58 protein-coding genes (2 of these 58 only partly in view) are annotated in these 55,933 nt (G+C 59.5%); 21 read left to right on the top strand and 37 right to left on the bottom strand.

Annotated features, from left to right (window positions below):
• The 18 genes from fliE to V6F78_RS20470 form a co-directional block, all read right to left on the bottom strand.
• Window positions 1-317, bottom strand: partial view of a flagellar hook-basal body complex protein FliE gene (gene fliE / locus V6F78_RS20555; RefSeq protein ID WP_047294522.1) — the 5' portion only. Its footprint begins 16 nt before the window's first position; 317 of the gene's 333 nt are visible here — the first part of the coding sequence; the start codon lies at window positions 315-317; its stop codon lies off the left edge, out of view.
• 185 nt (window positions 318-502) lie between these two features.
• Entirely contained in the window at window positions 503-1,906 is a 1,404-nt protein-coding gene (locus tag V6F78_RS20550) for a sigma-54-dependent transcriptional regulator (RefSeq protein WP_203305433.1), read from the bottom strand.
• A 5-nt stretch (window positions 1,907-1,911) separates the two neighbouring features.
• Window positions 1,912-3,111 carry a sensor histidine kinase gene (locus V6F78_RS20545; protein WP_047294544.1) on the bottom strand — a complete coding sequence of 400 codons (1,200 nt, stop codon included), beginning with the start codon at window positions 3,109-3,111 and terminating at the stop codon, window positions 1,912-1,914.
• 160 nt (window positions 3,112-3,271) lie between these two features.
• On the bottom strand, window positions 3,272-4,747 hold the full coding sequence (locus V6F78_RS20540) for a sigma-54 dependent transcriptional regulator (RefSeq protein ID WP_332728086.1): 1,476 nt from the start codon (window positions 4,745-4,747) through the stop codon (window positions 3,272-3,274).
• A 177-nt stretch (window positions 4,748-4,924) separates the two neighbouring features.
• On the bottom strand, window positions 4,925-5,218 hold the full coding sequence (locus V6F78_RS20535; RefSeq protein WP_193076907.1) for a flagellar protein FliT: 294 nt from the start codon (window positions 5,216-5,218) through the stop codon (window positions 4,925-4,927).
• A 25-nt stretch (window positions 5,219-5,243) separates the two neighbouring features.
• Window positions 5,244-5,633, bottom strand: a complete 390-nt coding sequence (fliS, locus tag V6F78_RS20530; RefSeq protein WP_047275965.1) for a flagellar export chaperone FliS — start codon at window positions 5,631-5,633, stop codon at window positions 5,244-5,246.
• A 99-nt stretch (window positions 5,634-5,732) separates the two neighbouring features.
• A complete protein-coding gene (fliD, locus tag V6F78_RS20525) occupies window positions 5,733-7,100 on the bottom strand; it encodes a flagellar filament capping protein FliD (protein ID WP_094990439.1) in 1,368 nt (455 codons plus the stop codon).
• Between the two features lie 80 nt (window positions 7,101-7,180).
• Window positions 7,181-7,534, bottom strand: coding sequence for a flagellar protein FlaG (locus V6F78_RS20520; RefSeq protein WP_094990440.1), 354 nt, complete (start codon window positions 7,532-7,534; stop codon window positions 7,181-7,183).
• Between the two features lie 72 nt (window positions 7,535-7,606).
• Window positions 7,607-9,256 (bottom strand): flagellin N-terminal helical domain-containing protein, encoded by a 1,650-nt coding sequence (locus V6F78_RS20515; RefSeq protein ID WP_094990441.1) that lies wholly within the window; start codon window positions 9,254-9,256, stop codon window positions 7,607-7,609.
• A 233-nt stretch (window positions 9,257-9,489) separates the two neighbouring features.
• Complete coding sequence (locus V6F78_RS20510) at window positions 9,490-10,416, bottom strand: ketoacyl-ACP synthase III (RefSeq protein WP_094990442.1); 927 nt, start codon at window positions 10,414-10,416, stop codon at window positions 9,490-9,492.
• A 365-nt stretch (window positions 10,417-10,781) separates the two neighbouring features.
• A complete protein-coding gene (locus V6F78_RS20505; RefSeq protein WP_095008402.1) occupies window positions 10,782-12,359 on the bottom strand; it encodes a flagellar hook-associated protein 3 in 1,578 nt (525 codons plus the stop codon).
• Window positions 12,360-12,373: 14 nt separating this feature from the next.
• Window positions 12,374-14,419 (bottom strand): flagellar hook-associated protein FlgK, encoded by a 2,046-nt coding sequence (gene flgK / locus V6F78_RS20500; protein WP_169858963.1) that lies wholly within the window; start codon window positions 14,417-14,419, stop codon window positions 12,374-12,376.
• A 10-nt stretch (window positions 14,420-14,429) separates the two neighbouring features.
• Window positions 14,430-15,698, bottom strand: coding sequence for a flagellar assembly peptidoglycan hydrolase FlgJ (gene flgJ, locus V6F78_RS20495; protein ID WP_047294562.1), 1,269 nt, complete (start codon window positions 15,696-15,698; stop codon window positions 14,430-14,432).
• Between the two features lie 10 nt (window positions 15,699-15,708).
• Window positions 15,709-16,818, bottom strand: a complete 1,110-nt coding sequence (locus V6F78_RS20490) for a flagellar basal body P-ring protein FlgI (RefSeq protein ID WP_048375754.1) — start codon at window positions 16,816-16,818, stop codon at window positions 15,709-15,711.
• A gap of 44 nt (window positions 16,819-16,862) precedes the next feature.
• A complete protein-coding gene (gene flgH / locus V6F78_RS20485; protein ID WP_047275983.1) occupies window positions 16,863-17,558 on the bottom strand; it encodes a flagellar basal body L-ring protein FlgH in 696 nt (231 codons plus the stop codon).
• Between the two features lie 49 nt (window positions 17,559-17,607).
• A complete protein-coding gene (flgG, locus tag V6F78_RS20480; RefSeq protein ID WP_047275985.1) occupies window positions 17,608-18,393 on the bottom strand; it encodes a flagellar basal-body rod protein FlgG in 786 nt (261 codons plus the stop codon).
• A gap of 44 nt (window positions 18,394-18,437) precedes the next feature.
• Window positions 18,438-19,178, bottom strand: a complete 741-nt coding sequence (locus V6F78_RS20475; protein WP_047275987.1) for a flagellar basal body rod protein FlgF — start codon at window positions 19,176-19,178, stop codon at window positions 18,438-18,440.
• A 232-nt stretch (window positions 19,179-19,410) separates the two neighbouring features.
• The gene (locus tag V6F78_RS20470) at window positions 19,411-20,973 is read right to left on the bottom strand and encodes a sigma-54-dependent phenylalanine hydroxylase transcriptional regulator PhhR (protein ID WP_047275989.1); all 1,563 of its coding nucleotides are present in this window, start codon (window positions 20,971-20,973) and stop codon (window positions 19,411-19,413) included.
• 274 nt (window positions 20,974-21,247) lie between these two features.
• Between V6F78_RS20470 and phhA the strand changes: the two genes are divergently transcribed.
• The 6 genes from phhA (at window position 21,248) to V6F78_RS20440 (ending at window position 25,439) form a co-directional block, all read left to right on the top strand.
• Complete coding sequence (gene phhA, locus V6F78_RS20465; protein WP_047275991.1) at window positions 21,248-22,039, top strand: phenylalanine 4-monooxygenase; 792 nt, start codon at window positions 21,248-21,250, stop codon at window positions 22,037-22,039.
• A 59-nt stretch (window positions 22,040-22,098) separates the two neighbouring features.
• Entirely contained in the window at window positions 22,099-22,455 is a 357-nt protein-coding gene (locus tag V6F78_RS20460) for a 4a-hydroxytetrahydrobiopterin dehydratase (RefSeq protein ID WP_047275993.1), read from the top strand.
• The gene (locus tag V6F78_RS20455) at window positions 22,452-23,651 is read left to right on the top strand and encodes an amino acid aminotransferase (RefSeq protein WP_162493708.1); all 1,200 of its coding nucleotides are present in this window, start codon (window positions 22,452-22,454) and stop codon (window positions 23,649-23,651) included. Before V6F78_RS20460 ends, V6F78_RS20455 begins: the two co-directional genes overlap by 4 nt.
• Before the next feature lie 195 nt (window positions 23,652-23,846).
• Window positions 23,847-23,978 carry a hypothetical protein gene (locus V6F78_RS20450; RefSeq protein ID WP_255163946.1) on the top strand — a complete coding sequence of 44 codons (132 nt, stop codon included), beginning with the start codon at window positions 23,847-23,849 and terminating at the stop codon, window positions 23,976-23,978.
• Between the two features lie 90 nt (window positions 23,979-24,068).
• Complete coding sequence (locus V6F78_RS20445) at window positions 24,069-24,245, top strand: hypothetical protein (protein WP_094990444.1); 177 nt, start codon at window positions 24,069-24,071, stop codon at window positions 24,243-24,245.
• A gap of 18 nt (window positions 24,246-24,263) precedes the next feature.
• Window positions 24,264-25,439, top strand: a complete 1,176-nt coding sequence (locus V6F78_RS20440; protein ID WP_048375756.1) for an MFS transporter — start codon at window positions 24,264-24,266, stop codon at window positions 25,437-25,439.
• A gap of 10 nt (window positions 25,440-25,449) precedes the next feature.
• Here V6F78_RS20440 and arfB read toward each other — a convergent pair whose 3' ends face one another.
• From arfB to V6F78_RS20400, 8 genes are all read right to left on the bottom strand, one after another.
• Window positions 25,450-25,863: an alternative ribosome rescue aminoacyl-tRNA hydrolase ArfB gene (gene arfB, locus V6F78_RS20435; protein WP_047275997.1), complete on the bottom strand. Its 414-nt coding sequence runs from the start codon at window positions 25,861-25,863 to the stop codon at window positions 25,450-25,452.
• Window positions 25,864-25,953: 90 nt separating this feature from the next.
• The gene (locus tag V6F78_RS20430) at window positions 25,954-27,372 is read right to left on the bottom strand and encodes an amino acid permease (RefSeq protein ID WP_047275998.1); all 1,419 of its coding nucleotides are present in this window, start codon (window positions 27,370-27,372) and stop codon (window positions 25,954-25,956) included.
• Between the two features lie 680 nt (window positions 27,373-28,052).
• On the bottom strand, window positions 28,053-29,249 hold the full coding sequence (gene rluB / locus V6F78_RS20425; protein ID WP_047276000.1) for a 23S rRNA pseudouridine(2605) synthase RluB: 1,197 nt from the start codon (window positions 29,247-29,249) through the stop codon (window positions 28,053-28,055).
• A 144-nt stretch (window positions 29,250-29,393) separates the two neighbouring features.
• Window positions 29,394-29,585, bottom strand: a complete 192-nt coding sequence (locus V6F78_RS20420) for a DUF1289 domain-containing protein (RefSeq protein WP_047276002.1) — start codon at window positions 29,583-29,585, stop codon at window positions 29,394-29,396.
• Between the two features lie 54 nt (window positions 29,586-29,639).
• Complete coding sequence (gene scpB / locus V6F78_RS20415; RefSeq protein ID WP_047276135.1) at window positions 29,640-30,563, bottom strand: SMC-Scp complex subunit ScpB; 924 nt, start codon at window positions 30,561-30,563, stop codon at window positions 29,640-29,642.
• Between the two features lie 12 nt (window positions 30,564-30,575).
• Window positions 30,576-31,274 (bottom strand): segregation and condensation protein A, encoded by a 699-nt coding sequence (locus V6F78_RS20410; RefSeq protein WP_162841639.1) that lies wholly within the window; start codon window positions 31,272-31,274, stop codon window positions 30,576-30,578.
• A 128-nt stretch (window positions 31,275-31,402) separates the two neighbouring features.
• Window positions 31,403-32,032 (bottom strand): L-threonylcarbamoyladenylate synthase, encoded by a 630-nt coding sequence (locus tag V6F78_RS20405; RefSeq protein WP_047276131.1) that lies wholly within the window; start codon window positions 32,030-32,032, stop codon window positions 31,403-31,405.
• Between the two features lie 13 nt (window positions 32,033-32,045).
• Complete coding sequence (locus tag V6F78_RS20400; protein WP_047276010.1) at window positions 32,046-32,909, bottom strand: PHP domain-containing protein; 864 nt, start codon at window positions 32,907-32,909, stop codon at window positions 32,046-32,048.
• A gap of 84 nt (window positions 32,910-32,993) precedes the next feature.
• Between V6F78_RS20400 and V6F78_RS20395 the strand changes: the two genes are divergently transcribed.
• The 6 genes from V6F78_RS20395 (at window position 32,994) to V6F78_RS20370 (ending at window position 37,075) form a co-directional block, all read left to right on the top strand.
• The gene (locus V6F78_RS20395) at window positions 32,994-33,590 is read left to right on the top strand and encodes a septation protein A (RefSeq protein ID WP_047276011.1); all 597 of its coding nucleotides are present in this window, start codon (window positions 32,994-32,996) and stop codon (window positions 33,588-33,590) included.
• Window position 33,591: 1 nt separating this feature from the next.
• Window positions 33,592-33,891: a YciI family protein gene (locus V6F78_RS20390; protein ID WP_048375761.1), complete on the top strand. Its 300-nt coding sequence runs from the start codon at window positions 33,592-33,594 to the stop codon at window positions 33,889-33,891.
• A gap of 111 nt (window positions 33,892-34,002) precedes the next feature.
• A complete protein-coding gene (locus tag V6F78_RS20385) occupies window positions 34,003-34,410 on the top strand; it encodes a translation initiation factor 2 (protein ID WP_203305402.1) in 408 nt (135 codons plus the stop codon).
• Between the two features lie 12 nt (window positions 34,411-34,422).
• Complete coding sequence (locus V6F78_RS20380) at window positions 34,423-35,100, top strand: response regulator transcription factor (RefSeq protein WP_048375764.1); 678 nt, start codon at window positions 34,423-34,425, stop codon at window positions 35,098-35,100.
• A gap of 129 nt (window positions 35,101-35,229) precedes the next feature.
• Window positions 35,230-35,661, top strand: a complete 432-nt coding sequence (locus V6F78_RS20375) for a Spy/CpxP family protein refolding chaperone (protein WP_047276020.1) — start codon at window positions 35,230-35,232, stop codon at window positions 35,659-35,661.
• Between the two features lie 79 nt (window positions 35,662-35,740).
• The gene (locus V6F78_RS20370; protein WP_047280891.1) at window positions 35,741-37,075 is read left to right on the top strand and encodes a sensor histidine kinase; all 1,335 of its coding nucleotides are present in this window, start codon (window positions 35,741-35,743) and stop codon (window positions 37,073-37,075) included.
• A 39-nt stretch (window positions 37,076-37,114) separates the two neighbouring features.
• Here V6F78_RS20370 and V6F78_RS20365 read toward each other — a convergent pair whose 3' ends face one another.
• Complete coding sequence (locus V6F78_RS20365) at window positions 37,115-37,681, bottom strand: NAD(P)H nitroreductase (protein WP_047276024.1); 567 nt, start codon at window positions 37,679-37,681, stop codon at window positions 37,115-37,117.
• Between the two features lie 119 nt (window positions 37,682-37,800).
• On the opposite strand from V6F78_RS20365, the gene V6F78_RS20360 reads away from it, so the two are divergent.
• The 3 genes from V6F78_RS20360 to V6F78_RS20350 all read left to right on the top strand — a co-directional run bounded on the left by V6F78_RS20360 (window position 37,801) and on the right by V6F78_RS20350 (window position 40,988).
• Window positions 37,801-39,255 carry a TrkH family potassium uptake protein gene (locus tag V6F78_RS20360; protein WP_169839136.1) on the top strand — a complete coding sequence of 485 codons (1,455 nt, stop codon included), beginning with the start codon at window positions 37,801-37,803 and terminating at the stop codon, window positions 39,253-39,255.
• Window positions 39,256-39,267: 12 nt separating this feature from the next.
• On the top strand, window positions 39,268-40,020 hold the full coding sequence (locus tag V6F78_RS20355) for a helix-turn-helix transcriptional regulator (protein WP_047294578.1): 753 nt from the start codon (window positions 39,268-39,270) through the stop codon (window positions 40,018-40,020).
• A 77-nt stretch (window positions 40,021-40,097) separates the two neighbouring features.
• On the top strand, window positions 40,098-40,988 hold the full coding sequence (locus tag V6F78_RS20350) for a DMT family transporter (protein WP_332728064.1): 891 nt from the start codon (window positions 40,098-40,100) through the stop codon (window positions 40,986-40,988).
• On the opposite strand, the gene V6F78_RS20345 is transcribed toward V6F78_RS20350, so the two are convergent.
• Entirely contained in the window at window positions 40,982-41,269 is a 288-nt protein-coding gene (locus V6F78_RS20345) for a SelT/SelW/SelH family protein (protein WP_047294583.1), read from the bottom strand. The two genes, V6F78_RS20350 and V6F78_RS20345, sit on opposite strands and share 7 nt — an antisense overlap.
• A 71-nt stretch (window positions 41,270-41,340) precedes the next feature.
• Between V6F78_RS20345 and V6F78_RS20340 the strand changes: the two genes are divergently transcribed.
• On the top strand, window positions 41,341-43,524 hold the full coding sequence (locus V6F78_RS20340; protein ID WP_047276031.1) for a patatin-like phospholipase family protein: 2,184 nt from the start codon (window positions 41,341-41,343) through the stop codon (window positions 43,522-43,524).
• Window positions 43,525-43,582: 58 nt separating this feature from the next.
• Here V6F78_RS20340 and V6F78_RS20335 read toward each other — a convergent pair whose 3' ends face one another.
• On the bottom strand, window positions 43,583-44,017 hold the full coding sequence (locus V6F78_RS20335) for a MarR family transcriptional regulator (RefSeq protein WP_047294585.1): 435 nt from the start codon (window positions 44,015-44,017) through the stop codon (window positions 43,583-43,585).
• Between the two features lie 117 nt (window positions 44,018-44,134).
• Window positions 44,135-46,264: a DNA helicase RecQ gene (recQ, locus tag V6F78_RS20330; protein ID WP_047294587.1), complete on the bottom strand. Its 2,130-nt coding sequence runs from the start codon at window positions 46,262-46,264 to the stop codon at window positions 44,135-44,137.
• A gap of 272 nt (window positions 46,265-46,536) precedes the next feature.
• Here recQ and V6F78_RS20325 point away from each other — a divergent pair, with 272 nt between their 5' ends.
• Window positions 46,537-47,124, top strand: a complete 588-nt coding sequence (locus V6F78_RS20325) for a UPF0149 family protein (RefSeq protein WP_047276116.1) — start codon at window positions 46,537-46,539, stop codon at window positions 47,122-47,124.
• A gap of 7 nt (window positions 47,125-47,131) precedes the next feature.
• Complete coding sequence (locus tag V6F78_RS20320) at window positions 47,132-47,530, top strand: YbaN family protein (protein WP_332728061.1); 399 nt, start codon at window positions 47,132-47,134, stop codon at window positions 47,528-47,530.
• 27 nt (window positions 47,531-47,557) lie between these two features.
• On the opposite strand, the gene V6F78_RS20315 is transcribed toward V6F78_RS20320, so the two are convergent.
• The 5 genes from V6F78_RS20315 to V6F78_RS20295 form a co-directional block, all read right to left on the bottom strand.
• Entirely contained in the window at window positions 47,558-48,160 is a 603-nt protein-coding gene (locus V6F78_RS20315) for a tRNA-uridine aminocarboxypropyltransferase (RefSeq protein ID WP_047294589.1), read from the bottom strand.
• A gap of 381 nt (window positions 48,161-48,541) precedes the next feature.
• On the bottom strand, window positions 48,542-48,667 hold the full coding sequence (locus tag V6F78_RS20310) for a PA1414 family protein (RefSeq protein WP_256542973.1): 126 nt from the start codon (window positions 48,665-48,667) through the stop codon (window positions 48,542-48,544).
• Window positions 48,668-48,873: 206 nt separating this feature from the next.
• Window positions 48,874-49,803 (bottom strand): DMT family transporter, encoded by a 930-nt coding sequence (locus tag V6F78_RS20305; RefSeq protein WP_047294592.1) that lies wholly within the window; start codon window positions 49,801-49,803, stop codon window positions 48,874-48,876.
• A gap of 47 nt (window positions 49,804-49,850) precedes the next feature.
• On the bottom strand, window positions 49,851-50,255 hold the full coding sequence (locus V6F78_RS20300; RefSeq protein ID WP_047276044.1) for a DUF2177 family protein: 405 nt from the start codon (window positions 50,253-50,255) through the stop codon (window positions 49,851-49,853).
• Between the two features lie 25 nt (window positions 50,256-50,280).
• Window positions 50,281-51,117, bottom strand: coding sequence for a CvfB family protein (locus V6F78_RS20295; RefSeq protein WP_047276046.1), 837 nt, complete (start codon window positions 51,115-51,117; stop codon window positions 50,281-50,283).
• Between the two features lie 345 nt (window positions 51,118-51,462).
• On the opposite strand from V6F78_RS20295, the gene V6F78_RS20290 reads away from it, so the two are divergent.
• Together V6F78_RS20290 and V6F78_RS20285 are read left to right on the top strand one after the other, a co-directional pair.
• On the top strand, window positions 51,463-51,642 hold the full coding sequence (locus tag V6F78_RS20290) for a hypothetical protein (RefSeq protein WP_019410559.1): 180 nt from the start codon (window positions 51,463-51,465) through the stop codon (window positions 51,640-51,642).
• A gap of 179 nt (window positions 51,643-51,821) precedes the next feature.
• Complete coding sequence (locus V6F78_RS20285) at window positions 51,822-52,544, top strand: TorF family putative porin (RefSeq protein ID WP_047294595.1); 723 nt, start codon at window positions 51,822-51,824, stop codon at window positions 52,542-52,544.
• A 23-nt stretch (window positions 52,545-52,567) separates the two neighbouring features.
• Here the strand turns inward: V6F78_RS20285 and V6F78_RS20280 are convergent, their stop codons facing one another.
• Together V6F78_RS20280 and V6F78_RS20275 are read right to left on the bottom strand one after the other, a co-directional pair.
• Entirely contained in the window at window positions 52,568-52,960 is a 393-nt protein-coding gene (locus V6F78_RS20280; protein WP_314398689.1) for a transcriptional regulator, read from the bottom strand.
• A gap of 140 nt (window positions 52,961-53,100) precedes the next feature.
• Window positions 53,101-54,447 (bottom strand): DEAD/DEAH box helicase, encoded by a 1,347-nt coding sequence (locus tag V6F78_RS20275; RefSeq protein WP_047276053.1) that lies wholly within the window; start codon window positions 54,445-54,447, stop codon window positions 53,101-53,103.
• Between the two features lie 192 nt (window positions 54,448-54,639).
• Between V6F78_RS20275 and V6F78_RS20270 the strand changes: the two genes are divergently transcribed.
• A protein-coding gene (locus tag V6F78_RS20270; protein WP_095008410.1) for a mechanosensitive ion channel family protein crosses the window boundary here: on the top strand, window positions 54,640-55,933 show its 5' portion. It continues 5 nt past the right edge of the window; the window shows 1,294 of its 1,299 coding nt (coding positions 1-1,294); it begins with the start codon at window positions 54,640-54,642; its stop codon lies off the right edge, out of view.

Genomic DNA, 55,933 nt, shown 5'->3' with positions numbered 1-55,933 from the left:
ATGATGTCTTGGTACGCCTGAACCAACTTGTTGCGTACTTGGGTCAATGCCTGAAAAGAAACACTGGCTTTCTGCGATGCAATCATCACGTCAGTCAGGTCAACACCGCTCTTGCCGATTTCAAACGCGTTCGACAACTGGGACGACGCCTGCTGGGTTTCGCTGACCTTGTTGATCGCGTTGCCGAGCATATCGGAGAAGCTGGGGGCGCCCAGTTCGGCAGGCGCTTGCACAGCCGACTTCGGCTGGGCCATGGCGTCCATTTGCATGGCCCGCATGTCCAACATCATTCGATTAAATTCAATACCTTGGCTCATGGACTACTCTCTCCGACGGCCCGCAATTTTTTGACGCTCACACAGCATCCACTGAGGTGTTAGCAACAAGGGTGCCAGTTATTTATTGATCTGGAACAAATCACGTTACAAAAGGTCGCAGGCAGATGAGTGGCGTGTGGTCGCACCGCACGGGCACAACCCTGCACAGTGACAAGCGTCAGTGTTCAAGGGGTGGCGAACAGGTACGCCTCGACATCCATACCCGCATCGCGCATTTGCGCCAATTTGTAGCGCAGGGTGCGCGGGCTGATGCCCAGGCGCTCGGCGGCCTCTTTGCGGCGACCCCGTTCGGCGCGCAAGGTGTCGATAATCAACTGGAACTCGCGACGGCGCAGGTCATCGCCCAGCGCCCCCGCCGACGCCCCGGCCGGTTCGTTGGGGGTTTGAGCAGGCGCCGGCAATCTGGCACTGCTTGAAGAAGACAACGGCGCACAGGCCACCGGCCCCGACAGACAAAAATCCGCCGCCTCGATCAGCCCGCTTTGTTGCAGGATCAGGGCGCGCTGAATGGCGTTGTCCAGCTCACGCACATTGCCCGGCCAGCCGTAGTGGGTCAGGCACGCTTGCGCATCCGGCGAGAAGCGTACGGCGGTGTGTTTCATTTTGTTGATGTGCTTGGCCAGCAGGCGCTCTGCCAGCGGCAGAATATCGGCGGTGCGCTCGCGCAACGGACGCCAGGCCAGCGGAAACACAGACAGCCGGTAATACAAATCTTCCCGGAACCGCCCCGCCGCCACTTCGCCCGCCAGATCGCGGTTAGTGGTGGCCACGACCCGAATATCCAGCGCTATCGGCTTGCGCCCGCCGACCCGTTCAACTTCACGCTCCTGCAACACGCGCAACAGCTTGGCTTGCAGGCCCAAGGGCATTTCAGAGATTTCATCCAGCAGCAGCGTGCCGCCGTCCGCCTGTTCAAATTTGCCCGCCTGCGCCGCAATCGCGCCCGTGAACGAGCCCTTTTCGTGGCCGAACAGCGTCGCTTCCAGCATGTTGTCCGGAATCGCCGCACAGTTGATCGCGACAAAGGGCTGAGTCGCCCGATGAGAGTGCTGATGAATGTAACGCGCCAGGACTTCTTTACCGGTGCCGGACTCACCCGAGATCAGCACCGTGGAATCGCTGCGGGCCACGCGGGCCGCCAGCTCCAGCAGTTGCGCGCTGGCCGGCTCGATGGCCACCGGGCCTTGCGCGTCAGCCGCGCCCAAACTGCCGAGCGCATGACGCGCCACCAGCTCCAGCAACGCCTTGGGTTCAAACGGCTTGACCAGGTAATCCGCCGCGCCTTGACGCATGGCGTCCACCGCGCGCTCCACCGCGCCGTGGGCGGTCATCAACAACACCGGCAGTTGGGGTTGCCGCGCCCGCAACAGGGCGAGCAATTGGTGACCGTCCATGCCCGGCATGTTGACATCGCTGACCACCAGACTGAACGCTTGGGCCGAGACCGCCTCCAGCGCTTCTTCAGCAGACCCCACGGCGCGAAACCGATGCCCGGCCAGCAGCAAAGTGTCGGATAACGCTTCACGCAACGCACGATCGTCTTCCACCAGCAGCACATTGATGCGCATTGCCATCAGCTCGCCTCCCCCGCGCGCGCTATCTCCTGCACGCCGAGCAATGGCAAGCCAAGCAGTGCACAGGTACCGCGCCCGAGTCGCGAGTGCAGTTGCAATTGACCCTGATGCGCGCGCACTACAGCCTTGACCACGGCCAGCCCCAGACCGGTGCCGGTGGCTTTGGTGGTGAAAAACGGCTCACCCAAACGCTCCAGCACCCGAGGCTCGATGCCACTGCCGCTGTCGCTCACACACAGGCGCAAAGTGTTGCCCCGTGCGTACACATGGACTTTGAGACGCACCTGCGCCGTGCCGGCTTGCAGGGCGTTTTCGATCAGATTGAGCAGCGCACCGACCAAGGTGTCGCGATTACACAGCACCTCGCCATCATGGATGTCGCACTGCCAGCGCATCGCAATGCCTTCGACGTGCGGTTGCGCGGCGGCTTGCAGCGCCTGCATCAACGCTTTGGGGGCAATGCGGTCAGTGAGGGGCAGTTCTCCGCGGGCAAACACCAGCATGTCTCGCACTTGATGCTCCAACTCATGCAAGCGCTCTTTAAGGCGCCCGGCAAAGCGCTGCTGGGTCTCGACCGGCAACTGTTGCTCAGTCAAATGACTGGCGTAGATCAAGGCCGCCGACAAAGGCGTGCGGATCTGGTGCGCCAGCGACGCCACCATGCGACCCAGGGAAGACAGGCGCTCATGGCGCGCAAGCTGGTCTTGCAGACGCCGGGTTTCTGTCAGGTCGTTGAGGAGCACCAGTTGACCCGGCTCGGCATCCAGCGAACGGGTGGAAATCGACAGGCGTCGGCCGTCAATCAGGGAAACTTCGTGGCCATCGTCTTCACGGGGCGCAAAACAGCGCGCGATCACATGGCGCCACAGTTCGCCTTCCAGCGGCAGCCCCAGCAGTTCGCAGGCGGCCGGGTTGGCCTCGCGCACCCGGCCGCGGTCGTCGATCACGATCACGCCGCCCGGCAGCAGGTCCAGCAGGTGTTGCAGGCGATTGGCCAGCCGCTCTTTTTCCGCCAGTTCGGCCATGCGCTGGGCGCTGACCACCGCCAGCTCGCCCTTGAGCTCGGTCACCCGGGCTTCCAGCAGGCTGTAGGAATCGGTCAATTGAGTCGACATCTGACTGAACAGCGAGAACGCCTGCTCAAGCCCTTCCCGACTGGCCTGTTCAACCGGGTTCAAGGGCTGAACGGCCAGAGACATGGCGTGCCCTGCGAGATCAGGGACGGAGGACTGCGGGGCGGACTGAGGCATGGGACTTTCTCGCGTGGCTGACCGTCATAAAACGGTTCGTTAGCAGAGACTTAGCAATACCCGTGCCTAAAAAAAATTACTTATAAATCAACAGGTTAAAAAACAGGCGTCAATCATCCGCCTGTTCTTCACCTTCACGACGGCTCATGCCGTACTTGCGCATCTTTTCCACCAAGGTGGTTCGACGGATGCGCAGCCGCTCTGCGGCACGGGCCACGATGCCGTTGGCGTCGTCCAGCGCTTGCTGAATCAGGCCCTGCTCCAGACCACCGAGGTAGTCTTTGAGGTCCAGCCCTTCGGGCGGCAGCATGGCCGTGGCGGTGAAATCCGGCGTGGCATTGTTGATGGCCACGCGCTCTTCCATGTCGCTGCGCAGGCTGTCGACCAATTGCTCGTCTTCGTCGTCCACGTAGCGGAATTTCTTCGGCAGCTCGGCCACCCCGATCACCCCGTAGGGATGCATGATGGCCATGCGCTCAACGAGGTTGGCCAGTTCACGCACGTTACCCGGCCAGCCGTGGCGGCACAAAGACATGATGGCGGCTGAATTGAAGCGGATGGATCCGCGCTTTTCGTGCTCCATGCGCGAAATCAGTTCGTTCATCAACAACGGGATGTCTTCGACGCGCTCACGCAACGGCGCCATTTCAATCGGGAAGACGTTGAGGCGGTAGTACAAGTCTTCGCGGAAGGCGCCGACTTCAATCATGCTTTCGAGGTTTTTGTGGGTCGCGGCAATGATGCGCACGTCGGCGCACTGGGTTTTGTTACTGCCCACACGTTCAAAGGTGCGCTCCTGCAACACGCGCAGCAGCTTGACCTGCATCGGCAGCGGCATGTCGCCGATTTCATCCAGGAACAGCGTGCCGCCGTTGGCCAGTTCAAAACGCCCGGCGCGGCTGGTGATGGCGCCGGTGAATGCGCCCTTCTCATGGCCGAACAGTTCGCTTTCGAGCAACTCGGCGGGAATCGCCCCGCAGTTAACGGGCACAAAGGGCGCGTCACGGCGTTTGGAGTGGTAATGCAGGTTGCGCGCGACCACTTCCTTGCCGGTCCCCGACTCGCCCAAGATCAACACACTGGCGTCGGTGTCGGCCACTTGCTGCATCATCTGGCGCACGTGATGGATCGCTCGGCTGGTGCCGACCAGGCTGCGGAACAAATTCGGTTCACGGTGCCGACCGCGCTCACGGGCCTGGTCGTACATCTCGCGGTAGACCTGGGCACGGTGCAGCGAATCGAGCAATTTGCTGTAGCTGGGGGGCATTTCAAGGCTGGACAGCACGCGGCGGCGCTGGTCTTCGGGCAGGTCGACCGAAGAAATATCACCCAAAAGTAAAATGGGAAGGAACTCATCCCACACGGCGAGTGTCTTAAGCAAGCTCGAAGCTCCACCCGCACTGCTCACGTCGCCTACAAGCACGCAGAGTACTTCGCGGCTGGACGCCAAGGAACCGACAGCCTGCTGCCAATCGCTACTCGCGGCGGATAAATTTTCTTCGCCCAGAAAATTTAAAATCACCGCCAGGTCGCGGCGACGGACACTATCGTCATCGATTAGCAGAATCTTGGTTTCACGCCACATGCAATAGCAACTTCCCTAGTCAACTCAATGCCCTGATTGAGGGGCAAGGTAGACGCCTTGACCCGTATGGATATTTAAGACGACTGAAATCAGAAAACAGCACTAGTTAAGTCAAAAAATTGTATGCAGTCAATTTTATGGCGCTACAAACACGCTTAACCACAAAATTTTTAGGTCTTAACCGAACAGATGGTAAACCTTTGAAGCATTTTTTGCTTGGTTGATCTGCGCCATCTGATCAACCACGAGCTGGCGCTCCCCCGTGGCAGCCTCCAGCAGCATGCGATACACCACTAACAGGCCCTCAAGATTCTCGCGCAAGACCGCTTCGTCCACCGGCTTTTCGGCCAGCACGCTCTCGACACAATCCCGACAAGCGGTATCCAGTTCGCCGATGGCTTCCCAGTTGCGCTCAGCCAAGGCATCGATCAGCGCATCACGGGTTTTTTGAATTCGTTGTAATTGACTCATGACGCACTCCTCGGGACCGGCAGGCTTATTCTGGCGCGATTGCATCCCAACCACTTTTGACAGTGATCAGCAGGCGGGCGACTTCGTCGATCAGTTCTGGCTCGTTTTTGGCATTGGCCAGGGTCAATTGCTTGGTCATGTACTCGTACAGACTGTCCAACTGACGCAGCGCTTCCTTGTCATCGGTATTTTCTTCACGCAGGCCCGCACGCAAGCCCGTGATGATGTCGATGGTCTTGGTGATCAGCAAAGCCTTCTGAGGAATATCCCCCCGAGCCATGGCACCTTTGGCTTGTGCCATACGCTCCAGAGCACCTTCCATCAGCATCTGAATCAACCGGTGCGGGCTGGCCTCGGAGATTTGAGCGTGGGAATTGACCTTCTGGTACTGACGAAGGGCGCGCATCGGGTTCATGTTTCTACCTCGTAACAGGTGACCGGCAAAAATAGGTGAACTTACTAACCTGTGTCGACCGGGCCGGCCAAAACTTTAACCGGCCCGGCCCACCCGGCTTTAATTCGACTTGGGATTATTCAGCGCGTTAAGTGTGGTCATGATGCTGGAGCTGCTGGCATTGAGCTGCGCTACCAGGGTGTCCATGGCGTTGTACTTGGCCGACAACGAGGTTTGCAGGCTATCGATGCGACGGTCCAGCTCGGCTTGCTGGGTGGTCAGGTCGGTCAGCTTGTTGTTCAGGTCGGTAGTGCGCTGGGACAAAGTCCCGGTTGTGCCGACATAGGGCGCAGTCATTTTGGTCATGCGCGAGATCAGACCCGCGTCGCCCGTGAACACTTTGGCAATGTTAGTGGCGCCATTAGGCAAGGCGACGGCCTTGTTCCATGCCTTGTCATCCAGACTCAACAAGCCCGTTTTAGAGTCTGTGCTGACGCCCATCTGGGCGAGCCCTATGGCCGCATTCGAACCGCTGCTGTTCAGCAACTCATTACGCAGGCCTGACACCAACTGACGCATGGATGCATCGCCTGTCAACGCCCCGGAAGTGGTGGTGGCCGAATCACCGGTGGCAGTCACCTTGGTTTGAGTATTAATGGACCCCATCAACGCGTTGTAAGCCGTGACAAATGCCTGCACAGAGGTTTTCAAGGTGTCCGTGTTGGCGCCTACCGAAATGGTCGACGCCGCATCACCACCGACCAAAAACTCCAGGGTTACCCCACTGATAGCCGAGTCCACCTTGTTGCTGGCAGACTCCATTTCCAGGCCATCAATCGAATAAGAGGCGTTTTTCGGCTCAACCAGCGTGGTGAAGCCCTCAGACAAAGAAGAATTACCACTCATGGTAATTTCAGTCCCTTTACCCATCGTCGACGAAGTCAGCACAAGCCGTGAGCCGCTGGCGTCATTCAACACGTTGGCACTGATGCCTTTGCTTTGAAGCTGCGTATTAATGGCTTCACGCACTTCTTTCATGGTCGCACCCGCGGGTACGTTCACGTCGTAGTCCACACCCGACTGCGAAATCGTCAGCGTGGTCGCCTCATCGCCGCTGTTAACGACTGCCGAATTCCCACCTGCAAATACCGGACTGCTGACTTTAGAGGCGGTTGCCAAGTTGTGCACGACCAAGTCGTACTTACCCGTAGACGCCGTGGCATCAATCGTCACCTTGGATTTCTTCTCATCCGAGGTGGTGCCTGCCAAGCCACTGAAGCTCGAGGCATCTTTGAGTTTATCGATGGCCGTGCGATAAGCATCAAGCGCGCCTTTCACCGTACCCAATGCTGAAAGCTGGATCGTGGTCGTGGTTTGCTGCTTGGTGATCTGCGCCTGTTTAGGTGCCTTTTCGGCAGCCACCAGAGCCTTGACGATGGATTGAGTATCAACCCCCGAACCGACGCCGCTTATCGTTGAACTGGCCATCTTTTATCTCCTTTTCGTTGGCTGCCGGTTTATTGGCTAACTGCGCCTTCTCGGCAGACAACAACAAAATTCATGCCACCTCAGGCATTTGTCTGAAATAACAAACTACCGGCATCGCTCAGGCTTTGAGCCAGCTTCAATGCGGTTTCTGAGGGGAGTTGACGTATCACTTCACCACTGTGCGTGGCGATTACCTTGACCACGACCACACCGGTGGAGTCATCAATCGAAAAATCCAGCTGTCGCTGGGTGGACTGCACGAACTCACGAATGTCGTTGACGGCCTTTTCCAGGTCTTCGCGCTTGGGCGCTGGCGCAGGGGTCACTGCGTCTTGAACCGTGGACGGGACGGCAGGAGCCGGAGTCGATGCCGTAGCAGCTTGTTGAGCAACAGTGGCGGTGTAAGCCGCGTTCAGCTTGACGCTCATGTCCATGTCATCACCTCAACACTGAAAAAACGAAAGGGCACGTAAACGCGCCCTTCCGTTATTGACCAAGCGCCGTGATTACTGAAGCAGTTTCAGTACGGAGGATGGCAATTGGTTAGCCTGAGACAGGATCGCAGTGGAAGCCTGTTGCAGGGTTTGCTGCTTGGTCAGCTCAGCGGTTTCAGCGGCGAAGTCGGCGTCTTCTACGCGGCCTTTGGCTGCAGCGGAGTTCTGCGCGATGCTTTGCAGGTTGGACACGGTGCTCGAGAAACGGTTTTGAACAGCACCCAGCTGCGAACGCTGGCTGTCGATCTGCTGCATGGCGCCGTCCAGAGCCTGGATCGCTTGCTGGGCCGAAGCTGCAGTCAGTACGCTCAGATCGGAAACGGTGGTTTCCAGAGTCACGGCTGCAGTTTTACCTGGATCCAGACCCAGAGCGCTCAGACCACCACCTGCGCTGCCGTCAGCGATCACGATATCTTTGTCAGCAAACAGAGCCAGGGTACCGTCAGAGTTCTTGCTGGCAGTGACGCCAGTGCTTGCGCTGTTGATCGAAGAAACGATCGCATCAGCGGTGTCACCTTTCTTGAACTTGACTTCAACGCCATTCAGGCTAATCGAAGTATCGGCCTGCAGCTTGGCCTGCGAAGTGCCAGGAGCCAGACCCAGAGCCGACAGAGCACCGCTGGTTTTATTGCTCAGCGCGACATCAGAACCATCTTTAGAAGTGATTTCGATACGGCCGTTATTCAGCTTGGCCGACGCGATACCTGCCATGCCTTGGATGCTGGCAACTACAGCGCTGACTTTTTCAGCACCCGTAAGAACGAGATCTTGACCGTTAACGGTGATGGTACCGGCAGGCACCAAGGAATCTTCAGCCTTGGTAGATGCCGCTGCAACGCCCAGGGCTGCGGCGCCAGCAGTGCCAGCTACAACCAAGTCAGCATTGGCAGATTTCAGGGTAATTTTGCCAGCCGTGTCTGCCGAAGCCGAAACGCCCGAGATACCCGCATCATTGATAGCTTTCGCCATATCAGCTGCCGTGGCGTCTTTAGCCAGCGCAACATCAGTCCCGTTGATTTTTACAGTAGTGTCAGCAGCAGGCGGTACAGCTGCAGCTGCGCCTGTAACAGAGGCATTGACTGCCGAACCAATTGAAGTCGCGCTCAGGCCAGTCATGGCCGCGCCATTGGTTTTGGCTTCGCTGTAAGTACCTTTCAGGCCAGTGGCGCTGATGTCGGTCATGCCGAACGAGATGGTCTGGTTAGCGTCAGCACCGATCTGGAAAGCCACGTTGTTGAACGAACCGTCCAGCAGGTTACGACCACCGAAGGTCGTGGTGTTGGCGGTACGGGTCAGCTCGCCCACTTTAGCGGTGAATTCTTGCTGCAGGGACACACGGTCAGCGTCGCTTTTATCACCGTTCGCCGCTTGCAGAGCCAGCTCACGCAGACGTTGCAGGGTGTTGGTGGACTCTTGCATCGCGCCCTCAGCGGTCTGAGCAATCGAGACGCCGTTGTTGGCGTTGGCGATGGCTACGTTCAGACCTTTAACCTGGTTGCCCAGACGGTTGGCGATTTGCATGCCGGCCGCGTCGTCTTTGGCGCTGTTGATTTTCAGGCCAGAAGACAGGCGGTTCATCGAAGTGCTGAGAGCGTCGGCAGCCTTGTTGAGGTTCTTCTGAACACCCAGCGACGTGATGTTGGTATTTACTGATAAAGCCATGACGAATTCCTCGTGGGTTGATTACTGCGGCTTCCGGCCCTGGCAACCGCCGGGTGTGGCCTAGAGAACCTTCGTAATAGTTATCGTCGTGAAAGCAGGTTGCTTGAGGGCTTTTTTGAAATTTTTTACTGGCCGGGTGCCATCCCTTGTATTTCAGGGGGTTAGCCGCCCGCAGAATGCAAAACGCCCATGGCTTTATCGGCCACGGGCGTTGGGGTACCGCGTAAAACGTCTCAGGGGCGATAGATGATCGCCGAGCCCCACGACAAGCCCACGCCGAAACCACTCAGCGCGACACGCTTCCAGGGGGTGTCCATGGCGTGTTTTTCCAACAGCAGCGGAATGCTCGACGACACGGTGTTACCGGTCTCGACCATGTCCTTGATGAACTTCTCGGGCTCACCTTCAAAACGCCGCGCCACGGCATCCACAATGGCCGCACTGCCCTGGTGGATGCAGAACGCGTCGATGTCTTGAGCCTTGAGGTCCGATTCATCGAGCAACTCGTGCAAGTGCGCCGGCACTTTGAGCAACGCGAAGTTGAACACCTGACGCCCATTCATGAAGAACACCCCATCGGTGACTTTCAGGTGCGGCGCGCCCGAACCGTCGGTGCCGAACTTGGCCTTGCCCAGCTGCCAGAGCGCGTCTTCGCCCATCCACGTGGCCGTGGCGGCGTCACCGAACAGCATGGTGGTGTTGCGGTCTTCAGGGTCGACGATTTTGGAGTACGGGTCGGCGGTGATCAGCAGGCCGTTTTTCAGGCCGGTGGCTTCCATGAAGCCCTTCATCGCGTAGAGGCCGTACACATAGCCTGAGCAGCCGAGGGAAATATCAAATGCCGCGACGTGGGTCGGCAGGCCGAGCTTGTCCTGCACGATGGCAGCGGTGTGGGGCAAGCCTTCTTCATCACCGTTTTGGGTGATGACGATCAGCGCGTCGATGGACTCGCGCTTGAGATGGGGGTTATTGGCGAACAGCGCATTGGCCGCTTCGACACACAGATCCGAGGTTTCCTGGTCAGCATCTTTGCGCGGCAGGAATGCCGAACCAATCTTGCCCAGAATAAATTCTTCGTCCTTGGAGAACTTCGCGCCCTGGGCATAGTTGTCTACGCCGTTTGCAGGCACGTAACTGGCGATGCTTTTAATGCCAATCATGGTGGCTTCCCAATACTGAATAGCTGGAGATCACCCGCTCTGGAATCGAGGGGCGTTAACAATAAAAGGGCTTCGCCGCGCAAGAAATGCAGCGAATGTGGATGCCTGAAAATACCCAAAACAGCCTGTGAAAGGCCCGGCATCCGCCCGTACGTTTCACACGATACAGTGAAGATGCGCGTTATGACTCATAGGTCACTCTATTTTGTGTGGTTTATACAAAACGTTTCAACGCGACGTTCAGATAAGCACGCGCACGCCGAGGCCGCCACAGGGGCCAGCCGTCAGGGGAAAGAGAGGATTTACAGCGCGCGGAGCGTGACAGACCACTCATTGAGTGGGCTGTCACGGTACACAAGGCGGGATCAGATCTTGTTGAACAGGCTCAACTGAGAGATTTTCACGAAGGCCAGCTGCGAGGCTTCGAGCATGGCTTTCTGGAACGCCAGATCGATGGATGCCCCTGCCATATCTGTGTTGCCAATGGCGGCGATGGTCGACTTGTTGGCCATGGCCATGCTGTCGTTTTCCGCCGTCTGGGTGTCTACCGCTTTCAACCGCGCACCGATGGAACCACGCGCTGTATCCACGCCTGCGCTGGCGTTCTTCAGGTTGCCGATGGCCGAGTTGATGGCATCACGCTGTTTCTGCTGCGCAAGCACATCGCCATCGCTTGGAGTCGCCAGTGCCTGGCGCAACTGGCTGATGGTGTCGAGCGCACTCTGGCTCTGGTGATTATTGGCGCTGACCACAAACTGATCACCTGCCGCGCGCGCACCGGTGAAATCGAAGGTCACGCCCATGGCCGTCAGCGAATCGCCTGTCATGGTGCCCTTGGCAATCGACTTGCTGTTGGCCGTCAACGGCTGCGCGTAAATCTCATATTCTGTGTCGCTGGTGAACTTGATCACCGCGCCGCTGGCCGGAAAGCTGTCGCCATAGACCTTGGCATCGTCCACCGTACTGCCGGTGATTTGTGCGGTCGAGGTATTGCCCGGTGAGCGCGAAGCATTGAACGAGTCAGGCTTGGCTTCCAGGGTGAAAATATGGCCCTTGACCGCATCGTCCTGATCCGCTGCCGCGATGTCCTTGAGGTTCAGGTTGATATCAAAATCCACCCCCCGCAGGCTGATGCTATGAGCGCCTTCCTTGGTGGCGTCAAACACGCCGTTGCCCGGCACCTCGGAGGTGATGTCGTTGCCCGAGCCGTCGCGCACCACGTATTGCGTGCTGCTAAGGAACTCCACTTGATAAGGCTGGCCCTGGGAAAAATCCTTGTTGAACACAGGACTTGAGGTGATCAGGCCACCCGACACCGAGACCGTGCCATCCACAGCCGTCGCGGGCTTGGTGGTGAGTTCAGCCTGCGTGCGACCGGTATTGATAGCACCATCAAAGATGCTTTTGGCAGTGTCACTGCCCGCGAGGGTCAGCGTGTCAGACACCTTCAGGTTCAACTGTGTGTCATCGCCCTGATAGGTGTAAGTGCCGTCATTGTTACGGGTATACGGCGGCGTATCGGTCTTGGAGCCGGAGAACATGTAGTTGCCCGATGCATCCTTGCTGTTGAGCAGGCTGAACACTTGCTCTTCAATGTTGCCCAATTCGTTGGCAATCGACAGCCGGTCAGCATCACTGACCACCCCGCCGCCCGCTTGCAGGGCCAGCTCACTGGCTTTTTGCAGGGCGTTGTTGATCGTGTCCAGCACCGATTCCTGATTGGCGAGCGACGATTTGATGCTGTTCATGTTGGTGGTGTATTGCGCCAGCATGTCTTGCTGCTGCTGCAATTGCAGCAAGCGCCCGGCCCCGACCGGATCATCGGCGGCGGTCTGGATGCGCACGCCGGAATCGATCTGTTCCTGGGTCTTGATTACCGAAGAATAGTTGCTCTGGTACTTGGAAGACGTGGTCTCGAAGAACTGGGCAGTAGAAATACGCATCGTCGATGACTCCCTTAAATACTGTTGATCAGCGTCGTGAAGGTATCTTGCGCGACCTTGATGATCTGCGACGATGCCGTGTAGTACTGCTGAAACTTGACCAGGTTGGACGCTTCTTCGTCCAGGTTGACCTGCGATACCGAGCTGCGGCTGGCAGCCGCGTAAGACAGCGCGGCATTGGTTGCCGTACCGTCAACCTGGGCCTGACTGGCCTTGCCGCCCACTTTGGACACCAGTTGGCTGTAGGACGTGCCCATGCTGACCCCACCCCCGCCGCCACTCACACCGACGGTCGGCTTGGTTTGCAGGTCGAGCAGTTTATTGGCGTTGGTGTTGTCAGCCTTGCCGTCCTTGTTGAACTTGATGTCAAAGCTGTCGCCCTTGCCCGGCGAGCCACTGATGGTGGTCTCGAAACCGACGGTTTTGGTCGAGCCGTCCGGGTTGGTCACCGGCAGACCGGCGGCGTCCAGCACCGGCACATTGATCGTGACCTTGTTGTCCTGACCCGGCACGATCGTGCCTTTGCCGATTTCTTCGCCTTTCTCGTTCAGCACGCGATAGCCCTGAACCCCGTTGACCGCTTCGTCAAACGCCAGTCGTACGGGCATCGCGCCTTCGATCTCGCTCTGCGCCAGCCCCAGGTCCGCGCCGCCGTAGATGTTCAGCGCCTGGGACAGGTCCAGACCACTGATCACGCCGGTTCCACTGTTGGAGCCACCCTTGCTCGCCACCAGCGGACCGGCCAGCGCCAACGTGCTGGAATCGGTCATTTGCACGCCCATGTTGGTCGCGCCACTGCGGGTCGGGCTGACTTTGAAGCTGTCGCCCTTGTCCAGGGCGCCGCCATTGAGCTTGAGGGTAAAGCCGTCAATTTCCGGCGCCGGTTTTTGATCCAGTTTGTAGGACCCCATGACCGTACCGTCGGAACGCTTCACCGTGTAGTCGTTGTTGCTGCTGAACGTCACCTGATAGTCGTAGGTGGTCAGCGCGCCGCTGTTGGTGATGGTGACATCCAGGTTGCCGGAACCTGCGCTGTTGCCGGTCGAGCCCAAGCTGCGCTCACTGATGGCTTTGGCACTGTTGATGTTGTTGAACAACGACGAGCCGAACTCGCCGTTGGCATCCAGGCCCTGCCCCAACTGTTGGTTGATCGCGTCGGCAACCACCAGCGCCGTGCGCCCCAACTCATTGATCGCAGGGGCCAGCACATCGTCACGGTAACGAATCAGGCCGCCGATCTTGCCGCCGCTGATCACCGAGGTGACGTCAGAGCTGGAAGACGCGTAGTTGATCTGAATCGTGTACTGGCTCTTGTCGGTTTTACCCGGCACAGCCGAAAGCGTGTTGGAGGTGTTGCCCAGCACCAGGGATTGACCGGTGCCGAGGGTGACGTCGTACACGTTGTCGTGCTCTTGCACCGTCACGCCGACCAGCTCGTTGAGCGAGCGCACGGCCTCATTGCGCGCATCCATCAGGTCGTTCGGGGTGTTGCCCCCGCTCGTCGCCTGGGCGATCTGCTTGTTCAGCGAAGCAATGGTCGCTGTGTGCTGGTTGACCATGGAGGTCAGGGTTTCCAGCTGGCTGTTCACGCCCTCGTTTTGCTGGTTGAGCTGGCTGGCAATGGAGTTGAACCGGTTGCTCAGGGTCTTGGCGTTGCCCAACAACAGGTCACGTGACGACGCATCACCCGGCGCCGCCGCAGCGCTTTGCAGCGAGGCGAAGAAGCTGCTGAGCGCGGCGGAAACGCCGGTGCTTTTATCCGACAGCAATTTGTCGATCGGGCCGATCTGGTCCAGATAGGCTTGGGCGTCGCCATTGAGCGACGTGGTGGTTTGCAACTGGGCGTCGAGGTAGGCGTTGTAGACGCGACGCACGTCCGCCAGCGTGGTGCCGGTGCCGATAAAGACTCCGCCCACTTGCTGCGAGCCCGCCGTGCCTTGCACGATTTGCTGGCGCGAATAGCCCGCCGCGTTAGCGTTGGCAATGTTGTTGCCGACCGTGGCCAATGCCCCTTGGCTGGCGTTCAGCCCCGACATCCCGATGTTGATCAAACTCGCCATGGTTCAAACCTTATAAATGCGCGAAGGAACCTGTTGAGGCATAGCTCTGGTAGGTCTTCATTTGTTTGGCTATCTGCGAAATCTTGCTGGCGTAATTCGGGTCGGTTGCGTAACCGGCCTTCTGCAGCTCGCGTACAAATTGTTCTGGTTTATCGGCAGCGCTCAGCACTTCTTTATAACGATTGTTGCTCTGCAACAACGTGACCAAGTCGTGGAAGCTGTCCTGGTAGGAGTCATAGGAACGGAAGGCCGCTGTTTCCTTGACCATCTGCCCGCCCTTGAACTCACTGGTGATGGCACGCGCCTGAGCGCCCTGCCAACTGCCGGTGGCCTTGATGCCGAACAGGTTGTGGCTGCTGGTGCCATCTTGTTGACGCATGACCGATTTGCCCCAGCCGGTTTCCAGTGCCGCTTGCGCCACCAGATACAGCGGATCGACGCCGATACGGTCGGCCGCTTGCTGGGCCATTGGCAACATGGTGGCCACGAACGCATCCGGCGATTCAAAGGCTTTTTTCGCGGGCGCCAAGGGCGGCTGGGCCATGGCACGGCCATACACCTGCATCCGGCCCTGGGCACCTGCGGCGCTGACCATCGGCTGGCGACTGCCTTTGAGCACGGCGTCCATCGACGCGCTGGTGCGATCCGGCACGGGGGCCGTATTGATCGTGGTGCGGGCCGGGTCAGCCGACGGCACAATGCCTGCCAGCAACCGGTCCGTCAGTTTGGTGGGCAAGGCCAGACGCCGCTGATTGAGCAGTGCCATGTCATTTTGATGGCCGCCCTGCCCCGCACCCGGTGCCAGCGCCACCCGCGCCGCCCACAACGGCCGCTGGCCATTGGAACGTACAAACGGGCTGTCGGCCGGGGTCACCGCTGCGGTTGGGGTGGCGACTTTGGCCTCAGGGGTCAGTGCGGTGGCCGCCGGGGTGTCGCCCGGCACCGCCGATTTGTTTTTCGACATCTGACGCATCAACACGTCAGCCAGGCCAATGCCGCCACCCTGTCGCGACAAGGTCACGGACAACTGCTGGTCGTACATTTCCTGATATTGCTTGGCCGCCGGGGTGTTGAGCGGATTGTCCTTGCCCAGCACTTCGTTGGCCGAGCGCATCGACTTGAGCATTTCATTCAGGAACAACGACTCGAATTCCTGCGCAACCTTGCGCATGTTGCCGTCGCTTTCGCGGTCGCCCACTTTCAAGTTGTTCAGACGGTTCAGGTCGGTGAACGCACCCGAATCACTGCCGCTGACTACGCCACTCTTACGCATATCCATGACGCAGGCCTCAGATCACAATCAGGTCGGCTTGCAGCGCGCCGGCCTGTTTAAGGGCTTCAAGGATCGCCATCAAGTCACCCGGCGCTGCCCCCACCTGATTCACTGCACGCACGATTTCATCCAGCGTGGTACCCGGACCGAATTTGAACATCGGCTTGGCTTCCTGCTGTGCATTGACCCGCGAACGCGGCACCACGGCCGTCTGGCCGTTGGACAGCGGGCCGGGCTGGCTGACAATCGGGTCTTCGGTGATGGTCACGGTCAAGCTGCCGTGGGTCACGGCCGCTGGCGATACCTTGACATTCTGGCCGATCACGATGGTGCCGGTACGCGAGTTGATGATGACCTTGGCCACCGCTTGGCCGGGGTCCACTTCCAGGTTTTCCAGAATCGACAGGTAGTCGACACGTTGGCTAGGGTCCAGGGGCGCGGTGACGCGAATCGAGCCGCCGTCGATGGCTTGCGCGACGCCAGGGCCGAGCAGGTCGTTAATTTTGTCCACCACGCGCTTGGCGGTGGTGAAGTCGGAACGGTTGAGGTTCAGCGTCAGGCTGTTGCCCTGGTTGAAACCGCTTGGCACGGCACGTTCAACCGAAGCACCGCCAGGAATCCGACCCGCAGAGGGCACGTTAACCGTGATTTTCGAACCGTCGCGACCTTCAGCGTCAAAGCCGCCCACCACCAGGTTGCCCTGGGCGATGGCATACACATTGCCGTCGATACCTTTCAGGGGGGTCAGCAACAGGGTGCCGCCGCGCAGGCTTTTGGAGTTACCGATGGAGGAAACGGTGATATCAACCTGCTGCCCCGGCTTGGCAAACGCTGGCAAGTCGGCACTGATCGACACCGCTGCGACGTTTTTCAACTGCACGTTGCCCGACCCCGGCGGCACTTTGATGCCGAATTGCGAGAGCATGTTATTAAACGTTTGCAGGGTGAACGGCGTTTGCGTGGTCTGGTCGCCCGTACCATTAAGCCCGACCACCAGGCCGTAACCGATCAATTGGTTGGACCGCACGCCAGAAATGCTGGCGATGTCCTTCAACCGCTCGGCGTGGGCGCCAAGGGCTGTGGACAGTAGCAATGCGGCTGCCAGCAGATGCTTGAGGTTGAACATGGTTCGGGCCATCACTTGAATAAAAACACTGATAAAAGGTCCGCTTAGAACGGGAACAGCGGGCTCAGGAAGAAACGATCAAACCAGCCCGGCTGACTCGCATCGGCAAACGAGCCGGTGCCCGAATACGTGATGCGCGCATCGGCCACACGGGTCGACGACACGGTGTTGTCCGTGGCGATGTCATCGGCCCGCACCAGACCGGCAATACGCACCAGCTCGTCCCCGGTGTTGAGGGTCATCCATTTCTCGCCGCGCACGGCAATGATGCCGTTGGGCAGTACGTCAGCCACAGTCACCGTGATCGAACCGGTCAGGCTGTTGCCCTGCCCGGCCTTGCTGTCGCCCTTGCTCGCCCGGCTGCCGCTGTACCCGGCGTTCAGGCTCAGGTCACCGCTGCCCAGCGGGTTATTGGTGGTCAGGCCACTGCCGAACAACGAGCTCAGGCCGATGCTGGTGTTGCTGTTCTTGCCGATCTGCGAGTTGGCGTTTTTGCTCGCCTGGGTCTTCTCGTTCAGGGTGATGGTGATGATGTCACCCACCCGGTACGCCTTGCGGTCGCTGTACAGGTTTTGCTCAAAGCCCGCCTGGTAGATCGAGCCGTTATTGGCCGCCGCCGGTAGCGGCGTGCGCGGCAACACTGGCGCATAGTACGGGTCGTTGGCCCGTGGTGGCGGGCTGACGCACCCGGCCAGCAAAGTGATACCGCCCAATGCCAGAACAGAAAACAAGCGTTTCATGACCTCTCCCGCGCGTGCAGGCGACCTTCAGGCCGCCTTGTCTACGTGATTACAGATTTTGCGTAACGAACGACAACATTTGGTCGGCGGTGGAGATGACTTTGGAGTTCATCTCGTAGGCACGCTGGGTGGTGATCATGTTGACCATTTCTTCCACGGTGCTGACGTTGGAGGTCTCAAGCATGCTTTGCATGGTCAGACCAAAACCGTTCAGGCCCGGCGTACCGATCTGCGGCGCGCCGCTGGAAGCGGTTTCCAGGAACAAGTTGCCGCCCTGTGCCTGCAAACCGGCCGGGTTGATGAAGTCAGCGGTTTGCAGGTTGCCGATCACTTGCGCGGCCGGGTTGCCGGCGATAGTCACCGACACGGTGCCGTCCTGGCCGACCGTGAAGGTCTGCGCATCAGGCGGCACCACAATCGCCGGCTCCAGCGCGAAACCGTTGGCTGTCACGATCTGGCCGTTGGAGTCGAGGTGGAAAGTACCGTCACGGGTGTAGGACGTAGTGCCGTCAGGCTGCATGATCTGGAAAAAACCACGGCCATTGATGGCCAGGTCGAGCGGCTGCTCGGTGGTTTGCAGGCTACCGGCCTGAAAGTTCTTCTGGGTGCCCACGATGCGCACACCGGTACCCACTTGCAGGCCCGAAGGCAGCTCGCTGTCCTGGGTCGATTGCGCGCCGGGCTGGCGTTTGATCTGGTAAAGCAAGTCCTGGAACTCGGCACGATCACGCTTGAAGCCCGTGGTCGATACGTTGGCCAAGTTGTTGGAAATGGTGGTCAGGTTGGTGTCTTGTGCAGCCAAACCCGTTTTAGCAACCCAGAGTGCCGGAAGCATGCAGTTCTCCTCGCGCGCCGGTTTTTCGGCGCCGCGTTAAATAATTAGCTGATGGACAGGACGCGCGTCATGGCCTGATCGTCTTCTTTGGCGGTGTTCATCATCTTGATGTGCAGCTCGAACTGCTTGGCCAGGGCCAGCACCGAGGTCATTTCATCCACCGCGTTTACGTTGCTGGCTTCCAGGAAGCCCGAGACCACGCGCACGTTGGCATCGGCCACCGCTGGCTGGCCGTCTTTGGTGTGGATCAAACCGTCGAGGCCCTTGGTCATGTTTTTCAGGTCGGGCTGCACCATCTTGATCCGGTCGACTTCAGCCATCACCCGCGGGCCTTCGCCCATGGCGCGGATGCTGATGGTGCCGTCTTCACCGACTTCAATCTGTTGCTGCGGCGGCACGGCAATCGGCCCGCCATTGCCCATGATCGGCATGCCGTTGCCTGCTCGCAGAATGCCCAGGGCATCGACGTTCATGCTCGCCGTGCGCACGTAGGCTTCGCTGCCGTCAGGCGCCTGCACGGCCAGCCAGCCATTGCCCTGCACGGCCACGTCCAGGTCGCGACCGGTTTCAACCAGTGCGCCGGGGGTGAAATCCGTGGCCGGGCGTTCCGACAGTGCAAAGGCACGCGCCGGAAAGCTGTCACCGAACACCGGCATCGAACGCGCCTGTTCCAGGTCGCGCTGAAAACCGTTGGTTGAGATGTTCGCCAGATTGTTGGCATGCGCCTTCTGCGCCAGTGCGTTCTGGCTGGCGCCGGTCATTGCCACATAAAGGTACTTGTCCACAGTCTTTCCTCTGCCTGACGGACGCTTGCCGCCCACCGCTGTACTGCAGAGCACTAAGCAATTTGCGCACCAACTTTTTTTTGACGGCGAAAAAGCCCGGTTTGACGGGGCCTGACGGTAAAAGGCAGGAAAGTGAAGACGACGATAAGACGTAAAAACGGCGCAAAGGTGCCGTTTGCGGCAAGGCGTCGCCCATGCGCCCCCTTGCCGATGTTGACGTGACGCGCCCGGCTCAGTCTTTGCCGGGTTTGAGGATGTCGTATTCGCGCAGTTTATTGGCGATGGTGGTGTGCGAAACACCGAGCCGCTTGCCCAGCAAACGGCTGCTGGGGTGTTCGCAGTACAAACGCTCCAGCACGGTTTTCTCGAAACGCCCGACAATCTGGTCCAGGCCGCCCTCCATCGAGAACTCGCCAAGCGGCTGACGCACGCCGTAATCCGGCAAACGAATGTGCTCAGCCTTGACCACGCCGCCTTCACACAACGAGACAGCCTGAAACAGTACGTTTTCCAATTGGCGCACATTGCCCGGCCAGTGGTAATGACGCAGGCGATCCATCGCGGCGGGCGCCAGACGCGGCAGCGCGCAGCCAATCTGACGGCTGGCCTGATCCAGAAAATGCTCGACCAGCGGCTCAAGCCCGTCCAGGCATTCGCGCAAGGGCGGGATGTGCAGCGACAGCACGTTCAGGCGGTGATACAGGTCCTGGCGAAATTCGCCCTTGGCACACAGTTCGGACAAATCCACCTGCGTGGCGCACATTACCCGCACATCGAGGTAGACCTCTTCATCACTGCCCACGCGCCGGAAGCAGCCGTCCTGCAAGAAACGCAGGAGTTTGACCTGCAAACGCGGGCTCATTTCCCCCACGCCATCGAGAAACAACGTACCGCCAGCGGTCAGTTCCAGCAGCCCGAGCTTGCCTTCAGCCCGTGCGCCCTCAAAAGCGCCGGGGCCATACCCGAACAACTCGGTTTCGGCCATGGACTCCGGCAAACCGGCGCAGTTGAGCGCCATCAACGGCGATTGCCCGCGCGGGCTGGCGAGATGGCAGGCCCGCGCCAGCAACTCTTTGCCTGTGCCGGTTTCGCCTTCTATTAATAGAGGGGCGTCCAGCGGCGCCATGCGCCGCGCCTCGCGCACCACCGCGGCCATTACTTTGGAGCTTTGGAAAATACTGTCAAAGCCGCGCAACTCTTGTTTGCGCACGTTGTAGATCTGTTCACCCACGCGATCAGCCCGGTGCAAGGTGAGAACGGCCCCGGCCATGGCCTCGCTGTCATCGCTTTCCAGTTGCAGGGGCGCAATGTCCGCCAGAAATACGTGACCCTTGATCTTGACCCGCAACCCGTTGATCCGCGATTTGTTGGCGCGCACCAGTTCCGGCAGGTCGAAGTCTTCGGCATAGCGCGACAACGCGATCCCCGGCACTTCATCCACGCGCACCCCGAGCAACTGAGCCGCCGCGCGGTTGGCCGCCACGATGGAACCGCCCATGTCGATGGACAACACCGGAAACTCCAGCGCGCCGAGCAACGCGTTGAGCTCCATGTGCCGACGCTCGCTGGGCATCAGCCCGACGCGCTTGACGCCAAATACACCGGCGATGGTCTCAAACTTGGGGCGCAGCGCCTGAAATTGCAGGTTGATCAGGTTCGGGCAATACAGGTAGATCGCATTGCCCTGATCGCCACCCACCTCACCGCGCTTGACGTTGATGCCGTAGGCAACCAATAGGTTGAGGATGTCACGCAGGATGCCAATGCGGTTTTGGCAGTGAACTTTGATACGCATGGACGCAGGCTCAATAAGGTGGGCGGTTGAGTCCCATAACAGTAGGCTTTTTCACCGTTCGACGATTTCAACGTCACGTTTTTGTGACAGTTTGAGGGTCGGCAAGCACAAGAACCTCTGCGCGGCACTCAACTCGTAACGAATACTTTACGAATGCCGGGCATCATCCCAGCATTCATGGCTTTGCGCCAGTGCAACAAGGGCGGGGTTTGGGGTATCACTAGGTCATCGCCACACACCGAATAATAAAAACGATTTCCTTGCGGAGAGCCCCATGAAGCAAACGAAATACGTCGCCCGCGAGCCTGATGCCGATGGCTTTATCGACTACACACCTGCCGAGCACGGCGTGTGGAACACGCTGATCACCCGCCAACTGAAGCTGCTCGAAGGCCGTGCCTGCCCTGAGTACATGGAAGGCATCGAAAAGCTGGGTCTGCCCCATGACCGCATTCCGCAACTGAGCGAAATCAACCACGTGCTGGGCGAAACCACGGGCTGGCAAGTGGCCCGTGTACCGGCCCTGATTCCGTTCCAGACCTTCTTCGAATTGCTGGCCAATAAACAGTTTCCGGTGGCGACGTTTATTCGTACCCCTGAAGAACTGGATTACCTGCAAGAGCCGGACATTTTTCACGAGATTTTCGGCCACTGCCCACTGCTGACCAACCCGTGGTTTGCAGAATTCACCCACACCTACGGCAAGCTTGGCCTGCAAGCCACCAAGGAACAGCGCGTGTATTTGGCCCGCCTGTACTGGATGACCATTGAGTTTGGCCTGGTCGACACCCCCGACGGCAAACGCATCTACGGCGGCGGGATTCTGTCATCGCCCAAAGAAACGGTTTACAGCCTGTCTTCAGAACCGGAACATCAAGCCTTCGACCCGCTGGAAGCCATGCGCACGCCTTACCGCATCGACATCCTGCAGCCCCTGTATTTTGTGCTGCCGGATTTGAAGCGACTGTTCGACCTGGCCCACGAAGACATCATGGGCATGGTTGAAAAAGGCATGGCACTGGGCCTGCATGCGCCCAAGTTTCCGCCTAAACCCAAGGCCGCGTGACGCACGCCTTTACGACTTCTCTTTGTACACATAAGAAAAACTGACTTCAGGAACACACCATGAACGCACTGAACCAAGCCCACTGCGAAGCCTGCCGCGCCGATGCCCCACAGGTCAGCGACGAAGAACTGCCGGTACTGATCAAACAGATCCCGGACTGGAACATCGAAGTTCGCGACGGCGTGATGCAGCTGGAAAAGGTCTTTCTGTTCAAAAACTTCAAGTTCGCCCTGGCGTTCACCAATGCCGTCGGCGAGATCTCCGAAGCTGAAGGCCATCACCCGGGCCTGCTGACGGAATGGGGCAAAGTGACCGTGACCTGGTGGAGCCACAGCATCAAAGGCCTGCACCGCAATGACTTCATCATGGCCGCGCGCACTGACGAAGTGGCCAGCACCGCTGAAGGTCGCAAGTGAAGCACTTCGCGGCCATTGGCCGGGTGCCGGGCGACCCGATTCTGGGCCTGATGGACGCCTACAATCAGGACACCAACCCGGACAAGTTCGACTTGGGCGTGGGCGTGTACAAGGACGCCAACGGCCTGACGCCGATTTTGCAGTCGGTCAAGCAGGCAGAACAGCGCCTGGTAGACCAGCAGCAGACCAAAACCTACATCGGCGGACATGGCGACAGCCGTTTTGGCCAACTGATCAGCGAACTGGTGCTGGGTGCCGATTCGCCCCTGTTAAGCGCCAAACGTGCGGGCGCCACCCAAACCCCGGGTGGCACCGGCGCGTTGCGCTTGAGTGCCGACTTCATTGCACAGTGCTTGCCGGGGCGCGGCATCTGGTTGAGCGACCCGACCTGGCCGATCCACGAAACCATCTTTGCCGCGGCCGGGCTGAAGATCAGCCACTACCCGTATGTGGGCAGTGACAACACGCTAAACGTGGCCGCCATGCTGGCGGCGCTGGAACAGGCGCCCAAAGGTGACGTGGTGCTGTTGCACGCCTGTTGCCACAACCCCACCGGCTTCGATCTGTCGCAAGACGATTGGCATCAGGTACTGGACGTCGTGAAGCGGCGTGAGTTGTTGCCGTTGATCGACTTCGCGTATCAGGGCTTCGGTGACGGTCTGGAGCAGGACGCGTGGTCCACACGCCTGTTTGCTCGCGAACTGCCTGAATTACTGATCACCAGCTCCTGCTCGAAAAACTTCGGCCTGTACCGCGAACGTGTGGGCGCGCTGATCGTCTGCGCCAGTGACGCCGAGAAACTGACGGACATCCGCAGTCAATTGGCCTATTTGGCGCGCAACCTGTGGTCCAACCCGCCGGACCATGGCGCTGCGGTGGTGGCGACCATTTTGGGTGATGAGCAACTCAAGCACCTGTGGGCCAGCGAAGTCGAAGCCATGCGCAGCCGTATCGCGCAACTGCGCAGCGGCTTGGTGGAGGCACTGACGCCGTTTGGCCTGGCCGAGCACTTTGCTCATATCACTCAACAGCGCGGGATGTTTTCCTACACTGGATTGAGTGCCGATCAAGTGCAATTGCTGCGCGAGAAGCACAGTGTGTACATGGTCGGGTCCGGCCGCGCCAATATGGCCGGGGTCGACGGCACGCGCCTGGGCCTGCTGGCCAAAGCCATCGCGCAGGTCTGCACGCACTGACGCCGTGAATCTGCCGGGACGGCCGCGTCCGTTCCGGCAGATGCACGACAACAGCACGATGAAAAGTTCGCCATACATCCCCGCCAGACACAAAAAAAGACAAATTGTCACACCCGGTCATGTATCCTGCCCTAGCTTTTTAAAAGCGCGGATGTACCCAGCGATTTAAAAACACACCTTGCGAGGAGCGCGACGATGCACGAAATCCCAAACCTCCCCTTCCCAAGCCTGCATGAAACTCAGCAGCCAACCCCGCAACACACCAGTGGCGAAAACCCCGCACTGGACGAGGCCCCTGAAAGCCTCAAGGCCGACAGCGAAGACTGACGGTTCGCACTCAGGCGGTGCGAAAAGCTTTCGGCTTTTCATACCGCCTGACACAATCGCCCCACCTTTTTTACTCCCCCGGATTACAGCGTGACTGACTCTTTCGACGACACCCAGGCCAGCGTACTGATCAGCACCGCCGAGCAAATGATCGTGCTATGGGATCGCCTCACACCGGAAAAACAAGCCACCCTGCTCCAGCGGTTCGGCACCCGGGAAAACGCCCTGGCCGCCCTGATCGCAACCCGCCTGGTTGCACCGCTCTAACCCCGCAGGCCCTGCCCCATGACCGAACAACGTCCACTGGCGATCACCCTGCAGGTGGTGTCCATCGTTCTGTTTACCTTTATTGGTTATCTGAACATCGGCATCCCGCTGGCGGTTTTGCCCGGTTACGTGCACAACCACTTGGGTTACGGCACGGTCATCGCCGGGCTGGTGATCAGCGTGCAGTACCTGGCCACACTGCTCAGCCGCCCATACGCCAGCCGCATCATCGACAACCTGGGCAGCAAACGCGCCGTCATGTATGGCCTGGCCGGGTGCGGGGTGAGCGGCGTTTTTATGCTGGTGTCCAGCTGGCTGTCGGCCATGCCTGCACTGAGCCTTACCAGCCTGCTGATCGGGCGACTGGTATTGGGCAGCGCTGAAAGCCTGGTGGGTTCGGGCTCCATCGGCTGGGGCATTGGCCGCGTCGGTGCGCAGAACACCGCCAAGGTGATTTCCTGGAACGGCATCGCCAGCTATGGCGCAATCGCCGTCGGCGCACCCTTGGGGGTGATGATGGTCAACCACTGGGGCATGTGGAGCATGGGCGCCAGCATCATCGCCCTGGCCGCGCTGGGGCTGCTGCTGGCGTGGCCCAAACTGGCCGCGCCGATTGTCAGTGGCGTGCGCCTGCCGTTCCTGCATGTGCTGGGCCGGGTGCTGCCCCATGGCACCGGGCTGGCACTGGGCTCCATCGGCTTTGGCACCATCGCCACGTTCATCACCCTGTATTACGCGACCCAACACTGGGAAAACGCCGTCCTGTGCCTGAGCCTGTTCGGTGCCAGCTTTATCGGCGCGCGACTGCTGTTCGGCAACATGATCAATCGCCTGGGCGGCTTTCGAGTAGCGATCGCCTGCCTGAGCGTCGAAACCGTGGGCTTGCTGCTGCTGTGGCTGGCGCCAAATCCACAACTGGCACTGGCTGGCGCGGCGCTGAGCGGGTTTGGCTTTTCGCTGGTGTTCCCGGCCTTGGGCGTCGAAGCGGTGAACCTGGTGCCTGCTTCCAGTCGCGGTGCGGCCGTCGGGGCTTATTCGCTGTTCATCGACTTGTCACTGGGCATTACCGGACCGCTGGTGGGCGCGGTAGCGGCCGGTTTCGGCTTTGCGTCCATCTTCCTGTTTGCCGCGCTGGCAGCGTTCAGCGGGCTGATGCTCAGCCTGTATTTGTACCGGCAGGCACGCAGTCGCTGACGCGCGGCACCTAGAAATCCACTTTGCCGCGCCCCGCCTTTAGGTTGCCGCGCTTGCTCTTGGACTCCAGCCGACGGGTTTTTGACCCCAACGTCGGCTTGGTCGGGCGACGCTTTTTCTCAACCTTGGTCGCACTGACGATCAGCTCAAGCAACCGTTCAAGGGCATCGGCGCGGTTTTGCTCCTGGGTGCGGTATTGCTGCGCCTTGATAATCAACACGCCATCGCCGGTAATCCGACTGTCACGCAGCGCCAGCAACCGCTCTTTGTAGAACGGCGGCAAGGACGAGTTGGGGATGTCGAAGCGCAGGTGCATGGCGCTTGAAACTTTGTTGACGTTCTGCCCGCCCGCCCCTTGGGCGCGGATGGCCGTGAGTTCGATCTCGGCGTCGGGGATGTGGACGTTGTTGGAGATGACCAGCATTAAAAAGGGTCCTTGATCAGGGCGTGCAGGATACCCCACAAACGACAAACCCGGCGCAATGGCCGGGTTTGTCATGACCAACCGCTCAGCTTATTTGGCTGAACTGTAAGCGGCTGCCGAGGCGTGTACCTCGCGCTTGCTCTTGATCAGGTAGCAGACCCACATGAAGATCACCCACACCGGGATCGCGTAAACCGACACGCGGATGCCGGGAATCATCAGCATGATGACCAAAATGAACGCCACGAACGCCAGGCAAACATAGTTGCCGTAGGGGTACCACAGGGCCTTGAACAACGGGGTTTGCGCCGTTTTGTTCATGTGTTGGCGGAACTTGACGTGGGAAAAGCTGATCATCGCCCAGTTGATGACCAGGGTAGCCACCACCAGCGACATCAGCAGTTCCAGGGCGTCGTGGGGCATCAGGTAGTTGAGCAGCACCGCGATAACCGTGACCGCCGCCGACGCCAGAATCGAGTTCACCGGCACGCCACGCTTGTCGATTTTGGACAGTACTTTTGGCGCGTCACCTTGCTGGGCCATACCCAATAGCATGCGGCTGTTGCAGTACGTGCCGCTGTTGTACACCGACAACGCTGCGGTCAAGACCACAAAGTTGAGGATGTGTGCCGCGGTGTTGCTGCCCAGCATCGAGAACACTTGCACGAACGGGCTGCTGCTGTAGCTGTCGCCACCGGCGTTCAGGGTTTCAAGCAGCGAATCCCACGGCGTCAGGGACAACAGCACCACCAGGGCACCGATGTAGAAAATCAGGATGCGGTAAATCACCTGATTGATCGCTTTAGGGATCACGGTGCGCGGCTTGTCGGCTTCAGCGGCGGTGAAACCGAGCATTTCGAGCCCGCCGAAAGAGAACATGATGAACGCCATGGCCATCACCAGACCGGTGGTGCCATTGGGGAAGAAGCCACCATGCTCCCACAGGTTGCTGACCGATGCTTGCGGGCCGCCGCTGCCACTGACCAGCAAATAGCTGCCCAGCGCGATCATGCCGACAATGGCCACGACCTTGATGATGGCGAACCAGAATTCAGCCTCGCCAAAGACTTTGACGTTGGTCAGGTTGATGACGTTGATCAACACGAAAAACGCTGCCGCCGAGGCCCAGGTCGGGATCTCGGGCCACCAGTAGTGCACGTATTTACCGACCGCGGTCAGCTCCGACATGCCCACCAGGATGTACAGCACCCAGCAGTTCCAGCCCGACATGAAGCCGGCGAAACCGCCCCAGTATTTGTGTGCAAAGTGGCTGAAAGAACCGGCTACCGGTTCTTCGACGATCATTTCGCCCAGTTGGCGCATGATCATGAAGGCAATAAAGCCGCAGATCGCATAGCCCAGAATCATCGACGGGCCCGCCGATTTCAGGACCCCGGCCGAACCGAGGAACAGGCCTGTACCAATCGCGCCACCGAGGGCGATCAGTTGGATATGACGATTTTTCAGGCCGCGTTTAAGCTCGCCCGAATGCGAGGTTTGTCCACTCATTGAAAAGGGTCCCACACAAGGTTTGATGTCGTTCAGTGCGTTTTCGCTTGAGCACCGGCAGTGATCGAAGGGTCTACAACACAAATCAAACCCCAGCGCAGGCGCCAGGAATCCAAGGTTGTTTCACGAGTCATGCGTCACCTGTTTGTTTTTATCTGTGACGGAATCGAACCCGCAATGCTTATGGCATTGCGGAGTTTACAAGGCGGGTTTGCCTTGAGGTTTTGGCCAATCAGCACATCGCCGAGCAGCGCAAAATGCGCGGGTACGCAATTGAGTCACAGGTAAAACGCCGCGCATTGTACACCTGCTCGAAGGCAAGATCCCATCACACCGCCGCTTGCAACACGAAACAAGCCGCAGATGCGGCCTCAAACGTCACAAATCTGTAAAACGCGGAACATTTTCTATACATAAACCGAATAATTCACGGCCGAGGGCGATAAACGGCGTAGAACGTCACGTTTACTTGACGCTTTGTAACGTTTTTTTGCCACCCTAAACGCCCTGCGGTGCTCAGCGACCGATTGCCGCAGGCCTAATTCATTGATTTTCAATGATTAACCGGGCGTTGCGTGGGCGCTTCAACGCCGCGACCACAGTGCCCCACGGAACGACGTGTGCAGGCAAAAAAAAACGCCAACCCGAAGGTTGGCGTTTTTTTTAACGGCGTTAAACGCTTATTGCGGCTTGCGACGACCGAAGCCAGGGCGCTGACCGGAACCTGCGGGTGCGCCACGACGCTTGCCGGACGGCGCATCGTCAACCAGCTTTGGCCCCTGACGGGACGGCTTGGTCGGGCGCTTGTTCACTTCGCTCGGGCGCTCGGCAACCGGCGCACCGCGACCGGCCGGCACACGGTCCGTGCGACCGGCAGGCTTGCGTGCAGGACGCGCGGCCTCGTCACGGGCCGGGCGACCCGGACGCTCGCCTTCAATGTGCGGCTGACGCGCAGGACGCGGGGCAGCAGGCTCACCGTTGGCAGGGCGCAAGGTACGGGCAACACGATCAGCGCGTGCCACAGGACGCGACGACTTGCGCTGCATACGCTCAAGCTTGTCTTTGCTCTTGGCGTTCATCTCAGGCATGGCCACCGGGGTGAGGCCGACTTCAGCACTGAGGATATCCACCTCGTACTGACTCATTTCACGCCAGCGACCCATCGGCAAGTCCGAGTTCAGGAACACCGGACCGAAACGCACGCGCTTCAGGCGGCTGACGACCAGCCCCTGGGATTCCCACAGACGACGCACTTCACGGTTACGGCCTTCCATCACCACGCAGTGGTACCAGTGGTTGAAACCTTCGCCACCCGGTGCCTGTTTGATGTCGGTAAAACGCGCCGGGCCGTCTTCCAGCACCACGCCCGCCTTGAGGCGCTCGATCATCTCGTCATCCACTTCACCACGCACACGTACCGCGTATTCACGGTCCATTTCGTAGGACGGGTGCATCAGGCGGTTGGCCAGCTCACCGTCAGTGGTGAACATCAGCAATCCGGTGGTGTTGATGTCGAGACGGCCGATGTTGATCCAGCGGCCTTCTTTAGGGCGCGGCAGCTTGTCGAATACGGTTGGACGGCCTTCCGGGTCGTCACGGGTGCAGATCTCGCCATCGGGCTTGTTGTACATGATCACGCGGCGCACCGATTCGGCGGCCTCTTCGCGCTTGATCACTTTGCCATCGATGGAAATGGCGTCATGCAGGTCAACGCGCAAACCCAGCGTTGCATCCTTGCCATTGACCTTGATCCGGCCCTGGCTGATCCAGGCCTCTACGTCGCGGCGCGAACCGACGCCAATACGGGCGAGGACTTTTTGCAGTTTCTCGCCTGCTGGGCCAATTTCCTGGTCGTCTTTAGGGGTTAAATCACTCATCTGGGCACCTCCCGGTGTGTCAATTCAGGCGGGCGCCTGAAGTGTTGAAAATGGGCCTTGGCACACGACTGCGCGCCAAAGGGTCGAGAATCATACGCTGATCTTGCGTATTTCGCATCAAAGGCCGGGCCTGTTCTGCCCGGTCTATTTCTTTTTCCGCCGGCCGGTGGCGTCAAGCGTGAGCAAACGCAGGTCGGCTTGCGCCAGCACGGCTCGCTTTTCGTCTTTGTCGAGCTTTTTCCAGGCCTTGATTTCACGCTGGGTGCGTCCGCAACCGATACAGACGTCCTCGCAGAACTTGCAGACGCCGATGCAGGGATCTTTGATTGAACTCATCAGCTGTGCTCCCGTTACGTGTTGTCGGTGAGAACGTGCGGGCGCGAGGCCGGATCACTCTTCGCGTTCGAGACGCTCCTGCTCAATGGCTTCGGCCAGCGCCCTCGCTTCGGCCTCTTCGTCGCTCAGCGCGGGCGGCAACTCCAGCGCCGCCACCGCCGCCAGCAACTGGCTGCGCGCCTGCTCGGCATCGCTTGGCTGCAGGGCGGGTGCGGCTTGAGGCTCAACCGCACCGTCAGGCGTGAACGCCTCTTTGGCCAGGTCCTCACGCAGCAAGTCGTCAAAGTCGATTTTCAGACCTTCCTCCATGGAGTCCAGTTCCGTCAGCAAGGTACGGAAGCTGGTTTCGTCCTTCGGCTCCTCGGGCTCGGCACTTTCGTCCGCCAATGCCTGAATGTGCTCGGGCACAGGCGCATCGTCGAAATCGAGAATCGGGTCGGGCTCCAGCTCGCGCAATTCGGCCAGCGGCGGCAGGTCGTCGAGGTTTTTCAAGTTGAAGTGGTCGAGAAATGCCTTGGTGGTGGCAAACATCGCAGGACGGCCCGGCACTTCGCGATAACCCACCACGCGAATCCACTCGCGCTCGAGCAGGGTTTTGACGATGTGGCTATTGACCGCCACGCCCCGCACGTCTTCGATCTCGCCACGGGTGATCGGTTGGCGATAGGCTATCAGCGCCATGGTTTCGAGCATGGCGCGGGAGTAACGCTGCGGCCGCTCTTCCCACAATCGCCCGACCCAAGGCGAAAACGTGTCGCGGATTTGCAGGCGGTAACCGGACGCCACCTCTTTGAGTTCAAAAGACCGGCCGTCGCAGGATTTACGCAGCAGTTCCAGCGCTTTTTTGAACACCGGCGGTTCCGGGCGCTCGCCTTCTTCAAACAGCTCAAACAAACGCTCAAGGCTTTGCGGCTTGCCCGAGGCCAACAGAAACGCCTCCAGCAACGGGGCCAGCTCGCGGGGATCAGTCAAATTCATGGTTTCAGCTCTTTATTCGGCTCGCGCCCGCACATGGATCGCCGCGTAGGGCTCGTTTTGCACCAACTCGATCAAGGATTCCTTGACCAGCTCCAGGATGGCCATAAACGTCACCACCACCCCCAAACGCCCTTCCTCTGCCGTGAACAGCTCGACAAAGGGCACAAAGCCACCGCCCTTCAGGCGTTCCAGTACATCGCTCATGCGCTCGCGGGTGGACAGGGCCTCGCGGCTGACCTGATGGCTTTCAAACATGTCGGTGCGGCGTAGCACCTCGGCCATCGACATCAACAACTCTTCAAGCGCCACGTCCGGCACCAGCTTGCGCGCCCGGGCCTGGGGGGCGTCAAGCTTGGGCACAAACACGTCGCGCCCTACCCGCTCAAGGCCATCAATGCCTTCGGCCGCGGCTTTGAAACGCTCGTACTGCTGCAAGCGACGAATCAGTTCGGCACGCGGATCGCCCTCGTCCTCTTCCACCTCGGCCGAACGCGGCAGCAGCATGCGCGACTTGATTTCGGCCAGCATGGCTGCCATCACCAGGTACTCGGCGGCCAACTCCAGGCGCACGGTCTTCATCAGCTCGACATAGCCCATGTACTGGCGAGTGATTTCCGCCACCGGGATGTCGAGGATGTCGATGTTCTGTTTGCGGATCAGGTACAGCAGCAAGTCGAGCGGGCCTTCGAACGCGTCGAGAAACACCTCCAGCGCATCCGGGGGGATGTACAGGTCTTGCGGCATTTCAATGACGGCCTGGCCGTAGACCATGGCGAACGGCAGCTCTTGCTGCGCATCGGCTTGCGGGTCAACCGGTTCAATCACTTCAACGTCAGACATCAGGCCTCGACCATAAAGGGCGTCGGATCACCACAGCCGACCCGTACCACCTGCGGCTCGTCATCCACCAGGCTGATCACGGTACTGGCTTTGTGCCCACCGAAACCGCCATCAATGATCAGGTCGACCTGTTTTTCCAGCGCATCGCGGATTTCGTACGGGTCTTCCATCGGCTCGGTTTCACCCGGCAGAATCAACGTCACACTCATCAACGGCTCGTCCAGTTCAGCCAGCAGGGCCAGGGCCAGCGGATGGCTGGGCACACGCATGCCGATGGTACGCCGCTTGGGGTGCAGCAGCAGGCGCGGCACCTCACGGGTGGCGTTGAGAATGAAGGTGTACGGCCCCGGCGTATGGGCCTTGAGCAAGCGGAACGTGCCGGTATCGACCTTGGCGAACAGGCCCAGTTGGGACAGGTCGCTGCACATCAAAGTGAAGTTGTGCTTGTCGTCCAGATTACGCAGGCGCTTGATGCGTTCGATCGCATGCTTGTCGCCCATCTGGCAACCGACCGCGTAGGACGAGTCGGTGGGGTAAATCACCACACCGCCTTTTTTAATGATCTCGACCGCCTGTTTGATCAGACGCGGCTGAGGATTCTCCGGATGAATCTGGAAAAATTGACTCACGTTGTGTACCTGTTCAGACGTTGGCTGTGGGCGGGTCCAGTTTGAAACGGGACCACAAAGGCGGCAGGTCGTCCGGTAGCGGGCGGTATTCGCCGATCTCAGACCAGCCTCCCGGGCCATGAAAATCGCTGCCGGCCGTCACCAGCAAACCGAACTCACGGGCCAGAATCGCCAGGCTGCCCACTTGATCAGCGGGTTGATAGCCATTGACCACCTCGATGGCGTGACCTCCCGCTTGAATATAGTCGCCAATCAGACGCCGACGCTTGCTGCGGGTGAAATCGTAGTGCGAGGGGTGCGCCAGGCTGACCCAGGCCCCGGCTGCCCGCAAGGTGCCCACGGTCTCTTCCAGGGTCGGCCAATGCTGCTTGACGTCGCCCAACTTGCCCGCGCCCAGCCATTTGCGAAACGCTTCGGCGCGGTCCTTGACGTAACCGGCGCCCACCAGAAAATCAGCGAAATGCGGACGTGCCGGGGCATTACCGCTGTCACCCAGCGCCGCCTGAATGGCGCGGGCGCCTTCGAGGGCGCCGGGCATGCCTTTAAGGGCCAGCTTGCGGCTGATCTCTTCGGCGCGCAGCCAACGCCCCTCATGGAGCGCCGCAATGGCCTGCACCAGCGCCGGGGCCTGCACGTCAAAACCGTAACCCAAAACATGAATCGTGGCGCCGCCCCAGGTGCAGGACAGTTCAACGCCGTTAACCAGCTGCATGTTCAGCGCCTGAGCCGCTGTGCGGGCCTCATCAAGGCCCTCAAGTGTGTCGTGATCGGTCAGGGCCAGGACTCGCACACCTTTCTCGTACGCACGCGCCACCAGAACCGCAGGCGCCAAAGCGCCGTCAGACGCTGTGCTATGGCAATGCAAGTCAATTTCCACGGGAATTTAATAACCTCTAGCTGACGCTTTCGCTGTCATTGATGTTTGTTATTATGCCGCCACATCCTGCTTCTGGCTGCCACTGTGAAACAATTCATCGACTTCATCCCGCTGCTCCTGTTTTTCATCGTCTACAAAATCGAACCCCGCATCGTAGAGATCGCCGGCCATAGCCTGACCTTCGGCGGCATTTTCAGCGCGACCGCCATGCTGATCGCCAGCTCTGTGGTGGTGTACGGCATTCTGTTTTTCAAACAACGCAAACTCGAAAAAAGCCAATGGCTGACGCTGATTGCCTGCCTGGTATTCGGCAGCCTGACGCTGGCGTTCCACAGCGAGACCTTCCTCAAATGGAAAGCGCCCGTGGTGAATTGGCTGTTTGCCCTGGTGTTTGCCGGTAGCCACTTTATTGGCAACACCCTGCTGATCAAACGCGTCATGGGCCACGCCCTGACCCTGCCGGATGCGGTGTGGACGCGCCTGAACCTGGCGTGGATCGCCTTCTTTGTGTTCTGCGGGGCCGCCAACCTGTTCGTGGCGTTCACCTTTCAAAGCATCTGGGTCGACTTCAAAGTCTTCGGCAGCCTCGGCCTGACCGTGCTGTTCCTGGTAGGTCAGGGCATTTACCTGTCGCGCCACCTGCATGATTCCGACACTCCAACCTCCAAAACCGAGGATTGACATGCTCTACGCAATCATTGCCACTGATGTCGCCAACTCCCTTGAAGCACGTCTGGCGGCTCGCCCGGCGCACCTTGAGCGCTTGCAGCAACTCAAAAATGAAGGCCGCGTGGTCCTGGCGGGCCCGCACCCGGCCATCGACAGCAATGATCCGGGCGCGGCCGGCTTCAGCGGCAGCCTGATTGTCGCCGAGTTCGACTCGCTGAGCGCCGCGCAGGCGTGGGCCGACGCCGATCCGTACATCGCAGCGGGCGTGTACGCCCATGTGATCGTTAAACCGTTCAAGCAAGTCCTGCCTTAAACCTGATATGCAGCGAAGCCGCCTTCGCGGCTCGCTGCATGTTTCTGGCCTCATTATTCCCGATCAACGGCCGACAACCTCTCCGAATCCCGTCAGGAATGAGGAGTTGCGATGCGCCAAGGTTTGCTGTGTGTGCTGTTGATCATGTTCTCGCTGGGCCACCTCGCCCAAGCTGAAGACGCTCCCGCCCCCGATAATTCCGTGCCGCTCTCATTGAGTGCTGGCGCGCGCATCACTGACTTGCAACAGCGCCTGGACGACAGTGAACGCCTGCGCGGCGAACTGAGTCAGGCCCTGAAAAATGCCGACGCCTCACGTGAAAGCAGCCAACTGACGCAACTGCGCAAGGAAAACCAGCAGCTCAGGCAGCAGCTCGACAAAACCGCCTCCAACCCCGGTTTTAAACTGCTGACTGATTCGCAACAGTGGTTTGTGATTGGTGGCGCAGTTGCCCTATTGGCCCTACTCTGCGGTATCTTCGCCGGCGGCGGACGTAAACAGCGTCGGCAATGGCTATAAATAGAGTGAGTCATGAGCGACCTGTTACTGATAGATGATGACCAGGAGTTGTGTGAACTCCTGACCAGTTGGCTGAGCCAGGAAGGTTTTCACGTGCGCGCCTGTCACGATGGCTTGAGCGCACGCAAGGCGTTGAGCGAATCAAGCCCTGACGCCGTGGTCCTGGATGTCATGCTGCCCGACGGCAGCGGCCTGGAGCTGCTCAAACAATTGCGCAACGACCACCCCGACTTGCCGGTGCTGATGCTTTCGGCGCGAGGCGAGCCGCTGGACCGCATTCTGGGGCTGGAACTGGGGGCCGATGACTACCTGGCCAAGCCGTGCGACCCACGGGAACTGACCGCCCGCCTGCGTGCCGTGCTGCGCCGCAGCCACCCGGCGCCCGCGTCGAGCCAGATGGAGCTGGGCGACCTGTGCTTCAGCCCGATGCGCGGCGTGGTCACCATCAATCACCATGACATCACCCTGACCGTCTCCGAAAGCCGCATCCTCGAAGCCCTGTTGCGCCAACCGGGTGAGCCGCTGGACAAGCAGGAACTGGCGCAACTGGCGCTGGGCCGCAAACTGACGCTGTATGACCGCAGCCTGGACATGCATGTCAGCAACCTGCGCAAGAAGATCGGCCCGCACCCCGACGGACGCCCGCGCATTGTGGCGCTGCGCAGCCGCGGGTATTTCTATAGCGCTTGACGCGCCCGTGTAAACCCGACGCAACCCTCTCTTTACTCAAGCTTTACGCTTGGCTGACAGCGCTTGACCTTGATCTCCCTAAACTGAGCGCATCCGGATTCACCGGAACGTACTAAAAGGAGACACACCATGCGTAAGACGCTTATTGCTTTGATGTTTGCTGCAGCACTGCCAACCGTCGCAATGGCCATGCCCGGTGGCGAAGGCCCAATGGGGCCACGTCACGGCGGTGAACACCATGGTCGCGGCGACGCACCTTACAGCCAACTGGACTTGACCCGCGAACAGCGCCAGCAAATCGGCAAGCTGATGGGCGAGCAAATGCACGAACGCAAACAGTTGGTCGACAAATACCTGGAAAAACTGCCAGCCGCTGATCAAAAAGCGCTGAAAGACGAAATCGCAGCCAAGCACGAAAAAACCCAGAAGGACATTCGTGCCCTGCTCAAGCCAGAACAGCAAAAACGCTTCGACGAGATGCAAAAGCAGCGCGCCGAACGCAAGGCTGAGTGGAAAGAGTTCAAAGACTGGAAAGCGCAGAAAGACCAAAAAGCGCAATAATCCGCGCACTTGCCAAGCCCAACGGCCCCCCAGCCGTTGGGCTTTGCGCGTTTCACTCACGTCACGATGAGGACCTACCGTGCGATCACTGTTTTGGCGCATTTTAGCCAGCTTTTGGCTGGCGATAGCCTTGGTCGCCGGGCTGTCACTGTTGCTGGGGCATATGCTCAACCAGGACGCGTGGATTTTGAGCCGTCACCCCGGCATTTCAAATCTGGCCCAGGAATGGACCCAGCGCTATGAGACCCAGGGCGCAGACGCTGCCCAACAATTTCTTGAGCGGCGCAAGCGCCGCTATCACATTGACGTGCAGGTGCTGAACGAAAGCGGCGACCCCGTGGTGCGCGGCACCTTCCCGCGCCGGGCGGCTGCCTGGGAGGCTCGCCAGCATCCGGGTGAAGACCCGCTGCCATGGCGTCGCCTGACCGTCGAATACACCAGCCCGCAAACGGCCGACACGTACCTGCTGATTTACCGCATACCGCACCCCGAACTGGACGCCTGGCATCGTCAAAGCCTGATCTGGCCGCTGAGTGCGCTGGGCATTGCGCTGGTGGTGCTGACCCTCTTCAGCCTGCTGGTGACCCTGTCCATCACCCGCCCGCTCAGCCGCCTGCGCGTGGCCGTGCATGACTTGGGGCAAACCACCTACCAGCAGAACAGCCTGGCGCGACTGGCTTCGCGGCGCGACGAGTTTGGCGTACTGGCCACCGACTTCAACCGCATGGGCGCGCGCCTGCAAAGTTTGATCAGCAGCCAGCGTCAACTGCTGCGCGACGTGTCCCACGAGCTGCGTTCACCCTTGGCGCGCCTGCGCATCGCATTGGCGCTGGCTGAACGCGCGGGCCCCGAAGAACGCGAAAAGCTATGGCCACGCCTGACCCGTGAATGTGACAGGCTGGAGTCCCTGATCAGTGAAATCCTGACGCTGGCCCGGGTCGACGCCGATCAGGCCAGTGCCGAGCACGTTGACCTCAACCCCTTGCTGCATAACCTGCAAAAAGACGCGGCGCTGAGCGCACCGGAGCAACGGGTTGAGGTGGCGGCAGAGCCGGGGCTGAGCCTGACAGGCTGGCCCACCATGATTGAGCGCGCGGTGGATAACCTGCTGCGTAACGCGCAACGCTTCAACCCGCCGGGCCAGCCGATTGAGTTGAGGGCGTATCGGGAAGGGGAACACATCAACGTGAGCGTGCGCGATCACGGCCCTGGAGTGGCACCCGAGCACCTGGCTCAACTGGGCGAGCCGTTCTTTCGCGCGCCCGGTCAGGCGGCCGCCGGCCATGGCCTTGGACTGGCCATCGCCCGGCGCGCCGCCGAACGGCATGGCGGAAGACTGATGGTGGCCAACCATCCAGAAGGCGGGTTTATTGCCACGCTGGAGTTGCCGCTCGTCCCCGACGGCAACCTGTGACGCAGCCCTGCGCCGCCCCCTCAGCGAGGGGGCTGGCGATCAGTTGGCAGCTGACCACACCTGGACATACTCGGCCGTATCGACCTTGGGCGCATCGCGCATTTCTTTGAGCGGTGTGCCGAGGTACAGGAACGCGATAATTTCTTCGCCTGCTTGCAAGCCCAACGCGGCGGTGACCAACGGGGCATGGGACAACTCGCCCGTGCGCCACACGGCGCCAATGCCTTGGGCATAGGCCGCCAGCTCAATGGCGTGCGCCGCGCAGCCAGCGGTAATCAACTGCTCGGTTTTGGGCACTTTGAAGTGATCCTGCAAGCGTGCAATCACCACCACCACCAACGGCGCGCGCAGCGGCATGGCACGTGCTTTATCCAGCGCAGCCTCGGTCACTTCGCCACCCTGGGCCTGCACGGCCTGCGCCAGAACCTCACCCAAACGGTTGCGCGCCTGGCCTTCGATGCTCAAAAACCGATAAGGGCGCAATTGCCCATGATCCGGCGCGCGCAGGGCGGCCGCAAACAGTACGTCACGTTGCTCGGCCGTGGGCGCCGGTTCAACCAGGCGCGGGGCAGAAACACGATTGAGCAAAGCGTCGAGAGCCTCCATTGGCCACCTCCTGAAGAAAATGTGCGGCTATTCTAACGGTATCTCCTCAATGTCTGGCGGTTTACATAGCCAGACCCACAGGTAGAATGGCGCCCCTCTTTCATGCCCGAGCTGACTTCATGGCGTTGCCGACTCTACGCATCATCGGTTTTGTAATCGGCATCTTCCTGATTACGTTGGCAATCAGCATGGCCGTGCCCATGCTCACCCTGGTCATTTATGACCATCTGGGCGATCTGCCGTCCTTTCTGTGGGCCAGCCTGATTACCTTCGTCGCCGGTCTTGCGCTGGTACTACCGGGCCGTCCCGAGCAAGTGCACCTGCGCCCGCGTGACATGTACCTGCTGACGGTGTCGAGTTGGGTCATCGTGTGCATCTTTGCCGCGCTGCCGTTTTTGCTCACCCAGCACATCAGTTACACCGACTCGTTCTTCGAAAGCATGTCCGGCATCACCGCCACCGGCTCCACTGTCCTGAGCGGCCTGGACACCCTGTCACCCGGCATTCTGATGTGGCGTTCCATGCTGCACTGGCTCGGCGGCATCGGGTTTATCGGCATGGCGGTGGCGATCTTGCCGTTGCTGCGCATCGGTGGCATGCGCCTGTTCCAGACCGAGTCCTCGGACCGCTCCGAAAAAGTCATGCCACGTTCCCACATGGTGGCGCGCCTGATTGTGGCGACCTACGTCGGCATTACGATCATCGGCAGCCTCGCATTCTGGTGGGCCGGGATGAGCGTGTTCGATGCAATCAACCATGCGATGTCAGCCATTTCCACCGGCGGGTTCTCGACCTCCGATCAGTCGCTGGCCAAATGGTCGCAACCGGCGGTGCACTGGGTGGCCATCGGCGTCATGATCATGGGCAGCCTGCCGTTTACGCTCTATGTCGCCACACTGCGCGGTCACCGAAAGGCATTGATCAAGGATCAGCAAGTGCAAGGCCTGCTTGGCCTGTTGGTGGTGACGTGGCTGGTGCTCAGTGCGTGGCTGTGGTGGACCACCCAGATGCCGTGGTGGGAAGCGTTCCGTCACGTGGCGCTGAACGTGACGTCAGTGGTTACGACCACCGGTTTTGCGCTGGGCGACTACAGCCTGTGGGGCAATTTCTCCCTGATGCTGTTTTTCTATCTGGGCTTTATCGGCGGCTGTTCCGGCTCGACAGCAGGCGGCATCAAGATTTTCCGCTTTCAGGTCGCGTACATCCTGCTCAAGGCCAACCTTAATCAGTTGATTCACCCGCGCGCCGTCATCAAACAGAAATACAACGGCCATCGGCTCGACGAAGAAATCGTACGCTCGATTCTGACGTTTTCGTTCTTTTTTGCCATCACCATCTGCGTCATTGCACTGGCGCTGTCGCTGCTGGGGCTGGACTGGATGACCGCCTTGACCGGCGCAGCCAGCACGGTGTCCGGCGTGGGGCCGGGGCTGGGCGAAACCATTGGCCCGTCCGGCAACTTCGCCAGCCTGCCCGATGCGGCCAAGTGGATCTTGTCGCTGGGCATGCTGCTGGGGCGACTGGAGATCATTACCGTGTTCGTGCTGTGCATCCCGGCCTTCTGGCGGCATTGATCAGAGGTCTGCATGGGGCACATTCTTTCGCTGCGCCACTACCGTGAAGACGTGATTGCTCACGTCCATGACCATGCGCAACTGGTGATCAATGTGTCCGGCGCCCTCGATTTTGAAATCGAGGGCCGCGCCAGCCTGTTGCGCCAGCAGCACGTCATGGTGATCCCTGCCGGTGCTCACCATGCGTGCGACAGCGCACACGGCAGTCGCTGCCTGGTGCTGGATGTGCCTGACGAGCAATGGCTGAAAGACACGCTGGGCAGCCACGCCGAGGCCAGCCGACGGCTGCTGGGCACCGCGGGCCAACACACCCTTGACCCGCGCCAGGAGCAATTGGTGCAGTGGCTCGCCGCCAGCCCGGTCGCGGACCCGTTGATCGCCCGGCAAGGGGCGATCCTGTTGCTCGCCAGTTTGAACACGCCCGCGCAGAGCCCCCGTGCACACCTGCCTTTTGCCAGGCTTGATGCCTACATCGACCAGCATGCGGCTTACCCGTTACAAGTGGCGGATCTGGCGCAAGTAGCAGATTTGTCGTGCGCCCGCTTGCACAGTCGCTTTATCAGCGAATGCGGACAAACACCCATGGAATATGTACGCCAGCGCCGTCTGCGCCACGCGCTGCACCTGCTGCGCCAGACCTCGCTGGCAGTGGGTGACGTGGCCAGCCGCGTCGGTTATGGCTCACAAAGCGCCTTTGCGGCTGCCATGCTGCGCGAGTTCGGCGCATCCCCCCGCGCATTGCGCCGCGAGCCTGACGACAATTGATCGCCGTTTCGCGACAGACAACGGCTCGCCCGACGCTCTAGACTGCACGCCATGCCTCATACCACTCAAGGACTGTGATGACTCCGCGTACTGCTCTGGGCGCCTTGCATATCGGCGCATTGATGTTTGGCCTGACCGGCGTATTCGGCAAACTCGCGGCGGCTTCGGCCGCTGTGATTGTGCTGGGACGCGCCGGCTTTGCAGTCATCGCCCTCGCCGGCTTTGCCGCCCTGTCCAGACGTACGCGCTGGTATTCACTGACGCTCAAAGACGCCCGCAGCCTGCTGATCAGCGGAGGGCTGCTGGCGGCACACTGGGTGAGTTTTTTCGTCGCGGTCAAAGTGGCCGGGGTTGTCATTGCCACGCTGGGCTTTGCCAGTTTTCCGGCCTTTACCGTGTTGCTCGAAGGGTTGATTTTTCGCGAGCGCATTCGCTTCAACGAAGGGGTGCTGGTGATGTTGGTCAGCGTCGGGCTGATTCTGGTCACCCCCAGTTTTGACCTGGCCAGTCAGGCCACAGAAGGCCTGCTGTGGGCCATCGCCTCCGGCCTGACGTTTTCATTGTTGTCCCTCAACAACCGCGCCAATGCCGGGCGCGTCCCCGCCGTGCAGGCGGCCATGTGGCAGAACGCTGTGGTTGCCCTGTGCCTGCTGCCGTTTGCCGCGCCGCAACTGAGCGCCGTTCGCCCGCTCGACTGGCTGTGGATCGGGCTGCTCGGCGTGCTGTGCACCGGCGTTGCCCACAGCCTGTTCGTGGCCAGCCTCGCGGTGATCAAGGCCCGCACGGCAGCAGTGGTGTTCGCGTTAGAGCCGGTGTATGGCATCACGCTGGCGTGGCTGTTGTTCCACGAAACCCCGACCCTGCGCATGTTGCTGGGCGGTGCGCTGATCATCATCGCGATTGTGGTGTCCAGCCGCCTGGCCAGCAGCCCTGCCCCGGCCAAGGTAAAACTCGACGCCGCTCACTGAACCCGGTCGTTGTGCCCCAGGTCGCGTTGCGGGTCAATCTGGTCCCGCACCCGCTGCTTGAGTACCTTGGCCTCCGGGAAGCCCCCGTCGGCTTTGCGCTCCCAGATCTGCACGCCGTCACAGGTGATGCGAAATACCCCACCCGTGCCGGGTTCCAGCGCCACACGCCCCAGATCGTCTGCAAAGGTGCTGAGCAGCTCCTGGGCCAGCCACGCGGCGCGCAGCAGCCATTGGCATTGGGTGCAATAGGTGATGACAATGTGCGGCTTGTTGACTGACATGATTTCGAAAGCTCGTGGAAAGAAAGGCGCCGCTATAATAGCCGCCTTTGTCGCTTGCCCAGAGATTCACGATGCGCCGCCTGCTCTGTTGTTTACTGCTTTGCCTGTGCCCACTGATGCTGTTTGCCGCCGAAAAAACGCAGCCGAAAATCGGGCTCGTGCTCTCGGGCGGCGCCGCACGCGGCCTGGCCCACGTCGGTGTGCTCAAGGCGCTGGAGGAGCAAGGTATCCACATTGATGCCATCGCCGGCACCAGCATGGGCGCTGTGATCGGCGGGCTCTATGCCTCGGGTTACAAGATTGAAGAGCTGGAAAAGCTCGCTCTGGGCATCGACTGGCAAGAGGCCCTGTCCGACGCACCGGCGCGCGAGGACGTGCCATTCCGGCGCAAACAGGATGACCGCGACTTTCTGGTCAAGCAAAAACTGAGTTTCCGTGACGATGGCAGCCTGGGCCTGCCGCTCGGTGTGATTCAGGGGCAAAACCTGTCATTGCTGCTTGAAAGCCTGCTGGCACATAGCAGTGATGTGCGCGATTTCGACAAGCTGCCGATCCCGTTTCGCGCCGTCGCCACTGACATCGTCAACGGCGAGAAAGTGGTATTTCGCAAAGGCCATCTTCCGCAAGTGATCCGCGCCAGCATGTCGATCCCGGCCGTGTTCGCCCCGGTCGAGATCAACGGGCAACTGCTGGTGGACGGAGGCATGGTCGACAACATCCCGGTGGATGTCGCCCGCGAAATGGGGGTTGACCTTGTGATCGTGGTCGACATCGGCACGCCATTACGCGGCCGCAAGCAACTGAACACGGTATTCGACATCCTCAATCAATCCATCACGCTGATGACCCGCAGCAACTCCGAAGTGCAACTGGCCTCCTTGACCCCGAACGACATCCTGATCCAGCCCGCGCTGGCCAGTTATGGCGTGACGGACTTTGGCCGCTCGCAGGAAATCATCGACGCCGGCTACCGCGCCACCCAGGTTCTGGCCAACCGCATGAGCGGTTTGCGCCAACCTTCCGATGCCCAGCTCAATGCGGCGCGTGCCCCTGAAGAGCGCACCCCGGTCATCACCGCCATCAAGATCGAAAACGATTCGAAAATTGGCGACTCGGTGATTCGCTACTATATCCGCCAACCTGTGGGTGAGCCGCTGGATCTGGGCCGTTTGCAACGGGACATGGGCACGCTGTACGGGCTGGATTACTTCGAACAAGTGCAGTACCGCGTGGTGCACAAGGGCAAAGAGCGAACCCTGGTCATCAGCGCGCGCGGCAAACGCAGCGGCACCGACTACCTGCGGTTGGGGCTTAACCTATCCGACGACATGCGCGGCGACAGCGCCTTCAACATCGGCGCCAGTTACCGGGTAAACGGCATCAACACCTTGGGCGCCGAATGGCTGACCCGGGTGCAGATCGGCGATCAGCAAGAGCTTTACAGCGAGTTCTACCAACCGCTGGACGCCGGCTCGCGGTACTTTGTCGCCCCCTACCTGCATGCACAGTCACAGAACGTCGAAGCCATTCTGGACAACGACCCGATCGCCGAATACCGACTGGAACGCTACGGTTTTGGCCTGAATTTAGGACGTCAAATCGGCAACAGCGGTGAGATCCGTCTGGGCGTTGGTGAAGCATGGGGTAAAGCGGACGTGAGAATTGGCGAACGCGATCTGCCGAGCACCAGCTTCAACGAAGGCTTCTATGACATTAAGTACTCATTTGACTCGCTGGATAACGTGTACTTCCCCCATGAAGGCGAAGACATTGGCCTGAGCGTGCGTCAGTTCGACCCGGCGCTGGGCTCGGACGATCGTTACCGCCAGTGGGAATTCCATCTGGACAAAGCGCTGAGCGCCGGGCCCAACACCTGGATTCTGGGTGGCCGCTACGGCCGCACGCTGGACAAGGCTGAAGTGGTGACTTCCAGCTTCCTGCTGGGCGGCGCCCGGCAACTGTCAGGGTTTCGTCAGGACGCCCTCTCGGGGCAAAACATCAGCCTGATGCGCGCCGTCTACTACCGCCGCCTGACGCCGCGCTCGTACTTGCCGTTTGATTTCCCCTTGTACGCGGGTGCCTCGCTGGAGCGCGGGCGCGCCTGGAACAACGACAATGAATTCGACAGCGGTTACATCAATGCAGCCAGCGTCTTTATCGGATTCGACACACCGCTGGGCCCGCTCAACTTCAGCTATGGCTTTAACGATGATGATCAGAAGGCGCTGTATTTGAATCTGGGGCAGACGTTCTAAGGTCTGTATTGCGGGGGCTGGCGCAGACGGTGCCGGCCCCTGCAGGGAAGGCAACTGCTCAGTTTTTTTCGAGGTTGTCGAGGATGCGCTTGTGCACCCGCATGCAGATGCGTTGTTCTTCTTCGCTAATGCCGACGAACAACTCCTGGCGCAGGGCCGAAGCAATGGCCTCAATCTGGCCGATCAACGGCCGTGCGGTTTCACTCAAAACGATTTTTTTCGCCCGCCGGTCTTCCATCACCGCATGGCGCTGCACCAGGCCTTGGGCTTCAAGACTATCAAGCAAACGCGCCAGTGTTGGCCCTTCGACGCCAACGCTTTGCGCCAATTCACGCTGAGTGGGCGCTCCTTCAAAACGGGCCAGGTGCAACAGCACCAGCCAGCGCGCCTGCGACAACCCCAGACCCGCGAGGCGCCGATCCAATTCGGCACGCCAACCGCGAGACATTTGGGCCAGTTGCATACCGAAACGGTGTTGATCGGTTAAAGGCATAAAAAACTCAATGATTAGACTGAAATAGAGTGAAACTAATTGTTAGCCAGCTAAGCATGGAGCTTGTCAATAGGCAAGACCCTGAAGTCACTGAAACGTTACCTATCGCGATTTGATTTAAATTTCAAACTCCGATTGCAAGGCAGCGCGCACGCAATACAGCACACCTTCCGGCACGCGGCCTTTGAATTGCTCAGCGATGCTGGCCACGCTCGGCAGCTCACCTTCACCGTCGAGGAACGCGTCCTGGACTTCTTCCATGAGCGCTTCTGGCAGGTCCAGCGCCTGCTCAAGCGAGAGTTCCTGACGGCCAATGGCTTCGGCCAGCATTGTGTAAACATTCTTTTCAGAACACTGCAACTGACCGGCGATCTGCATCGGCGTCATGCCTGCGCGCGCCAGACTAATCAGCTCGTGGCGAATATCGGCCACCACTTTCGGCGCTTCGGCCTGACCGCCCAGCACCTCAAGGAACGCCTCGCCGTAACGCTCCAACTTGCGCGCACCAATGCCGCTGACCTTGGCCATGTCGGACAACGAGGTGGGCTGGCTGCGCAGCATTTCCAGCAAGGTTGAGTCGGGGAAGATGACGTAAGGCGGCACGCCGTGTTCTTCGGCCAGCTTGCGGCGCAAGGCCCGCAGTGCTTCCCATTGTTCGCGCTCTTCGCCACGCACCAGCTGACTGGCCGGGCTGGCAGAACTGCTGCGCACCGTGGTTTGCGGCTTGAGTTCGCGGCGCAGTTCAAGGGTCACTTCCCCGCGCAGCAACGGCCGGCAGCTGTCGCTCAGGCGCAACCCGCCGTAGCCCTCGATATCAATGTCAGCCAGACCACGGGCCACCAGCTGTCGGAACAAGGTGCGCCACTCGCCTTCAGAGCGATCTTTGCCGACGCCGAATACGGACAAATGCTGATGGCCGAAACTGCGAACCTTTTCATTGTCGCGACCCAGCAACACGTCGATCAAATGACCGGTGCCGTAACGCTGCCCCGTGCGATAAATCGCCGACAACGCCTGCCGCGCCGGTTCGGTGGCGTCCCAGGTTTGCACGCCATCGACACAGTTGTCGCAATGCCCGCAAGGTTGCGGCATGTCTTCATCAAAATAGGCCAGCAGTGTCTGACGGCGGCAGCGGGTTTCTTCACACAGGGCGAGCATGGCATCGAGCTTGTGATGTTCAAGACGCTTGTGGCGCTCGTCGCCCTCGGAGTTTTGCAGCATTTGCTTGAGCATCACCACGTCTTGCAGGCCATAAGCCATCCATGCATCGGCCGGCAAACCGTCACGACCGGCGCGGCCGGTTTCCTGGTAATACGCCTCAAGGGACTTGGGCAAATCCAGGTGCGCGACAAAACGTACGTTGGATTTGTCGATGCCCATGCCGAACGCGATGGTCGCCACCATGATCAGCCCTTCCTCGTTCAGGAAGCGCTTCTGGTTCGCTGCACGGGTTTCGCTGGGCAATCCGGCGTGATAAGGCAGTGCCGGGAAGCCCTGATCACAGAGAAACTGAGCGACTTCATCCACTTTTTTGCGCGACAGGCAATACACAATGCCCGCATCACTGCGCCGCTCGGAGAGAAATGCCAGCAACTGCTTGCGCGGCTGCTCTTTGGGCACGATGCGGTAAAAGATGTTCGGGCGGTCAAAACTCGACAGAAACCGCTCGGCGTTTTGCAGGTGCAGGCGGGTGACGATTTCTTCACGGGTACGCTTGTCGGCGGTGGCGGTCAGGGCGATGCGCGGCACCTGGGGAAACATCTCGGCCAACTGGCCCAATTGCAGGTATTCCGGGCGGAAGTCATGGCCCCACTGGGACACGCAATGGGCTTCGTCGATGGCGAACAGCGCGATATCAAGGCTCTGCAAAAACGCCATCATGCGCGGCTGCACCAGGCGTTCGGGCGCCAGGTAGAGCATTTTCACTTCGCCACGCTTGATGCGGTTGGCCAGGTCACGCTGCTGCTCGGCGCTCAGCGTCGAGTTCAGTGAAGCGGCTGCCACACCGAGTTCTTCAAGGGTGGCAACCTGATCGTCCATCAGGGCGATCAAGGGTGACACCACCACCGCCAAACCATCACGCAACAAGGCCGGGACCTGGAAGCACAAGGATTTGCCGCCGCCGGTGGGCATCAGCACCAACGCGTCGCCGCCACTGGCCACGCGCTCAATGATGTCACCCTGACGGCCACGGAAACTGTCGTAGCCGAAGATGTCTTTGAGTACGCGTTGAGCCTGTTCGAGCATAGAAACTCCAGAAATCGCTGAAACACCCCTGCGCACGCGGGGCGTCCGGCGCGGCCTCGGGCCTGTTCAAGGGCCCGGGCACACAGCGCGGGACGCACTGCATCCAGCGCAGGGCATCACAAAACGCGGCAGTATACCCGAGCGCTCTACTGCGCAGGGCCTTGTGATTGCATGACCGATCACCGGGAAGTGATGGCAAATGCGCCCTGCGGCTGGCCTGCGGGCTCAAGAAAGCCTAGAATTCGGCATCGTATATTTTCTAGGTAGTCCTAATGTCCTTCGCTGAGCAACTAACCCGCCTGCAAGTCTTCCTCGACGCTGACGATCTGCATGACGAGGCGCTGGACTACGTGGCCACCCACGGCTTTCTGACCGCCCTCTCCATTTGCGCCGAGGAAGTCCCGGAGCGCGAGTGGATCGACGCCGTTTTCTCCGAGTCGCCGCAGTACAAAGACGATGCCCAGCGCGAAGAAATCGAAACCACACTGGTTCTGCTCAAGGCTCACATCGCCCGCCAACTGGCGTCGGACGAAGAGTTCGAGCTGCCCTGCGACCTGGACCTGGGCGATGATCCGGACGATTCCGAGCTGCGCGGCTGGTGCATCGGCTTCATGGAAGGTGTCTTCATGCGTGAAGAAGCCTGGTTTGAAACCGCTGAAGATGAAGTCAGCGAGATGCTGCTGCCGATCATGGTGGGTTCGGGCCTGTTCGACGAGCAACCGGAGTTCGAAGACATCGCCAAGGACGCTAACCTGATGGACGACATGATCGTTCAGATCCCCGAAGCGCTGACCGCCCTGTACCTGTTGTGCCAGGCCCCTGACGAAAAACCGGCGATTCTCAAGCCTCGCCATCACTGAGAGATCAGTGATTAACCCCTTACCCGGCAACCGGCCCCGGTTGCTGCGCTACACACTGTTCGCCATCGGCTGGCTGAGTGTAGCGCTGGGGGTTATCGGTATTTTCCTCCCCGTTTTACCCACCACGCCGTTTCTGCTATTGGCCGCCGCCTGTTTCGCCCGCAGCTCCCCGCGCTTTTATCAGTGGCTGGTGGATCACCCGCGACTGGGGCCGTGGATACGCGATTACCTGGACGGCAACGGCATCCCGCTCAAAGGCAAAGTCTATGCCATCGGTTTGATGTGGTTGAGCATTGGCGTGTCGTGCTACCTGGTGCCGCTGCCTTGGGCGCGCGGTTTCATGCTGCTCAGCGCCGTGCTGGTCAGCCTTTATATCCTGCGGCAAAAAACCCTCGAAAAGCCCTGACACGCCCTCGCCCTCGACCGCACCTGATTAAGTCTGCCCATGGTTACGCTGGAAGGTGTCGTGGCCCATGGCTGCAATCTGCCCCTCGATCAATGCTTCAAACGGGCGCAGCAGGGGCGTGAAAGCGTCGGGGGCTTCAAGAATGTCCAGGGTTTGCACAATGGCTTCCAGCGTGGACAGCGCCCCTGGCCCTGGCGCCTTGCGCAAGCGATACCGCGACACAGCCCCTGGCGCCAGCGTCACCCGCGGCAGTTGCGCCAACAGCGGGTTGAGGTGCAGCAGCTTGCGCGCCTTGCGCCACGTGCCGTCCGGCACCACCAGTAACCACGGCTGACTGTCCTCTGAAGACGATGGCGGTTCGATCAACTGCGCATCGTCCCCCGGAAATAACAGCCGCGCCTGATAACCCGGCGGGTTGAGCAGCACGTCCAGATCGTCAAATGTTTCACCGACCCGCAGTTCGGCGTTTTTCAGCCCCAGCGCGGCCAGGCGTGCCGTGTTGAGGGCATGGTTGACTTCGCTCGGGTGCTGCAACAGCAAGACCCGGGTGCGACTGTCCAGCTGTGGGATCAGTTCGCACAGACAGTGGGATTGGGGGCGCAAGCAACGAGGGCATTGGGCTCGGGACATGGGGCAAAAACTCTTCAGGATGGATAGCGCTGTGCATTCAGCAGATCGCGGATCGGGTGAATCGCGGGCGCCGTTACTCGGCGCTTTTTTACAGGAAACAGGCCAGCGGTTCATGCACCATCAGCCACATGAGCCTGGGTTTTATTACAGCGCGGGTGTTTTTTACAAGGAGGGCCTGCGTGCCAAGACGCCGATCAGCTACGGCCTGGTCGTTCTCGGGGAGGGTTTCGTACGGGTCAGCCTACGGCCGCCCTGCCCCCAGTATCCGACGCAAGGTAATGAATGTGTTTGGCTCAATACCAACGGCAGCGGGTGCGACAACGGAGGTCGCTCCCGTTTTTTTCAAGACAGCCAACCCCTGCGTCGAGCGCAGGCGTGTGCTTAGCGGCGGCGTTGCGGGCGGCGACGCGGTTCGTCGACAGGAATCGGCACAGGTTGCAGCGGCGGCTCAATCAGGCCCAGCGCTACGCCCACGTCATGGAGCCAGCTTTGCAGTTTGTCTTTCATAGATCCCCCTTGGGGTGACAACGGCGACCTTCAATCTTTGGTCGCTTCGTACAGATAATAGTCCTAAGTCCTACGCAATGCTTGCCCGAAGTCAATGAACTTTAGGCTAATCTCGCACCACTCTGACTCATGCAGGGGCAGCAAGTTGCACTGAAGGCATTACGCCATGTTGCAGCCACCGACTCCGCGGCCGGCGATGCCATCGGTCAATGGCCCAGCAGCGTGCGCAGACGCCGACGCAACCACTGCTCGGCACTGACGAATGTGATACCGAACAGCACCAGAATGGCACCCACGACAAAATTGAAACTCAGCGGTTCGTCGAGCACCAGCACGCCAAAGGTCACGCCAAACAGTGGGGTCATGAACGAGAACACCGCCAGGTTGGACGCCAGATAACGTTTGAGCATCCAGAACCACACCAAATAGCTGAAAAACGACACCACCAGCCCTTGAAACAGCACACTGGCCACCGCCACGGTGCTGAGGCTGACGTGGCTGATCTGGCCACTGGCTGCCGCGATCACCAACAACCCGACAAAGCCGACCATCAATTGGTAAAACAGCGTCAGGGTGACCGGCGCTTCAGACAGTCGCGAGCCCCGCACCACCACCGTCGTCGCACCCCAGGCCATGCCGGCCAAAATCCCGTAGGCATCGCCCAGCAGCATGTTGCGGTCCATGTCGGCCAACGACACGCCGCCCGCGAAAGCAAACACGATGCCGAGGAACGCGAGGAAGATCCCCAGCCACTGCAACGGGCGCAAGCGCTCACTGGGCAACAACCAGTTGACACCCAGGGCAGTAAAGATAGGGGCGGTGTAAAGGAAGACCGACATATGCGCAGCGCTGGTCAATTGCAGACCTTCGGCAATGAAGAAAAACTCCAGACCGAACAAGCTGCCGGCCAGCAAACCGGCGCGCCACGTGGAGGGCATCTGGCTCCAGCCGCCTTTGCAGCAGATCAGCACACCCACCAGCAATGCCGCAATGCCCGAGCGGGCAGCCGCCTGCATCACGGGCGCAATATCGGGAGCGGCCATTTTGATGACCACTTGCTGCACGCCCCAGATCAAACAAAGGCCCAGCATCACTTGCAAGGCAAACGAATCCGTAGGCCGCCGCGAATCACTCATATCAACACCCTGGATCCATCAACAAACGCGTCGGGCCACCACGTGCATCACGCGGCCATTTTGCGAGCAGTCCAATAACCTGAAAGTGAGGCCAGGCAGGTCAACAGCGTCCCCCAGGCCATGTCCATCAACGCCAACTGCGCCGACCAGCCATTGAGGGTGGCCCAGTTGGTCATGTCATAGGTGCCGTAGGCGATCAACCCGAAAAACGCGCCGGTGACCGCCGCCCTGCGCGCACTGCCCTGGGCCAGCGCCGGGCGCACGACAAAAAACACCACGCCCGCCACATACAACAAGTAAAACACGGCTGCCGGCCCCCAATTGGGAGATGCCAGCATCAGGGGGCCGAACAGCTCTTTATAGGTGGAGCTCATGAGCACACCCAACCAAAGGCCGTCGAGAATCAGAAAAGCCAGTAATACGCCGCTGTACGCCCAAACACTTTTCCTCATCTCGACAGCCCTCTTGGCAGGTGGATCAGATCAATTCGATACGGTCCGGGTGGATCGTAATCTTGCCTTCCTTGTACAACGAGCCGATGGCTTTCTTGAAGTTGCCCTTGCTCACACCAAACAGGCTGCTGATCAACTCGGGGGCACTCTTGTCGCTCACCGGGAGCACGCCATCATGTTCACGCAACTTGCCGAGGATCTTGGAGTTCAGGCTGCTGGCGGCTTCTTGACCGACGGGCTGCAAGCTGAGGCTGATCTTGCCATCGGCGCGAATCTCTTTGATGAAGCCTTTCTCTTGCTTGCCTGCGCGCATGAACTTGAAGATTTCATTCTTGTGAATCAAGCCCCAGTGCTTGTTGTTGATCACTGCCTTGAAACCCATGTCAGTGGCTTCAGCCACCAGCAAGTCGACTTCCTGACCCACTTGATAGTTGGCAGGGGTTTTATCCAGGTAGCGATCCAGACGCGCAGTGGCCGTAATACGACGCGTGTGTTTGTCCAGATAGACATGCACCACCACGTATTCGCCCGCCTTCATCTGGCGTTTTTCTTCCGAATACGGCAGCAGCAAATCCTTGGGCAAGCCCCAATCCAGGAAAACGCCGATGCTATTAACTTCCACCACTTTAAGACTGGCGAACTCACCCACCTGAACTTTTGGTTTTTCAGTGGTGGCAATTAACTTGTCATCGCTGTCTAAATAAACAAATACGTTGAGCCAATCTTCATCTTCACTGGGAATATCTTTGGGAATATAACGATTGGGTAACAGGATTTCCCCGTCAGCCCCGCCATCGAGATACAAACCAAAGTGAGTGTGTTTAACCACTTGCAAACTGTTGTAGCGACCGATTAAAGCCATGTCCAATACCCTCATTACGTGGGCGGCATTCTACCCGAGTTTGGGCGGGCACACCGAAGCGGCACCGTCCAGGCCTGAAAAAATCTGTGCCACGCCTGATTTAGCGGTATGTGCTGGCATTTCCGGCTGCCGCTCGTCAGTGCGCAGCCACTCCACGGTGGCAACCCAAGGCTAAAAAATGCCCGGCTGTTATGAATTAAAACAGCGAGTTAGCGGGTTAATAAGCCGTTCGCGATAATTATCAGCGGCGCCGATAATTATTTTACGCCGATATTTAACAAGCAATTGTCAAGCGTTTCAGGTATTATCGCTGGCCAAGTTATTTTCTACAGGTCAATAGCCGCCATGCGTGTAAAAGCATCCGCCAGCAAAGCAAAGCCAGCTCCTGCTGTTGAAACCAGTGATTCTATCAATGCACAAATTGCCGCCTTCCTGAAGTCCGGTGGCGAAATTCAGCAAATTGATAAAGGCGTCAGCGGTCAAACGTTCGGCCCGTCCAAGCAGATCACGCTCGGCAAAAAGTAATACCCCTCGCATGACCTGGTCCTCTTGCGCTTTGCCCACAAAGCGCTAGGACTACCGAGCTCTCCTCTCCTGCTTCGCCCCATCTTCGAAAAATCGACCAACGGCACCCTGTGGCCGACGCGTACCCGTATCCTCTAAGGCCTCTAGATCAAGCCTCTGAGCCCATACAGGAGGGAACCATGCTCACCCGGGCATTCATGCTGGCCAGCACCCTGTTGACCAGTACGTTAGTTGATGCACACGTTTTCTCCCGCGAGCTGGGGGACTTCGACCTCAAACTGGCCACTCAACCCAGCCGCAGCATGGCTCAGGGCCTGGTCAAACCCACCAGTGCCGGCTCCACCTTCCACGGCGGCCTGGACCTGACCCACGACAGCGGCTGGTACGTCGGCCAATGGGCGCCGACCATGGGCATCAAGCCCGGCACCAACCTCGAAGTCGACACTTACATGGGCTACAAGCACCCGCTCGATCAGACCCTGAGCTATGAACTGGGGATGATTCACTACAGCTACCCCTCACTCAGCCCCCTCGACAGCCAGCAGTTCTATGCCGGGCTGACCATTCTGGGCACCCGTTTCGGCGCGGCCTTCAGCAATGACCCGGATCGACAGGACACCACCCTGTTTGCCGACCTGGGCGTCAATCAGCCCTTCGGCATTGGCGTGAGCATGAAATACACCACCCACCAGCTCGGCACCCCGGTATCGATTGCCGAAGGCGGGAGCGTGCGCGCCTTCAATGACTGGTCCATCAAGTTCTCACGCCCCTTTATGGGCATCGACCTCAACCTGATCTACAGCGACTCCAACCTGGACGGCACGCAATGCTCGGCCTATTCGGGGCAAAACGCGCAATGTGACGGACTGGTCACCCTCAAGGCCGAGCGCGCGTTTTACTGAACCCGCGTTAAACGCAAGGTGACTCAAGCAATTTGGGGCTTTGCGGCGACGCTATCGAAGGTCTCGGGATCAAGGGGATCCACTTGCTCATTCAACACCTGTATCGGGTGCTCGCTGCCCGGATTTGAGCTGTCGATCATGCATAGCAGGCGCGATCCACGTTCCGTCAGGACAAAATTTTCACCCGTGCCGCCTTCGTCTTTGGGACGCGGCTCGATGTAGCCCTGCTTCAACAACAAGGCTTCATAATCCGAGGCCAATTTCTTCAAATCATCGAGACTGCCTAGCTTCTGGCCTTCATCAGCCATTTGAACAGCGTAATCCTCTGCATACTTACGCGGCGCGAACGGCTCGCCAGCACCGTTTTGCACTTCATGCAGAAGACGCTCAATCAGTGTCCAGTTATAAGTGGTCATCAGCTTCACTCTCCGTACGGTTGGATAAAAGATCCTTCATGAGTAGTGACTGACAAACCCCACAGACGTTCAGACGCAGTTTTACAGACGCAAAAAAACCCGGCCTGGGCCGGGTTTTTGACAGCGCTTGCGGGGGGGGGTTATTCCGCTGCCGGCGCTTCTGGCTTGCGACGCTTGAGCGGCGCCATACCGTCCTTGCTGACCAGCGACAGAGCGTCGGTCTTCGGGCGATTGGCGATCTTGCGCTTGGTAGGCGCCTTGGCGCCTGATTTCTTCTTGTCGCCTTTGGCGTCTGTCTTTTTCTTTTTCACGCCGACCGCTTTGCCCGAGGCCTTAACCTTTTTCGGTCCGCCGTACGTGCCTTTGACTTCCTTGATGGTGCGACGCTCAAAGGTTTGCTTCAGGTAGCGTTCGATGCTGGACATCAAGTTCCAGTCACCGTGACAGATCAGCGAGATCGCCAGGCCATCATTACCTGCACGGCCGGTACGGCCGATACGGTGCACGTATTCGTCGCCACTGCGCGGCATGTCGAAGTTGATCACCAGGTCCAGGCCTTCAACGTCCAGACCACGGGCTGCTACATCGGTCGCCACCAGGATCTTCACGCCGCCCTGCTTCAGACGGTCAATGGCCAGCTTGCGGTCTTTCTGGTCTTTCTCACCGTGCAAGACAAACGCCTTGTACTCCTGCGCCACCAGACGGCCGTAGATACGGTCGGCCATGGCACGGGTATTGGTGAAAACAATGGCCTTCTGATACGTCTCGTTCGCCAGCAACCAGTTAACGATCTGCTCTTTATGCTGGTTGTGGTCGGCGGTGATGATCTGCTGACGCGTGGTGGCGTTCAACTGGCTGACCTGGTTGAGCTGCAAGTGCTCGGGGTTGGTCAGCACCTTGCCAATCATGTCACGCAGGCCCGAACCACCGGTGGTGGCCGAGAACAGCATGGTCTGCTGGCGGTTAGGGCATTCGTCCACCAGACGCTGGACGTCTTCGGAGAACCCCATGTCGAGCATGCGGTCGGCTTCGTCGAGCACCAGCACTTCAACTTCCTTGAGGTCCAGATTGCCCGCGTTCAGTTGCTCCAGCAGACGACCCGGCGTACCGATCAGGATATCCGGCACCTTGCGCAACATGGCCGCCTGAACCTTGAAGTCTTCACCCCCGGTGATCAGGCCGGATTTGATGAACGTGAACTGCGAAAAACGCTCCACTTCTTTCAGCGTTTGCTGTGCCAGCTCGCGGGTCGGCAGCAGGATCAGGGCTTTGATGCTGACGCGGATTTTGGCCGGGCCGATCAGGCGGTTCAGGATCGGCAGGACGAAAGCGGCGGTCTTGCCACTCCCGGTCTGAGCTGTTACCCGCAGGTCACGCCCTTCGAGCGCGAGCGGAATGGCCGCTGCTTGCACAGGCGTAGGCTCGACAAATTTAAGCTCGGCCACAGCTTTAAGCAGGCGTTCGTGCAGGGCGAAATCGGAAAACACGGGTGCTACCTCGAAGAAATGCAAAAAATCAGCGGCATAGAGTAACGGTTTCGAGCGCTCAGGCCGAGTTTCTTTGCACCAACGGTGTGAAACAACTGCTTTTTTAGGGTCTTTAGTCCCACGTCAGCCCATAAAGCGCCGGTAAATGCTCTAATCCATGAGCCATTTACTTTTGGGGTAACGTTTTCGCTTATGGATATTCAACAACTCTGGGTTCAGTTCCAGACCCTTTGGGCCAACCTTGACGATCATCCCTGGCTGTCGGCACTGCTCGGCCTGATCGTACTGGTGAGCATCGCGCTGATCGCCGGCCACATTGCACGCATCCTCATTTTGCGCGTGACCAAGATCCTCGCTCGCCAACCGGCGCTGCACTGGATCAACGACTTGCGCGAACACAAGGTGTTCCACCGACTGGCACAACTGACGCCATCACTGATGGTGCAGTTCGGGCGCAATCTGGTGCCGGACATGAGCGACAACGGTCGCCACTTTCTCGGCAACCTGGCGCTGGCCATTACCATTTTCGTCCTGACGCGGGTCATCAGCGCGCTGCTGGACGCGATGCTCGATATTTACTCGCGCACCAATTACTCCAAGACCCGCCCGATCAAGGGCTATGTGCAGCTGACCAAAATGCTGCTGTATGTGTTTTCGGCAATCATCATCGTCGCCACCCTGATCGACCGCTCGCCAATGCTGCTGCTCTCGGGCCTCGGGGCGATGTCTGCGGTCATTTTGCTGGTCTACAAAGACACCTTGCTGTCATTCGTGGCCAGTGTGCAGTTGACCAGTAACGACCTGCTGCGCGTGGGCGACTGGATCGAAATGCCGCAAGTGGGTGCCGACGGCGATGTCATCGACATCACCCTGCACACGGTCAAGGTGCAGAACTTCGACAAAACCATCGTTTCGATTCCGACCTGGCGCCTGATGTCCGAGTCGTTTAAAAACTGGCGCGGCATGCAGCAGTCCGGTGGGCGCCGGATCAAGCGCAGCCTGTTTATCGATGCAGCCGAAATCGGCTTTCTCACCGATGAACAAGAGCAGCGGCTGGAGCAGGTGCGTTTGTTGCGCGACTACCTGACGCGTAAAAAAGCCGAGCTCAAGAGCTGGAACGAGGCCCAGGGCAACGTCGCCGAGCTGTCAGCCAACCGTCGACGCATGACCAACATCGGCACGTTCCGCGCCTACGCGCTGGCTTACTTGAAAAGCCATGCCGAGATTCAGCCGAACATGACCTGCATGGTGCGCCAGATGCAGACCACCGCTCAGGGCGTGCCGCTGGAAGTGTATTGCTTCACACGCACCACGGTGTGGGACGAATACGAGCAAATCCAGGGCGATATTTTTGACTACTTGCTGTCGGTGATGCCGGAGTTCGGCCTCAGCGTGTATCAGCAACCGAGCGGCAATGACTTGCGCAACGGGCTGCTGAACAAGCTCAAAACACCCCTGGTGGTGGCTGAAGCGGCCAACGCCGACG

The sequence above is a fragment of the Pseudomonas sp. ESBL9 genome, assembly GCF_036668715.1.
Lineage (GTDB): Bacteria > Pseudomonadota > Gammaproteobacteria > Pseudomonadales > Pseudomonadaceae > Aquipseudomonas > Aquipseudomonas lundensis.
The sequence above is the reverse complement of the archived record's forward strand: the minus strand, read 5'-3'. Positions and strand labels throughout refer to the sequence as shown.

What these genes read in the sequence shown, in the direction of transcription:
- V6F78_RS20550 (WP_203305433.1), bottom strand. Translation starts at nt 1,906, where the DNA reads ATGCGCATCAATGTGCTGCTGGTGGAAGACGATCGTGCGTTGCGTGAA.
- V6F78_RS20545 (WP_047294544.1), bottom strand. Translation starts at nt 3,111, where the DNA reads ATGTCTCTGGCCGTTCAGCCCTTGAACCCGGTTGAACAGGCCAGTCGG.
- V6F78_RS20540 (WP_332728086.1), bottom strand. Translation starts at nt 4,747, where the DNA reads ATGTGGCGTGAAACCAAGATTCTGCTAATCGATGACGATAGTGTCCGT.
- V6F78_RS20535 (WP_193076907.1), bottom strand. Translation starts at nt 5,218, where the DNA reads ATGAGTCAATTACAACGAATTCAAAAAACCCGTGATGCGCTGATCGAT.
- fliS (WP_047275965.1), bottom strand. Translation starts at nt 5,633, where the DNA reads ATGAACCCGATGCGCGCCCTTCGTCAGTACCAGAAGGTCAATTCCCAC.
- fliD (WP_094990439.1), bottom strand. Translation starts at nt 7,100, where the DNA reads ATGGCCAGTTCAACGATAAGCGGCGTCGGTTCGGGGGTTGATACTCAA.
- V6F78_RS20520 (WP_094990440.1), bottom strand. Translation starts at nt 7,534, where the DNA reads ATGGACATGAGCGTCAAGCTGAACGCGGCTTACACCGCCACTGTTGCT.
- V6F78_RS20515 (WP_094990441.1), bottom strand. Translation starts at nt 9,256, where the DNA reads ATGGCTTTATCAGTAAATACCAACATCACGTCGCTGGGTGTTCAGAAG.
- V6F78_RS20510 (WP_094990442.1), bottom strand. Translation starts at nt 10,416, where the DNA reads ATGATTGGCATTAAAAGCATCGCCAGTTACGTGCCTGCAAACGGCGTA.
- V6F78_RS20505 (WP_095008402.1), bottom strand. Translation starts at nt 12,359, where the DNA reads ATGCGTATTTCTACTGCCCAGTTCTTCGAGACCACGTCTTCCAAGTAC.
- flgK (WP_169858963.1), bottom strand. Translation starts at nt 14,419, where the DNA reads ATGGCGAGTTTGATCAACATCGGGATGTCGGGGCTGAACGCCAGCCAA.
- flgJ (WP_047294562.1), bottom strand. Translation starts at nt 15,698, where the DNA reads ATGGATATGCGTAAGAGTGGCGTAGTCAGCGGCAGTGATTCGGGTGCG.
- V6F78_RS20490 (WP_048375754.1), bottom strand. Translation starts at nt 16,818, where the DNA reads ATGTTCAACCTCAAGCATCTGCTGGCAGCCGCATTGCTACTGTCCACA.
- flgH (WP_047275983.1), bottom strand. Translation starts at nt 17,558, where the DNA reads ATGAAACGCTTGTTTTCTGTTCTGGCATTGGGCGGTATCACTTTGCTG.
- flgG (WP_047275985.1), bottom strand. Translation starts at nt 18,393, where the DNA reads ATGCTTCCGGCACTCTGGGTTGCTAAAACGGGTTTGGCTGCACAAGAC.
- V6F78_RS20470 (WP_047275989.1), bottom strand. Translation starts at nt 20,973, where the DNA reads ATGCGTATCAAAGTTCACTGCCAAAACCGCATTGGCATCCTGCGTGAC.
- phhA (WP_047275991.1), top strand. Translation starts at nt 21,248, where the DNA reads ATGAAGCAAACGAAATACGTCGCCCGCGAGCCTGATGCCGATGGCTTT.
- V6F78_RS20460 (WP_047275993.1), top strand. Translation starts at nt 22,099, where the DNA reads ATGAACGCACTGAACCAAGCCCACTGCGAAGCCTGCCGCGCCGATGCC.
- V6F78_RS20450 (WP_255163946.1), top strand. Translation starts at nt 23,847, where the DNA reads ATGCACGAAATCCCAAACCTCCCCTTCCCAAGCCTGCATGAAACTCAG.
- V6F78_RS20440 (WP_048375756.1), top strand. Translation starts at nt 24,264, where the DNA reads ATGACCGAACAACGTCCACTGGCGATCACCCTGCAGGTGGTGTCCATC.
- arfB (WP_047275997.1), bottom strand. Translation starts at nt 25,863, where the DNA reads ATGCTGGTCATCTCCAACAACGTCCACATCCCCGACGCCGAGATCGAA.
- V6F78_RS20430 (WP_047275998.1), bottom strand. Translation starts at nt 27,372, where the DNA reads ATGAGTGGACAAACCTCGCATTCGGGCGAGCTTAAACGCGGCCTGAAA.
- rluB (WP_047276000.1), bottom strand. Translation starts at nt 29,249, where the DNA reads ATGAGTGATTTAACCCCTAAAGACGACCAGGAAATTGGCCCAGCAGGC.
- V6F78_RS20420 (WP_047276002.1), bottom strand. Translation starts at nt 29,585, where the DNA reads ATGAGTTCAATCAAAGATCCCTGCATCGGCGTCTGCAAGTTCTGCGAG.
- scpB (WP_047276135.1), bottom strand. Translation starts at nt 30,563, where the DNA reads ATGAATTTGACTGATCCCCGCGAGCTGGCCCCGTTGCTGGAGGCGTTT.
- V6F78_RS20390 (WP_048375761.1), top strand. Translation starts at nt 33,592, where the DNA reads ATGCTCTACGCAATCATTGCCACTGATGTCGCCAACTCCCTTGAAGCA.
- V6F78_RS20385 (WP_203305402.1), top strand. Translation starts at nt 34,003, where the DNA reads ATGCGCCAAGGTTTGCTGTGTGTGCTGTTGATCATGTTCTCGCTGGGC.
- V6F78_RS20380 (WP_048375764.1), top strand. Translation starts at nt 34,423, where the DNA reads ATGAGCGACCTGTTACTGATAGATGATGACCAGGAGTTGTGTGAACTC.
- V6F78_RS20375 (WP_047276020.1), top strand. Translation starts at nt 35,230, where the DNA reads ATGCGTAAGACGCTTATTGCTTTGATGTTTGCTGCAGCACTGCCAACC.
- V6F78_RS20365 (WP_047276024.1), bottom strand. Translation starts at nt 37,681, where the DNA reads ATGGAGGCTCTCGACGCTTTGCTCAATCGTGTTTCTGCCCCGCGCCTG.
- V6F78_RS20360 (WP_169839136.1), top strand. Translation starts at nt 37,801, where the DNA reads ATGGCGTTGCCGACTCTACGCATCATCGGTTTTGTAATCGGCATCTTC.
- V6F78_RS20355 (WP_047294578.1), top strand. Translation starts at nt 39,268, where the DNA reads ATGGGGCACATTCTTTCGCTGCGCCACTACCGTGAAGACGTGATTGCT.
- V6F78_RS20350 (WP_332728064.1), top strand. Translation starts at nt 40,098, where the DNA reads ATGACTCCGCGTACTGCTCTGGGCGCCTTGCATATCGGCGCATTGATG.
- V6F78_RS20345 (WP_047294583.1), bottom strand. Translation starts at nt 41,269, where the DNA reads ATGTCAGTCAACAAGCCGCACATTGTCATCACCTATTGCACCCAATGC.
- V6F78_RS20340 (WP_047276031.1), top strand. Translation starts at nt 41,341, where the DNA reads ATGCGCCGCCTGCTCTGTTGTTTACTGCTTTGCCTGTGCCCACTGATG.
- V6F78_RS20335 (WP_047294585.1), bottom strand. Translation starts at nt 44,017, where the DNA reads ATGCCTTTAACCGATCAACACCGTTTCGGTATGCAACTGGCCCAAATG.
- recQ (WP_047294587.1), bottom strand. Translation starts at nt 46,264, where the DNA reads ATGCTCGAACAGGCTCAACGCGTACTCAAAGACATCTTCGGCTACGAC.
- V6F78_RS20325 (WP_047276116.1), top strand. Translation starts at nt 46,537, where the DNA reads ATGTCCTTCGCTGAGCAACTAACCCGCCTGCAAGTCTTCCTCGACGCT.
- V6F78_RS20315 (WP_047294589.1), bottom strand. Translation starts at nt 48,160, where the DNA reads ATGTCCCGAGCCCAATGCCCTCGTTGCTTGCGCCCCCAATCCCACTGT.
- V6F78_RS20310 (WP_256542973.1), bottom strand. Translation starts at nt 48,667, where the DNA reads ATGAAAGACAAACTGCAAAGCTGGCTCCATGACGTGGGCGTAGCGCTG.
- V6F78_RS20305 (WP_047294592.1), bottom strand. Translation starts at nt 49,803, where the DNA reads ATGAGTGATTCGCGGCGGCCTACGGATTCGTTTGCCTTGCAAGTGATG.
- V6F78_RS20300 (WP_047276044.1), bottom strand. Translation starts at nt 50,255, where the DNA reads ATGAGGAAAAGTGTTTGGGCGTACAGCGGCGTATTACTGGCTTTTCTG.
- V6F78_RS20295 (WP_047276046.1), bottom strand. Translation starts at nt 51,117, where the DNA reads ATGGCTTTAATCGGTCGCTACAACAGTTTGCAAGTGGTTAAACACACT.
- V6F78_RS20290 (WP_019410559.1), top strand. Translation starts at nt 51,463, where the DNA reads ATGCGTGTAAAAGCATCCGCCAGCAAAGCAAAGCCAGCTCCTGCTGTT.
- V6F78_RS20285 (WP_047294595.1), top strand. Translation starts at nt 51,822, where the DNA reads ATGCTCACCCGGGCATTCATGCTGGCCAGCACCCTGTTGACCAGTACG.
- V6F78_RS20280 (WP_314398689.1), bottom strand. Translation starts at nt 52,960, where the DNA reads ATGACCACTTATAACTGGACACTGATTGAGCGTCTTCTGCATGAAGTG.